General features: G+C 69.3%; 65 protein-coding genes and 1 pseudogene (2 of these 66 only partly in view). 9 read left to right on the plus strand and 57 right to left on the minus strand.

Translation table 11 applies throughout. The features are described 5' to 3' along the window. Positions 1–172, plus strand: partial view of an LLM class F420-dependent oxidoreductase gene (locus QE410_RS13660; protein WP_307333051.1) — the end only. It extends 794 nt beyond the left edge of the window; only the last 172 of its 966 coding nucleotides appear in the window; its start codon lies beyond the left edge, outside the window; the stop codon is at positions 170–172. 158 nt (positions 173–330) lie between these two features. Here the strand turns inward: QE410_RS13660 and QE410_RS13665 are convergent, their stop codons facing one another. The 4 genes from QE410_RS13665 to QE410_RS13680 form a co-directional block, all read right to left on the minus strand. Further along, the gene (locus QE410_RS13665) at positions 331–822 is read right to left on the minus strand and encodes an FBP domain-containing protein (protein WP_307333053.1); all 492 of its coding nucleotides are present in this window, start codon (positions 820–822) and stop codon (positions 331–333) included. Positions 823–1,076: 254 nt separating this feature from the next. Further along, entirely contained in the window at positions 1,077–1,454 is a 378-nt protein-coding gene (locus QE410_RS13670) for a PPOX class F420-dependent oxidoreductase (RefSeq protein WP_307333055.1), read from the minus strand. Beyond that, on the minus strand, positions 1,448–1,990 hold the full coding sequence (locus QE410_RS13675) for a 2'-5' RNA ligase family protein (protein ID WP_307333058.1): 543 nt from the start codon (positions 1,988–1,990) through the stop codon (positions 1,448–1,450). The genes QE410_RS13670 and QE410_RS13675 overlap by 7 nt, the downstream gene beginning before the upstream one ends. A gap of 7 nt (positions 1,991–1,997) precedes the next feature. Then, entirely contained in the window at positions 1,998–2,375 is a 378-nt protein-coding gene (locus QE410_RS13680; RefSeq protein ID WP_307333060.1) for a MauE/DoxX family redox-associated membrane protein, read from the minus strand. Between the two features lie 158 nt (positions 2,376–2,533). On the opposite strand from QE410_RS13680, the gene QE410_RS13685 reads away from it, so the two are divergent. Further along, positions 2,534–2,824, plus strand: coding sequence for a hypothetical protein (locus QE410_RS13685; RefSeq protein WP_307333062.1), 291 nt, complete (start codon positions 2,534–2,536; stop codon positions 2,822–2,824). An 8-nt stretch (positions 2,825–2,832) separates the two neighbouring features. Here the strand turns inward: QE410_RS13685 and QE410_RS13690 are convergent, their stop codons facing one another. Further along, positions 2,833–3,111, minus strand: coding sequence for a hypothetical protein (locus QE410_RS13690; RefSeq protein ID WP_373459346.1), 279 nt, complete (start codon positions 3,109–3,111; stop codon positions 2,833–2,835). Positions 3,112–3,354: 243 nt separating this feature from the next. Between QE410_RS13690 and QE410_RS13695 the strand changes: the two genes are divergently transcribed. Beyond that, positions 3,355–3,810, plus strand: a complete 456-nt coding sequence (locus tag QE410_RS13695; protein ID WP_307333066.1) for a MarR family transcriptional regulator — start codon at positions 3,355–3,357, stop codon at positions 3,808–3,810. Positions 3,811–3,819: 9 nt separating this feature from the next. On the opposite strand, the gene QE410_RS13700 is transcribed toward QE410_RS13695, so the two are convergent. Then, entirely contained in the window at positions 3,820–4,134 is a 315-nt protein-coding gene (locus tag QE410_RS13700) for an ATP-dependent DNA ligase (RefSeq protein ID WP_307333068.1), read from the minus strand. Between the two features lie 198 nt (positions 4,135–4,332). Here QE410_RS13700 and QE410_RS13705 point away from each other — a divergent pair, with 198 nt between their 5' ends. Further along, positions 4,333–5,187, plus strand: a complete 855-nt coding sequence (locus QE410_RS13705; RefSeq protein ID WP_307333070.1) for a response regulator transcription factor — start codon at positions 4,333–4,335, stop codon at positions 5,185–5,187. 89 nt (positions 5,188–5,276) lie between these two features. On the opposite strand, the gene QE410_RS13710 is transcribed toward QE410_RS13705, so the two are convergent. Then, on the minus strand, positions 5,277–6,731 hold the full coding sequence (locus QE410_RS13710) for a glycosyltransferase (protein WP_307333071.1): 1,455 nt from the start codon (positions 6,729–6,731) through the stop codon (positions 5,277–5,279). A 140-nt stretch (positions 6,732–6,871) separates the two neighbouring features. Between QE410_RS13710 and QE410_RS13715 the strand changes: the two genes are divergently transcribed. From QE410_RS13715 to QE410_RS13730, 4 genes are all read left to right on the plus strand, one after another. Continuing rightward, positions 6,872–7,951 (plus strand): hypothetical protein, encoded by a 1,080-nt coding sequence (locus tag QE410_RS13715; protein ID WP_307333073.1) that lies wholly within the window; start codon positions 6,872–6,874, stop codon positions 7,949–7,951. A gap of 88 nt (positions 7,952–8,039) precedes the next feature. Beyond that, entirely contained in the window at positions 8,040–9,704 is a 1,665-nt protein-coding gene (locus tag QE410_RS13720) for a cell wall metabolism sensor histidine kinase WalK (protein ID WP_307333075.1), read from the plus strand. Positions 9,705–9,931: 227 nt separating this feature from the next. Continuing rightward, positions 9,932–11,692 (plus strand): DUF4012 domain-containing protein, encoded by a 1,761-nt coding sequence (locus QE410_RS13725; RefSeq protein WP_307333077.1) that lies wholly within the window; start codon positions 9,932–9,934, stop codon positions 11,690–11,692. Between the two features lie 140 nt (positions 11,693–11,832). Continuing rightward, the gene (locus tag QE410_RS13730; RefSeq protein ID WP_307333079.1) at positions 11,833–12,444 is read left to right on the plus strand and encodes a hypothetical protein; all 612 of its coding nucleotides are present in this window, start codon (positions 11,833–11,835) and stop codon (positions 12,442–12,444) included. Positions 12,445–12,517: 73 nt separating this feature from the next. On the opposite strand, the gene QE410_RS13735 is transcribed toward QE410_RS13730, so the two are convergent. From QE410_RS13735 to QE410_RS13970, 48 genes and pseudogenes are all read right to left on the minus strand, one after another. Further along, positions 12,518–13,210, minus strand: coding sequence for an endonuclease/exonuclease/phosphatase family protein (locus tag QE410_RS13735; protein ID WP_307333080.1), 693 nt, complete (start codon positions 13,208–13,210; stop codon positions 12,518–12,520). Positions 13,211–13,278: 68 nt separating this feature from the next. After that, the gene (gene truA, locus QE410_RS13740) at positions 13,279–14,136 is read right to left on the minus strand and encodes a tRNA pseudouridine(38-40) synthase TruA (RefSeq protein ID WP_307333081.1); all 858 of its coding nucleotides are present in this window, start codon (positions 14,134–14,136) and stop codon (positions 13,279–13,281) included. 84 nt (positions 14,137–14,220) lie between these two features. Beyond that, a complete protein-coding gene (gene rplQ, locus QE410_RS13745) occupies positions 14,221–14,781 on the minus strand; it encodes a 50S ribosomal protein L17 (RefSeq protein WP_307333083.1) in 561 nt (186 codons plus the stop codon). Between the two features lie 43 nt (positions 14,782–14,824). Next, the gene (locus QE410_RS13750) at positions 14,825–15,814 is read right to left on the minus strand and encodes a DNA-directed RNA polymerase subunit alpha (RefSeq protein WP_058230893.1); all 990 of its coding nucleotides are present in this window, start codon (positions 15,812–15,814) and stop codon (positions 14,825–14,827) included. A 178-nt stretch (positions 15,815–15,992) separates the two neighbouring features. After that, on the minus strand, positions 15,993–16,391 hold the full coding sequence (gene rpsK, locus QE410_RS13755; RefSeq protein WP_013583990.1) for a 30S ribosomal protein S11: 399 nt from the start codon (positions 16,389–16,391) through the stop codon (positions 15,993–15,995). Positions 16,392–16,427: 36 nt separating this feature from the next. After that, the gene (gene rpsM / locus QE410_RS13760) at positions 16,428–16,802 is read right to left on the minus strand and encodes a 30S ribosomal protein S13 (RefSeq protein WP_307333084.1); all 375 of its coding nucleotides are present in this window, start codon (positions 16,800–16,802) and stop codon (positions 16,428–16,430) included. A gap of 143 nt (positions 16,803–16,945) precedes the next feature. Then, entirely contained in the window at positions 16,946–17,062 is a 117-nt protein-coding gene (rpmJ, locus tag QE410_RS13765; protein ID WP_005050492.1) for a 50S ribosomal protein L36, read from the minus strand. A 61-nt stretch (positions 17,063–17,123) separates the two neighbouring features. Continuing rightward, positions 17,124–17,345, minus strand: coding sequence for a translation initiation factor IF-1 (gene infA / locus QE410_RS13770; RefSeq protein ID WP_013583992.1), 222 nt, complete (start codon positions 17,343–17,345; stop codon positions 17,124–17,126). A gap of 141 nt (positions 17,346–17,486) precedes the next feature. Further along, positions 17,487–17,810: a thioredoxin domain-containing protein gene (locus QE410_RS13775; RefSeq protein WP_307333085.1), complete on the minus strand. Its 324-nt coding sequence runs from the start codon at positions 17,808–17,810 to the stop codon at positions 17,487–17,489. After that, complete coding sequence (locus QE410_RS13780; RefSeq protein ID WP_307333086.1) at positions 17,702–18,178, minus strand: DsbA family protein; 477 nt, start codon at positions 18,176–18,178, stop codon at positions 17,702–17,704. The genes QE410_RS13775 and QE410_RS13780 overlap by 109 nt, the downstream gene beginning before the upstream one ends. A gap of 14 nt (positions 18,179–18,192) precedes the next feature. Further along, positions 18,193–19,032: a type I methionyl aminopeptidase gene (map, locus tag QE410_RS13785; RefSeq protein WP_307333088.1), complete on the minus strand. Its 840-nt coding sequence runs from the start codon at positions 19,030–19,032 to the stop codon at positions 18,193–18,195. 1 nt (position 19,033) lies between these two features. Continuing rightward, complete coding sequence (locus QE410_RS13790; RefSeq protein WP_307333090.1) at positions 19,034–19,630, minus strand: adenylate kinase; 597 nt, start codon at positions 19,628–19,630, stop codon at positions 19,034–19,036. Next, positions 19,627–20,950, minus strand: a pseudogene (secY, locus tag QE410_RS13795) (preprotein translocase subunit SecY). Before secY ends, QE410_RS13790 begins: the two are co-directional and overlap by 4 nt. Positions 20,951–21,060: 110 nt before the next feature. Then, on the minus strand, positions 21,061–21,591 hold the full coding sequence (gene rplO, locus QE410_RS13800) for a 50S ribosomal protein L15 (protein ID WP_307333092.1): 531 nt from the start codon (positions 21,589–21,591) through the stop codon (positions 21,061–21,063). Then, entirely contained in the window at positions 21,591–21,776 is a 186-nt protein-coding gene (gene rpmD, locus QE410_RS13805; RefSeq protein WP_013583998.1) for a 50S ribosomal protein L30, read from the minus strand. The genes rplO and rpmD overlap by 1 nt, the downstream gene beginning before the upstream one ends. Further along, positions 21,776–22,456, minus strand: coding sequence for a 30S ribosomal protein S5 (gene rpsE / locus QE410_RS13810; RefSeq protein WP_058230888.1), 681 nt, complete (start codon positions 22,454–22,456; stop codon positions 21,776–21,778). The genes rpmD and rpsE overlap by 1 nt, the downstream gene beginning before the upstream one ends. Then, on the minus strand, positions 22,453–22,812 hold the full coding sequence (rplR, locus tag QE410_RS13815) for a 50S ribosomal protein L18 (protein ID WP_043361012.1): 360 nt from the start codon (positions 22,810–22,812) through the stop codon (positions 22,453–22,455). The genes rpsE and rplR overlap by 4 nt, the downstream gene beginning before the upstream one ends. Before the next feature lie 2 nt (positions 22,813–22,814). Continuing rightward, positions 22,815–23,351, minus strand: a complete 537-nt coding sequence (rplF, locus tag QE410_RS13820) for a 50S ribosomal protein L6 (protein ID WP_307333094.1) — start codon at positions 23,349–23,351, stop codon at positions 22,815–22,817. Positions 23,352–23,357: 6 nt separating this feature from the next. Further along, entirely contained in the window at positions 23,358–23,756 is a 399-nt protein-coding gene (gene rpsH, locus QE410_RS13825) for a 30S ribosomal protein S8 (protein ID WP_013584002.1), read from the minus strand. 92 nt (positions 23,757–23,848) lie between these two features. Beyond that, positions 23,849–24,439 (minus strand): 50S ribosomal protein L5, encoded by a 591-nt coding sequence (gene rplE / locus QE410_RS13830; RefSeq protein ID WP_307333097.1) that lies wholly within the window; start codon positions 24,437–24,439, stop codon positions 23,849–23,851. 2 nt (positions 24,440–24,441) lie between these two features. Beyond that, positions 24,442–24,801 carry a 50S ribosomal protein L24 gene (rplX, locus tag QE410_RS13835; RefSeq protein ID WP_058230885.1) on the minus strand — a complete coding sequence of 120 codons (360 nt, stop codon included), beginning with the start codon at positions 24,799–24,801 and terminating at the stop codon, positions 24,442–24,444. A 2-nt stretch (positions 24,802–24,803) separates the two neighbouring features. After that, positions 24,804–25,172, minus strand: a complete 369-nt coding sequence (gene rplN, locus QE410_RS13840; protein WP_013584005.1) for a 50S ribosomal protein L14 — start codon at positions 25,170–25,172, stop codon at positions 24,804–24,806. A 35-nt stretch (positions 25,173–25,207) separates the two neighbouring features. Further along, complete coding sequence (gene rpsQ / locus QE410_RS13845; protein ID WP_058230884.1) at positions 25,208–25,534, minus strand: 30S ribosomal protein S17; 327 nt, start codon at positions 25,532–25,534, stop codon at positions 25,208–25,210. After that, entirely contained in the window at positions 25,534–25,848 is a 315-nt protein-coding gene (gene rpmC / locus QE410_RS13850; protein WP_307333100.1) for a 50S ribosomal protein L29, read from the minus strand. Before rpmC ends, rpsQ begins: the two co-directional genes overlap by 1 nt. After that, positions 25,848–26,267, minus strand: coding sequence for a 50S ribosomal protein L16 (gene rplP / locus QE410_RS13855; protein WP_013584008.1), 420 nt, complete (start codon positions 26,265–26,267; stop codon positions 25,848–25,850). Before rplP ends, rpmC begins: the two co-directional genes overlap by 1 nt. Then, positions 26,267–27,025: a 30S ribosomal protein S3 gene (gene rpsC, locus QE410_RS13860; RefSeq protein ID WP_058230882.1), complete on the minus strand. Its 759-nt coding sequence runs from the start codon at positions 27,023–27,025 to the stop codon at positions 26,267–26,269. The genes rplP and rpsC overlap by 1 nt, the downstream gene beginning before the upstream one ends. Further along, positions 27,025–27,423 carry a 50S ribosomal protein L22 gene (gene rplV / locus QE410_RS13865; protein ID WP_013584010.1) on the minus strand — a complete coding sequence of 133 codons (399 nt, stop codon included), beginning with the start codon at positions 27,421–27,423 and terminating at the stop codon, positions 27,025–27,027. The genes rpsC and rplV overlap by 1 nt, the downstream gene beginning before the upstream one ends. A 22-nt stretch (positions 27,424–27,445) precedes the next feature. Beyond that, positions 27,446–27,727, minus strand: a complete 282-nt coding sequence (gene rpsS, locus QE410_RS13870) for a 30S ribosomal protein S19 (RefSeq protein ID WP_013584011.1) — start codon at positions 27,725–27,727, stop codon at positions 27,446–27,448. A 12-nt stretch (positions 27,728–27,739) separates the two neighbouring features. Then, positions 27,740–28,579 (minus strand): 50S ribosomal protein L2, encoded by an 840-nt coding sequence (gene rplB / locus QE410_RS13875; protein WP_013584012.1) that lies wholly within the window; start codon positions 28,577–28,579, stop codon positions 27,740–27,742. A 24-nt stretch (positions 28,580–28,603) separates the two neighbouring features. After that, positions 28,604–28,903, minus strand: coding sequence for a 50S ribosomal protein L23 (rplW, locus tag QE410_RS13880; protein ID WP_058230881.1), 300 nt, complete (start codon positions 28,901–28,903; stop codon positions 28,604–28,606). Then, positions 28,900–29,562 (minus strand): 50S ribosomal protein L4, encoded by a 663-nt coding sequence (gene rplD, locus QE410_RS13885; RefSeq protein WP_058230880.1) that lies wholly within the window; start codon positions 29,560–29,562, stop codon positions 28,900–28,902. Before rplD ends, rplW begins: the two co-directional genes overlap by 4 nt. 2 nt (positions 29,563–29,564) lie before the next feature. Then, positions 29,565–30,224: a 50S ribosomal protein L3 gene (rplC, locus tag QE410_RS13890; RefSeq protein ID WP_076673698.1), complete on the minus strand. Its 660-nt coding sequence runs from the start codon at positions 30,222–30,224 to the stop codon at positions 29,565–29,567. A gap of 8 nt (positions 30,225–30,232) precedes the next feature. Further along, entirely contained in the window at positions 30,233–30,541 is a 309-nt protein-coding gene (rpsJ, locus tag QE410_RS13895) for a 30S ribosomal protein S10 (protein ID WP_013584016.1), read from the minus strand. A gap of 433 nt (positions 30,542–30,974) precedes the next feature. Beyond that, entirely contained in the window at positions 30,975–31,193 is a 219-nt protein-coding gene (locus QE410_RS13900; RefSeq protein WP_307333107.1) for an Rv0909 family putative TA system antitoxin, read from the minus strand. Between the two features lie 152 nt (positions 31,194–31,345). After that, complete coding sequence (tuf, locus tag QE410_RS13905; RefSeq protein WP_058230878.1) at positions 31,346–32,539, minus strand: elongation factor Tu; 1,194 nt, start codon at positions 32,537–32,539, stop codon at positions 31,346–31,348. Between the two features lie 160 nt (positions 32,540–32,699). Further along, on the minus strand, positions 32,700–34,814 hold the full coding sequence (fusA, locus tag QE410_RS13910; RefSeq protein WP_307333110.1) for an elongation factor G: 2,115 nt from the start codon (positions 34,812–34,814) through the stop codon (positions 32,700–32,702). Positions 34,815–34,901: 87 nt separating this feature from the next. Continuing rightward, positions 34,902–35,372, minus strand: a complete 471-nt coding sequence (gene rpsG, locus QE410_RS13915; protein ID WP_013584050.1) for a 30S ribosomal protein S7 — start codon at positions 35,370–35,372, stop codon at positions 34,902–34,904. A 5-nt stretch (positions 35,373–35,377) separates the two neighbouring features. Next, positions 35,378–35,746: a 30S ribosomal protein S12 gene (gene rpsL, locus QE410_RS13920; protein WP_013584051.1), complete on the minus strand. Its 369-nt coding sequence runs from the start codon at positions 35,744–35,746 to the stop codon at positions 35,378–35,380. A 352-nt stretch (positions 35,747–36,098) separates the two neighbouring features. Further along, a complete protein-coding gene (locus QE410_RS13925; RefSeq protein ID WP_307333113.1) occupies positions 36,099–37,010 on the minus strand; it encodes a hypothetical protein in 912 nt (303 codons plus the stop codon). Further along, positions 37,007–38,704, minus strand: coding sequence for a DUF5684 domain-containing protein (locus tag QE410_RS13930; protein ID WP_307333115.1), 1,698 nt, complete (start codon positions 38,702–38,704; stop codon positions 37,007–37,009). Before QE410_RS13930 ends, QE410_RS13925 begins: the two co-directional genes overlap by 4 nt. Next, positions 38,701–41,211 carry a transglutaminase domain-containing protein gene (locus QE410_RS13935; protein WP_307333117.1) on the minus strand — a complete coding sequence of 837 codons (2,511 nt, stop codon included), beginning with the start codon at positions 41,209–41,211 and terminating at the stop codon, positions 38,701–38,703. Before QE410_RS13935 ends, QE410_RS13930 begins: the two co-directional genes overlap by 4 nt. Next, positions 41,208–42,584, minus strand: a complete 1,377-nt coding sequence (locus tag QE410_RS13940; protein WP_307333120.1) for a DUF58 domain-containing protein — start codon at positions 42,582–42,584, stop codon at positions 41,208–41,210. Before QE410_RS13940 ends, QE410_RS13935 begins: the two co-directional genes overlap by 4 nt. 46 nt (positions 42,585–42,630) lie before the next feature. Further along, positions 42,631–43,596 (minus strand): MoxR family ATPase, encoded by a 966-nt coding sequence (locus QE410_RS13945; protein ID WP_307333122.1) that lies wholly within the window; start codon positions 43,594–43,596, stop codon positions 42,631–42,633. A gap of 56 nt (positions 43,597–43,652) precedes the next feature. After that, positions 43,653–49,583: an Ig-like domain-containing protein gene (locus tag QE410_RS13950; RefSeq protein ID WP_307333124.1), complete on the minus strand. Its 5,931-nt coding sequence runs from the start codon at positions 49,581–49,583 to the stop codon at positions 43,653–43,655. Further along, on the minus strand, positions 49,580–50,716 hold the full coding sequence (locus QE410_RS13955; protein WP_307333125.1) for a serine/threonine-protein kinase: 1,137 nt from the start codon (positions 50,714–50,716) through the stop codon (positions 49,580–49,582). The genes QE410_RS13950 and QE410_RS13955 overlap by 4 nt, the downstream gene beginning before the upstream one ends. A gap of 97 nt (positions 50,717–50,813) precedes the next feature. After that, on the minus strand, positions 50,814–51,476 hold the full coding sequence (locus tag QE410_RS13960) for a spermidine/putrescine ABC transporter substrate-binding protein (protein WP_307333127.1): 663 nt from the start codon (positions 51,474–51,476) through the stop codon (positions 50,814–50,816). Between the two features lie 56 nt (positions 51,477–51,532). Next, positions 51,533–52,024 (minus strand): hypothetical protein, encoded by a 492-nt coding sequence (locus QE410_RS13965; protein ID WP_307333129.1) that lies wholly within the window; start codon positions 52,022–52,024, stop codon positions 51,533–51,535. An 11-nt stretch (positions 52,025–52,035) separates the two neighbouring features. Next, positions 52,036–53,148, minus strand: coding sequence for an ABC transporter (locus QE410_RS13970; RefSeq protein ID WP_307333131.1), 1,113 nt, complete (start codon positions 53,146–53,148; stop codon positions 52,036–52,038). A gap of 119 nt (positions 53,149–53,267) precedes the next feature. Here QE410_RS13970 and QE410_RS13975 point away from each other — a divergent pair, with 119 nt between their 5' ends. Then, entirely contained in the window at positions 53,268–53,858 is a 591-nt protein-coding gene (locus tag QE410_RS13975; protein ID WP_307333133.1) for a hypothetical protein, read from the plus strand. Positions 53,859–53,870: 12 nt separating this feature from the next. On the opposite strand, the gene QE410_RS13980 is transcribed toward QE410_RS13975, so the two are convergent. Both QE410_RS13980 and rpoC read right to left on the minus strand, forming a co-directional pair. Continuing rightward, positions 53,871–54,485: a hypothetical protein gene (locus QE410_RS13980; protein ID WP_307333135.1), complete on the minus strand. Its 615-nt coding sequence runs from the start codon at positions 54,483–54,485 to the stop codon at positions 53,871–53,873. 206 nt (positions 54,486–54,691) lie between these two features. Beyond that, positions 54,692–55,043 carry the 3' end of a DNA-directed RNA polymerase subunit beta' gene (rpoC, locus tag QE410_RS13985; RefSeq protein ID WP_307333137.1) on the minus strand. 3,524 nt of this gene lie beyond the right edge of the window, so the window shows 352 of its 3,876 coding nt (coding positions 3,525–3,876); the start codon falls outside the window, past its right edge — the gene reads right to left on this strand; its stop codon occupies positions 54,692–54,694.

Below are 55,043 nucleotides of genomic sequence, written 5' to 3' on the forward strand. Positions count from 1 at the left end.
CGCGGAGTCCATCGCGTGCGGCCCCGACCTGGACGAACTCGCCGAGAGCGTCCGCCCCTTCATCGACGCCGGCTTCACCGACATCGCCATCGTGCAGGTCGGCGACGAGCAGCAGCAGCGCTTCGTCGACGAGATCGCCGAGCCCCTGCTGGACAAGCTCCGCGCGCTGTGAGCAGAGGGGCCCGCACCGCGGGGCGGGCCCCTCCCACTGAGCGGACCGGTCCTTGACCGCGCGACCTCCCGCGCAGAACGCGAGGTTCGCGAGCCCGGAGTGGGGACGGACGTCGACATCCGGCACCCGAAGAGGGGGCGTTGCGGCGGCCGGGCGCCTCACACGCTGTTGCGCAGGTCCCGGAAGAACGCATCGACGTGTGCTCGCAGTCCTGCGATGCGGCGATCGCGTGCTGCCGCCGCATCGTGCCCGAGATAGGCCGGCGGGTCCAGCCGGCGCACGTTCCGCGAGCACTCGAACCCCGCGCACACGAGAGTGCCGACCGTGTTGCCTGACCGTCCGGCCCTCCCCGCTCGGCGTGCGCTGAAGAACACGACGTCGTTCGGGAGCGTGACGTCGGCGCACCACGAGCACTGCGGCCGTGTACGCGTGAGCTGCTCCGCCTGACGCAGCTGGAGGCCGACGGGCTCGCCGTCGATCTCGGCCACGACGAATCCGAGCAGCGGCGCCTTGGCGTCACGCCATCCGATGTAGTCGAGGCGGTCCCAGTCGGCGTCGCCGATGTCGTGGGGAAGGACGATGGCGCTGCGCTCACGGGTGGAGACGTTGACGAACGAGGCGCGAAGCGCGGGTACGGACAAGGCGTGCATGGGTGATCCCGTCGATGGGCCGCCCGGTGTAGACGCGGGCGGCGGTGCGTCCGCGCAGTCGCGGACAGGTGCGGTCGAACGACGACCGGGAGGAGCGACGCTCCCGCTCGCGACGGGAGGTCGGACGCCGGTCACCCGGCGGGAGAGACGACGAGGAACACGCCTGTGCCGCCGGCGCTTCGCGCGCCGACAACCCCCTCACGCCCGGAGGGCATCGACGGGGAGAAGGGGGACATGCCCCCAGAATACGCCGGTCAGGCGCGGAAGGCCGCGGAACCCAGGGTGCGCTCGACGGTCATCTCGAGCACGACCCGGTCGGGGTTGACGCGCGGCTGCCGGTACCGCGCGGCGTACAGCTCGACCGCGTGCGCCACGGCATCCGGATCGTCCGTCACCCGCGCGGGGCCCTCGAAACTGATCCAGCGCCCCCCGTCGACCGAGCAGATCGAGGCGCGACCGCTGCGCGCCGCATTGACGAACTTCTGCGTGCCGCGCGAACCGATCACCCGCACGATGCCGTCTTCGTAGGTGAACCCGACGGGGACGGCGTGCACGCGCCCGGAGCGCCCAAGGGTCGAGAGGGTGGCGAGGTGGTAATCGCTCAGGAAAGAGCGCGCGTCGTCGGTCAGCACCCCTCCAGCGTCCCACGCGAAAGGGGGTTCGATACCGTTCGCGTCGCGGCATCCCACCGTCGCAACCCCGTCGCGGTCACCGCGAGTTCGCTCGCGCCGGCTTCGGCGAGCACCGCCAGCGCGTCGCCCACTCGGTCGAGCGGCACTCGACGGGCGAGGGTGATGTGGGCGGTCCATGCCCTGGGGAGGGTGTGCGCCGCGTCATCGCCGGAACCGGCGAGCTCGTGCAGCCGCGCATGGAAGGCCAGCAATTCGGGTGACGGGATGACGGAACGCGCGATGACGCGGGAGCGTCCGACGCCGAAGAGCAACGGAGCCCCCAGGGTGAGCGCGAGGGGGAGGTCTTCGGCGAGCGCGCGGAGGTCGGGCGAGCCCAGCTGGGGACGCACGAGCAGGGTCACGTGCGGGCGATTGCTCTGCCCCGTGTGACGCGCCTGACTCGGCAGACCGGCGGCGACGAGAGCGTCCCACTCCCGGCGCACCGCCTCGTCGGAGGCCCCGTCGAAGACGAGCTCGAGACTGACGACATCGGCCATGCGACGATCAGCGCGTCGACCACCACGCCGCCGCGACCAGCAGCGGCTGTAAGAACAGACGGGTGAGGCGCTTTCGGTCGGTGTCGAGGCCGAAGGCGGAGCGGCCCTTGCGCCATTGGTCGATGTTGCCGGGGAAGATGGCGACGTAGAACGCGGCGAGCGCGGCACCGATACGTCGACGTTCTCGGGGCAGGGCGACGAGGGCGATACCGAGAGCCGCCTCGACGACCCCGGACGCCACTACGACGGCATCCCGATCCAACGGTCCGTGCTCCACGAGGGCGTCGGGCACCTGCGCCTGGAAGTCCCGGCGGGCGAACGTCAGGTGGGCGATGCCGGCGAAGATCATGGCAGCTGCCAGAAGCCAGCGAACGAGTGATCTCATGCCGTCACGCTAGTCGGCCACGGACGCCGCCCCCGCGGGCTTGACGGACGTCCCGGTCGACATCGTGCAACGGCTACGACACACGTCCGGATTACGCAACCCCGAGCCGCTCGCGACCTGCCCCGCTTGACTGGAACGGCCGAGGAGGGAGGTGCCCCGTGACCATGACCGACGCGACGTCCTCCGCGATGCGGGAAGGGGATCTGGACGCGCTCCTCGTGCGTGCCGCGTCCGGGGATTGCGACGCATTCGCTGAGTTCTACGACGCGACCGCACCGCGCGTGTACGCGGTGCTGCTGTCACTGACCGGCCTCGCTGCGCGGGCCGATGCCCTGCTCGAGGGGATCTACGTCGAGGCGTGGGAGCGGATGCGCGGTCGCGACGCCCCGCCGTGCCCGGGCCTCGAATGGATGTCCGCGATCGCACACCGTCACGCGGCGGGTCGCTGACTACCCTTTCAGCGGGCGCCGGCGTTCTGCGGCGCAGGGCTCTGCTGCACGTCGAGGTCGACGGTGAGGCCGCTGGACGAGTTGGCCGCGTTGGCATACGCCTGCAGCAGGACATTGTCGAGCATCTCGGGCTCGGCGGTCGCGAAGACGAATCGGAGCGGAATCGACGGCTGGATCCAGATCGTGCTGCGACCCGCCGGCTCGTCTGCGGGGTGACGCCACGACATCGTGAAGCTCTCACCCCGGCGGAGCTTGGTCGCGATGACGACTTTGATGTGGGCGAGCACGCGATCCGGAATATGGATCGGGCTCGCGGAAGAGCCATAGAACAAACAGCCCATGATCTTGTCCTCTCAGGAGAACCGGCGGTTTCAAATTTTACTAGATTGCCTAACTATCGCCAAGTGAATTCCCTCTGAACGGGCCACGACCAGGCGTTGTTGCACTCAGACGAAAATCTCTCGCTCCTCTGGAATCTCGGTCACCTAACTAGAATGTCTTCACGGGTGGCTGGAGCCTCGAGGAGACGCATGACGATCGAGATCGACGACGACGCCGCAACGACCGCCGCACGCGCAGTGGAACGCCTCCGCCTCGCCGAGGCACGCCTCGCGCGCAGGCGCCAAACCGACTGCGGCCCGAGCGAGAACGCGCGGGCCGCCATGCGCCTGGTGCTCGAACGCGCCGATGCCGGAGCAACCGTCACCCCCACCGAGATCGCACAGCACCTCGGCATCTCGGCCGCTTCGGTCACCGGCATGCTGGACCGCCTCCACGCGGGCGGACTCATCGCCTTCGTCGTCAACCCGACCGATCGACGCAGCAAGTTCGTCGTGCCCTTCGACCGGGGCACCCATCCGGAGACCATCGACCCGGTCACCGCACAGATCCGGGCCTTCGCGGCCGCACTGCCGCACGGCACCGCTGATCAGGTCGCCGCGTTCCTCGACCGTGTGCGCGAGGTCGTCGACGCCGAGTGCACCTGACCGCCCCCGTCAGGGGCGCGGGGCGGCGTCCGGGTCGGGTTCGGAAACGATGCTGAGCCCCTGGGGCGCGCTCGCCTCGTTCATGAGGTCATCGACCCAGCGTCGGTTCAGGTGCGGTGGACGGCTGCCGTAGAAATGGAAGACGAGCGGGATCGACGGCGAGATCCACAATGAGCGCGTACCGCTGCCGTCGGACATCGGGAAATGGAACATGAACGACTCACCGCGCCGCAGTTTGTTCATGAAGACCACACGCAGATGAGAGAGCGTCCGATCCTCGATGTCGAAAGAGTGGCCGAGGCTGTTGTAAACCAGTTTTCCCACCGAACAAATCTATACACGTTCTCGTGACGAACTATCTGGCTGATCTGATCGAATCGACGAGTAGCAGGATAGGGACACCATGGCGTGCGACCGGAGTGCGCGGCAAGAAATGTGCCAAGATTGCGCAAGTCGCTATGCGACACCGCCTCTCGGGGGAGAACGCGGGCGCGAAAGCGCGAAAGCGGAGGAGTGGGTCAGATGAGCGGGAGCACCGAGCGCGCGAAGACGGCGGTGATCGTCGAGGACGACCCCGACATCCGTCATCTCCTGTCGGAGGTCCTCGAATCGGCCGGATTCTCCACCGTCGCCGTCGGAAACGGCATAGACGGGGTCGACGCGGTGACCACCCATCACCCGCTCATCACGACCCTCGACGTCAACATGCCGGGGATCGACGGGTTCGAAGCCGCGCGGCGCATCCGCCAGCGCAGCGACACCTACATCATCATGTTGACGGGGCTCGAAGAGGAGGCCGACGTCGTGCTGGGTCTCGGGGCCGGTGCCGACGAATACGTCGTCAAGCCGTTCCGTCCGCGCGAACTGCGGGCACGGATCGAGGCCCTGCTGCGCCGACCACGTGCGGGCGAGGCCGGCGACGCGCTCCCACCACGTCAGAACGACGCGGGAACGCCCACCCCCGCCCGGGACGCGATGACCGACGCTGCGCCCGCGACCTCACCCAGCCGATCCGCAGAGGGCGGGGCCGCCGACGCCGGCGATTGGCTCGTGCACCGCGATCTCCACCTCGATCCCGACAGCCGCATCGTGCGACTCGGAGGAGAGGACCTCGAGCTGACCCGCACGGAGTTCGATCTGCTCGCAACCCTGATGGAATCGAAACGGCGCGTACGCAGCAAAGCGGATCTCACCCTCGTGCTGCGGGGAGAGTCCTATGTGACGAGCTACTTCGTCGGCGATGCCGACAAGCGGGCGATCGAAGCGCATATGACCAACCTGCGCCGCAAGCTCGGCGACAGTCCGCTCAATCCGCTCTACATCGAGACCGTTCGCGGCGTGGGGTACCGCCTGACGTCGGAGCTGTCCGGCTCCTGATGCCCCGGGGAAGGACAGCCGCCTCGAGCCCCGCGGGGACCGAGGCACCTATTCCTCCGACCGTTCGAGCGACCGACGTCGGTCGGCGCTCAGACGGAGGTCCCGTCGGCGCGACGGACGAGTCGAGAGAGCATGGTCAGCGTCTGCAGTGCCACGACCACGCCGACGACAGCCCATCCGACCCGCAGAACCGTCGACTGCGCCGTGGGCACCGCCAGCGCCCATCCGGCGATCAGGGCGACCACAGCGGCGATGAACGTGATCGTCGGCACCACGGCACCGCGGCGACCGACGCCGTGCGCCGCTCCCCGCACGGCTCGATCACGCGACGTGCTTGGCAGAAGGCGCCGGGACCAGGCACGCACGGTGCACACGATGCGTACCCACCTGAACGCCTCCGCAGGAATCCCGAGCACCGCGAAGAGGACGTCGGTGCGCTCAGCCTTCTGCATGGCGAACGTGAGGCGCAGGTTCGACAGCACGGCGATGACCGGTGGGATCAGCCACCACGGCGAGAAGACGAACGCCTCCACCGACAGCGACGCCGCCAGAAGCGCCAGGAAAGCCACGCGCACGAACAGGCCGGCCAGTATGCCGAGGTTCTCGGACCACGGCACCCGCAGGGTCGGATGAAGCGGCTGCGCGTTCGCGTCGCCCCACCGGCCGGGCCACAGGACGTCGATGACCTCCCCGATCCTCTCGACCTGCTGGGCGCCATAAGCCGACAGCGTCACCACCGCCTTCACGGCGACGCGCGCCGTGGTGCTGATCCTCGTGAGATAGCCGGCGCTCCTGATGTGCATCGAGAGCAGGAGACCCCCGGCTTGCGCGCCCTCGATCCATGGAGTCGACCGGCGGGTCTGGGTCATCGCATCTCGCAGTGCGGCGACGGAGAAGAGCACGAACGGTCCGTCGAGCACGGCCGTGTTCCGGCGCGACAGATTCTGCAGCGTGGATCTCGCGGACTGCGCGCGCTGTCCGGCGACGAGGAAGCGAGCGATCACGCCGGTGGTCCGCTCGGAAGCGACGGTGCAGATCGCCGACACGCCGCCGATGCGAGCATCCGAGAGGGCCTCCGCCTCGAGGTCCTCGACGGCACGGGGGTGGGCGACCGCGCCGCCGTCGACGCTCAGCAGGTAGTCGCATCCTTCGACGAGGAAGTAGCCGTAGTTGAGGGCGCCCGCTCTCAGTCCGGGGTTGTCGCCGATGTCGTGCACGAACACCTCTGTGCACTGCGTGCCGAGCTCGGTGTGCAGCTCGTGCGGCCCGCTGAGCTCCGAAGCGATCTCCCGCGTGGCATCCGAACTGTCGCCGACGATGACATGGATGACATCCGGCACCCGGGTCTGCGCGAGGAGAGCCGCGAGGGCACCGGCGATCGACGCCTCCCGGTCGGAGACCGAGACGACGCATCCGATTGTCGAGCGGTGCACGTTCGTATCGCTGAGAACGGCCGTCAGCTCATCGACGTGCCGGTCGTGCTCCGCCGCGGGGCAAGACGGGGACGGACGGGGGCGGGAGGTGACGCTCGGCGCATCGGTCATGGCAGCGGTCTCCCTCCTACCCGGGGTTTGTTGGCCGTATCCCACTTTGGGGCGGTGGCCGCAACGCTCCCGCGTGTACGCAACACCGTCCCCGCAAGATTTCCTCAAGATTCGCGGCACCGTTCGAGAGCGGGTCTCTCGTGATCGTTCTCGCCCTCCTCTCCGCCATCACCGCCGCCGGTGTCGGCCTGGCGATCCTGTTCCTCGCCCACGGGCGTCACGAGGACGATCGCGGCGGCGCGCGCGCCGAGATGGTCCGCTATTTCGGGATGGCCGCCATCGCCGCTCTGTTGTGCGGAGCGATGAACGTCCTGGAGGCGGCGGGCGGCGGCAGGGCGGCCGCCGCCGGCGGTAACGCGACGAACGTGATGGCCGTGGGTCTGCTGTGGGCGGGAGCCCGGCGCGTGAATCACCGCCGCGCGGTCGGAGCGATCGGCATCGTCGCCGTCGGGATCTTCCTGCTCGGGCTGACCTTCCTGATTCCGCTCGTGGATGCCACGGTACTCAAGACCGCCGGGCTCGTCGTGTTCGCCGTTCTCGGGGCTCTCGAGTGCACGCGTCGACCGTTCGCCGCTCTGCCGGGCAGGGGCCTGCTCGTGTGGAGTATGGCCCTGTACGCCGCCTACAACGCTGCGCGACTCGTCGTCGCCCTGGCAGCGGGCTCGAAGGCCCTCACAGGGCCCGGCGCGGTTTCCGCCGAGACGACGGCCCTCGTCAGCGCAGTCGTCATCGCGGTCGCCGCTGCGGGAACCGTTCGGATCGGACGGCAGCTCGACGACCGGCCGTCGCCCGGCACACCCGCGCACGACCGAGGAGCCCTCCGGCGCGAGACCGCACGGCTCATCGAGGCCCACGGCGGCGCGAGCGTCACGCTCATCCGTCTGCCGGACATCGACCTGATCCGAACGGCGCACAGTGTTGCGCAGGGAAAGCGGTTGCTCGACGCCGCCGCCGGCGCCGTCGATGACGCGCTGCCGCATGTCGTGACGGGCCAGCCGTCACGGGACATCGTCTTCGTCGTCGCCTCCGCCGAGACGGATACGACCGTGATGGAGTCGTCGGTACGCCGCGCATTCGCGCGACGTATGCCTCTGCTCGAGTACGACGATGTCCCGACCCTCGCTTTCGAACACTCGCTCGTGCGGACGGTGGACGCCATGTCCGCGCTGATGGGCACCGGCCGTCGCTGGTCGCGCCGTGGTCTGGTCGACGGGGTGTGACGCGCGCATGATGCCCGATCACGACGTCAACTCCCCCGCCGGAGACCATTCCGCCACCCCTGCGGACGCCGTGGATAAGCTCGGGATCATGGCGACCCCGAGAAGCTCAGCACCTGCTTCTGCGGACGACGCTGGTGACGACGACGCGGGCGGCCTCGGCGGCCGTACCCGGTCGGTGTGGCTGCACCAGCTCATTCTGGGCGTGAGCGTCATGATCACCGTCTTGCTCGTCCAGATGATCGAGCCGGCGCTCTTCGCGTACTGGCCGTTCTCGGCGGGCGTCGGTGTCGTCATCGCGCTCACAGCCGTGGCCATCGTGGTCCCCTGGCACAGGCTGCCCCGCGCGACGGTGTCCCTCATCCCGTTCGGCGACATCATCGCCATCGGTCTCATGAGCATCGGCACCGACCTGCGCTTCGGGTTCTTCTGGGTCTTCCCGATCATGTGGATCGCCTCGCAGTTCCTCCTGGTCTCCCTCGTCTCCGCGCTCGGGGCCGTCGGCGTCCTCATCCTCCTCGATGCGACCCTGAACGCGACGGGGCCCTCCTCGGCGCTGCGGTTCCTCGTCGTGCTGCTCTCGCTCACGTTCATCGCGATCACCACCTACCTCTCCGCCCGGCAGACCCGTGCGTTCAAGCTGTTGCTGCGGCGGCAGGCGAAACGGCTGCAGGGGACTCTTCAACGCGTCTCGGGCCAGGAACGGCGCGTGTCCCAGATGCTGAACGGTCTCGACACCGGCATCGCCCGCCTCTCGGCCGAGGGGGAGGTGCTCGCCCTCAACGACGCCTATGTCGCCCTGTACGGGATCGAACGCGACGAACCGCAGCGGCCCGGGGGCGCGATCGAGTACGCGACGCTGCGGGGCGAGCCCGTCCCCGACGACGAGCGACTGTTCGCCCGAGCCGCCCGGGGCGAGCAGTTCGCCGACGAGCGGGTGTGGCTGTTCGACACCCGCGGTGAGTGGCACGCACTGTCGGTGTCGACCCGGAGGCTCGTCTCGTCCGACGAACCCGAGAGCACGCTGCTGATCGTGCATGACGTCACCGCCCTCATCGAATCCGAACGCGCCCGCGAGCGACTGGCGGCGACGGTGTCGCACGAGCTGCGCAATCCGCTCACGGCGATCATCGGCCACGCCGATCTCCTCCTCGACCGTTCCGATCTCACGCCGAAGGTGCGTGAGGAGCTCGAGGTCGTCTCGGCCGCGGGCGAACGCATGCAAAAACTGATCTCCGAGATCCTCGCCGCCTCTCGCGGCGTGTTCCGTGAGTCGACTGTTCCCGTCGCAGCCGACGCGAGCCGCATCATCGCGTCCTCCCTCACCTCGTTCCGGCCGGCGGCGGCGGCGCGGCGGGTGAATGTGATCGATGATCTCCCGCCGACCGCCGACGTGGCGGGCGACGGCTTCCGCCTGCGCCAGGCCTTCGACAACATCTTGAGCAACGCGATCAAGTACACCCCGTCGGGCGGGACCGTCCGCATCTCCGGCGAGGTCTCCCCCGACGATGCCATCCTGCGGTTCACCGACACCGGTATCGGCATCGATTCCGACGACCTCGACCGCGTGTTCGACCCCTACTTCCGCGCCCGCACGGCGCGCGAGAGCGGAACGCCGGGAACCGGACTGGGGATGGGGATCATCCGCAGCATCGTGGAGGATCAGGGGGGCTCGCTCTTCCTCGAGAGCGAGCTCGGCGTGGGCACCACGGTGACGGTCGTCCTGCCCGCGTTCACGGAGGACCCCGCGACCTGACAGAGGCGCATCGAGCGGACGCGGCATCCGCCGAGACGACCACCAGCGGTCTTCGCCGTCGTGCTCGCCCGCGGCCTGCGACGGTCCGTCGGAGGGCTCACGGGTGAAACGGCGGGTGACAAATCGGTTCCACCACCGCACCTGTCGCCGGTGTCTGTTCTGCGGGATCGGTTTCCTCCCACGACGACAGGGCCGAGGCGTCGTGATCACGCGCCTAGGGTGTTCGCGTGCTCGACTCCCCTCGCTCCGGATCGTGGTTCCGCTGGCGCCGGCTCTTCGCCGGAGCCGTCTGTCTCGTCGCCGTGATGGGGCTCGCCCTCGCGGCGTGGGTGGGCGTTCGAGCCGCACTCGCACACGGGCACCTACTGCAGGCGCGTTCTGCGGTATCGACGTTGACGGACACCGTCGACGACCCCACGGCGGCGGGCGCCGCTCTGTCCGCCGCGGGAGCAGAGACGTCCGCCGCGCGCGGACTGACCGATGACTGGGCGTGGAACCTCGCGGAGAGCCTGCCCTGGGTCGGACCGCAACTGTCAGCGGTCTCCGACACCGCCGCGGCCATCGACAGCGCCGTCGACGCCATGATCCCCGTCGCTCAGACGTCCACCGGTCTCTCTGATGCTCTCCGCCCGGTCGACGGGGTCATCGACGTCTCCCCGCTCACCGACGCGGCGCCCGCCGTCGCCCACGCCGCCGTCGTGCTGCGGGAGTCGGCCGAACGCGTCGCCGGTATCAACCGCGCCCCCCTGCTCGGACGGGTGGCGGAGAGCGTGACGCAGGCCGCCGACCTGCTCGGTTCCGCCGCCGACACCGCGGACGCCCTGCGCAGGGCCACCGCACTCGTTCCCACGATGCTCGGCGCCGACCGTCCGCGCTCGACCCTGGTGCTGTTCCAGAACAACGCGGAATGGCGCTCGCTCGGCGGCGTCGTCGGCGCCGTGGCCCAGCTCGACACGTCGGGAGGTCGCATGACGCTTGCGGCGCAGGCGTCGTCGGCGGACTTCGCCGCGACGGCCGGCACCCCCGTGGCCGACCTCCCCGACGACGTGCGGAGCATCTACGACACCCGCCCCGCGCGCTACCTGCAGAACACGACGCAGGTGCCCGACTTCTCCGTCGGAGCTCCGCTCGCGCGGGAGATGTGGCGACGCGCGCACGGCACGACCGTCGACAGCGTGATCGCCCTCGACCCCGTGACGCTGTCGTATCTGCTGCGGGCGACGGGTCCCGTGCGCCTGCCCTCCGGCGACGATCTGAGCGCCGACAATGCCGTCCCGCTCCTGCTCGACGAGTCGTACCGCCGCTATTCCGATCCGCGCGCGCAGGACGCCTTCTTCCAGAGCGCCTCTGCCGCGGTGTTCCAGGCTCTCGCCGACGGTCATGTCGATCCTGCGGCCCTGGTGGAGGCGGTGGGCAGAGCCGCTCGCGAGCGCCGCCTGCTCGTGTGGAACGCGGATGCGACCGAGCAGGCGATCCTCGACGGCTCGACGCTGCAGGGAGCACTGCCTGCCGAAGACGCCCGACGCAGCACGTTCGGCGTCTATCTGAACGACGGCACCGGCTCCAAGATGGACTTCTACCTCCAGCCTGTCGTCGAGACCGGCTGGTGCACCGACGGCACCGCATCGCTGCACGTGGAGCTGCGCAGCGACGCGCCCGACCCCGCGTCGCTGCCGGTGTACGTGACCGGTGGCGGCGAGTACGGCGTGCCGGCCGGTGACGCCCTCACCGGCGTCTACGTCTATCTCCCGCCGGGTGCCGAGCTGCTCGAACGGCGTACGTCCAGCGACGGGCCACCACCGGGATTCGCCGGCGGGGTCCACGACGGACGCGAGGTGGTGAAGTGGTCGGCGCAGGTGGCCCCCGGCGAGGCCGCACGGCTCGACCTCCGGGTGCGACTCGCGACCCCGGAGATGGATGCCGTGGCCACGCCCACGCGCGACCCCGACGACGTCGCGCGCTCCGGCGCGTGTCGCTTCGACGAGTGACCCGGCGCACCCGCGACAGGGTGAAGTCCTGGTCTCCCGCGCATGAAACCACCCGCGGACGGGCGGGTCGTGCAGCGCTCCTCCACAAGACTCTCCGCTAGAAGCCATTCGACGTGCGGCCGGCGGATCACGTCCCGCACTTGTCTCGGCTCGACTTCGCCAAGCAGCTCGACTACGCCAAGCAGATGGGGCACATCATGAAGACCACGATCATCCGGGCCGTCGCCGCGCTCTCGCTCGCCGCGGCCGCATTGATGGCCCCGGCGGCCGCCAACGCCTACACCGACCCCGCCGTCATCACCGTCACGCCGTCCGTGGCCACACCCGGCGGTGTAGCGACTTTCACCACCGACCGCGCCGCGTACCAGGGCGACGAACAGATCATCATCTCGGTCACCGGTGGCGCGGCCAAGAGCATCACGCTCGCCTCCGTCGCGACCGAGACCAACGACTCCCTTCGCTCCAAGGCGGTGAACGGCTACCTCAAGACACCGGTTCGCTTCCCGAACAACGCGAAGGGCGTCTACTACTTCACGTTCACCGGCGCCAAGAGCGGCGTCGTCCTGCACGCAAGCGTGACCGTCGCGCCCGCGGGTTCCAGCACCTCGCCCGCCAAGGGGGGCTTGGCCGTGACCGGCTTCGACGGCGGCAGCACGGCCGGTCTGTGGATCGCCGGTGGCGCACTGATCGTGGGCGGCGGCGCGCTCGCGGTGGGAACCGTCATCCGCCGGCGTCGCGGCGCAGAGTCCTGATCCGCGCCGAGCAGGAAAGAGGGGGTCGTCTTCGGACGACCCCCTCTTTCTCGTCACCGCCTGCGAGACGCGCTCACGCGAGGCTGCGGAGCCGGGGAGCGGTCACCTCCGCTGTGACGAGGATGGGCAGGTGGTCGCTGAGCCCCTGCGGGAGCGTCTTGATGTGGGCGATATCGAACCCCACAGAGGTCGCGAAATCGTAATGACCGCGGAAGAACCGGTAACGCGTGTACGTCCGGGCGTCGCTCAGAGTGAGCTCGTATCCCTGATCGCGGACCTTCTGTCCGAGGTTCTCCTTGAAGACCGGGTAGTTGTAGTCCCCGACCATCAGCGCCGGCAGACCAGGGCCGAGATTCTGCAACTCGCTCAGCGCGGTACGGATCTGGTGACGGCGCAGCGAGTTGAGGGCCGTCAATGGCGCCGCGTGGAACGAGGCGACGATCACGTCACGGCCGGTGTCGATATCGCGCAGCCGCACCCCCAGCATCCGCTCTTCCGCAGGCTTGAGCACGTAGTCGTGCAGCGACTTCTTCAGCGACAGCGCCCGCACCTCCTCGGCCCGGAACGTGTTCTCGCGGTAGTAGACCGCAAGTCCGAGTCGGTTGCGCTGCGTCGCTTCCGCGAGGCGCAGCCCCCCGACCTGGTGCGGGATGTCGTTCGTGTCGCATTCCTGCAGGCACAGCACGTCGACCTCGTGCCTCTCGACGAGCTGCGTGAGCTCCCCGGCGGCGCGGTGCTTGTTGAGGTTGTACGAGATGACCTTCATGGCGATGTCAGCATACGTCCGGCGCTGACGAGCCTCCTGAGGGCTTGCGTCGGCCCCTTCCGGTGGATTCAGGATGCCGAGTCGTCGGCGTCCCGCCGGTTGCGCGTCTGCGCGGCCCGCACCGCCAGGAGTTCGTCCGCGGGGTAGCCGACTTCGGCCAGCACGAGGCCCCGTGCGGCCAGCACCTTGGTCTCGGGGATGCGCAGGCGGGCGTCGCGGATGACGACGACGTCGTCGACCGCGATGCGCCCCTCCCCCACGGCGACGCAGACTCCGACGAGGGCCCGAACCATGCTGTGGCAGAAGGCGTCGGCACGCACGTTCGCGACGAGGACGCCGTCGTCGCCGCGACACCAGTCGTACTCCAGCAGCGTACGGATCGTCGTCGCCTCCTCGCGGGCCTTGCAGTACGCGGCGAAGTCGTGCAGACCGATCAGGCGCGAGGCTGCGGCATCCATCGCCTCCACGTCCAGCACGCTCCGCAGCGTCGTGGTACGCAGGCGGTCGAGGGGGTCGTAGGCGGTGGTCGCGTCGGCGAGCCGGTACGAGTACCGACGCCAGACGGCGGAGAAGCGTGCGTCGAAACCCTCGGGTGCCCGAGACGTGCGGCGCACGGTGACGTCCGGGTACAGACCCAGCACGCCGCGCACGCGCCCCGCGAGAGCGGCGACGGCATCGGCCTCGTCGTCGTCGCGGCGGCGCCGGGGCAATCGCGCGATCTGCGCCTCATCGAGGTCGAGATGGGCGACCTGTCCCGAGGCGTGCACGCCGGCGTCCGTGCGACCGGCGACGATGAGGCGGGGCGTGCCGCCGACGATCCGGGTCAGCGCCTCCTCGAGTACACCTTGCACGGTCCGGAGCTTCGGTTGGCGGGCCCAGCCCCGGAAGTGGGTACCGTCGTAGGCGATGTCGAGGCGGATGCGCACCCCTCCAGCCTACGAGCGCGCCTGCCCGGAGAACGACGATGCCCCCACCCGGTACGGGTGAGGGCATCGTGTGCGAGAACGGACTCAGGCCTTGGCGTCGCCTTCGACGGCGTCCGCGGCAGCGGCCTCAGCGGCCGCGCCCTCCTCGGGCGACTCGGCGCCGGCGTCGGCGGCCTCGTCGGTGGTGGTCTCGTCGGCGGGCGCCTCGTCGGCGACGGGCTCCTCGGCGACCGGGGCAGCGGCAGCGGCGGGTGCCGCGGCAGCCTTGTTCGACGCCTTCTTCGCGACGGGCTCGAGCACGAGCTCGATCACGGCCATGGGGGCGTTGTCGCCCTTGCGGTTGCCGACCTTGGTGATGCGGGTGTAGCCGCCGTCACGCTCGGCCACCAGGGGCGCGATCTCGGTGAACAGCGTGTGCACGACGTCCTTGTCACCGATCACGCTCAGCACGCGACGACGCGCGTGCAGATCGCCACGCTTGGCGAAGGTGATGAGGCGCTCGGCGAGCGGACGAAGACGCTTGGCCTTGGTCTCGGTCGTCTTGATGGACTTGTGCGTGTACAGCGCCGCCGCGAGGTTGGCGAGAAGCAGACGCTCGTGGGCCGGGCCGCCTCCGAGGCGGGGACCCTTCGTGGGCTTGGGCATGTCGTATTACTCCAGGAGAAGGTTCGGTCGGATCCGACCGGGGTCAGACGGTCTCTTCGTCGTAGCCGCTGTAGAACTGGGCGCCGTCGAAGCCGGGCACCGAGTCCTTGAGCGACAGGCCGAGGGAGGTGAGCTTGTCGCGCACCTCGTCGACCGACTTCTGACCGAAGTTGCGGATGTTCATCAGCTGCGTCTCGGAAAGGGCGACCAGCTCCGAGACGGTGTTGATGCCCTCGCGCTTGAGGCAGTTGTACGAGCGGACGGACAGATCGAGGTCTTCGATCGGCATCGACAGCTCGTTCGAGAGGACGGTCTCGACCGGCGCGGGGCCGATCTCGATGCCCTCGGCCTCGACGTTCAGCTCGCGAGCGAGACCGAACAGCTCGGTGAGGGTGCGTCCGGCCGAGGCGACGGCGTCGCGCGGAGCGATGGATGCCTTGGACTCGACGTCGAGGACGAGCTTGTCGAAGTCGGTGCGCTCACCGGCGCGGGTGGCGTCGACGCGGTAGCTGACCTTCAGCACCGGCGAGTAGATCGAGTCGATCGGGATCTGACCGGCCTCGGCGTACTCGTTGCGGTTCTGGGTCGCCGAAACGTAGCCACGGCCGCGCTCGATCGTCAGCTCGAGCTCGAACTTGGCGGTGTCGTTGAGGGTCGCGATGACCAGCTCGGGGTTGTGCACCTCGACACCCGCGGGAGCGGAGATGTCGGCGGCGGTGACCTCGCCGGCACCCGTCTTGCGCAGGTACGCCGTGATGGGCTCGTCGCGCTCGCTCGAGACGACCAGCTGCTTGATGTTCAGGATGATCTCGGTGACGTCTTCCTTCACGCCCGGGATGGTGCTGAACTCGTGCAGGACGCCGTCGATGCGGATGCTCGTGACGGCCGCGCCGGGGATCGACGACAGGAGGCTGCGACGCAGCGCGTTGCCGATCGTGTAACCGAAACCGGGCTCCAGCGGCTCGATGACGAAACGGCTGCGGAACTCCCCGATCTTCTCCTCGGTCAGAGTGGGACGCTGTGCGATGAGCACTATGTGTTCCTTTCGATCACGTGCCCGCTATATGACACGTGTAATGGGGTGAGGTGTTGAGTTGTACTCGCGGGATGCGGGCCGGGCCGTGACGGCGAGGCGTGACATCCGGAAGTCTTCTGCGCGCAGGAGCGCGGCGTTCCCGGGGAGCGAAAAGTGCTCCCCGGGAACGATCGCATCAGACGCGGCGACGCTTGGGCGGACGGCAGCCGTTGTGGGCCTGCGGCGTCACGTCCTGGATGGAGCCGACCTCGAGGCCGGCGGCCGTGAGCGAGCGGATCGCGGTTTCGCGACCCGAACCCGGACCCTTCACGAAGACGTCGACCTTCTTGACGCCGTGCTCCTGCGCCTGACGAGCGGCCGATTCGGCCGCCATGCCGGCAGCATACGGTGTCGACTTGCGCGAGCCCTTGAACCCGACACCGCCGGACGATGCCCAGCTGATGACGGCACCCGAGGGGTCGGTGATCGAAACGATGGTGTTGTTGAACGTCGACTTGATGTGGGCCTGACCCACGGCGATGTTCTTCTTCTCCTTGCGGCGCGGCTTGCGCGCGGCGGACTTGGCCTGTGCCATGTGCGTTCTCCTGAATCCTGACGCTCAGCCCGCGGCTTAGCGCGCCTTCTTCTTGCCGGCGACGGTGCGCTTGGGACCCTTGCGGGTACGCGCGTTCGTCTTCGTGCGCTGACCGCGCACCGGGAGGCCGCGGCGGTGGCGCAGGCCCTCGTAGGAACCGATCTCGACCTTGCGGCGGATGTCGGCGGCGACCTCGCGACGGAGGTCACCCTCCACCTTGTAGGTGCCTTCGATGTGGTCGCGCAGGGCGACCAGCTGGTCGTCGGTGAGGTCCTTGACGCGGACGTCGGGGCTGATGCCCGTCGAGGTCAGGATCTCGGCGGAGCGGGTGCGACCCACGCCGTAGATGTAAGTAAGTGCGATCACCACGCGCTTGTCGCGCGGGATGTCGACGCCGGCGAGACGTGCCATGCGGCTCTCCTCAGAGTGTCGTGGAGGTGTGGAGCAGGATCGGTGCTCGGGCCTCCGCCCCGAGGTGTCCTCCGCCCGCTCGCGCGGACGGGATCTGATCCTGCCGGTGTGTATTCAGTTGGGAAAGGTGTCGAGCTGGAAGCTCAGCCCTGGCGCTGCTTGTGGCGCGGGTTGCTCTTGCAGATCACCATCACGCGCCCGTGGCGACGGATCACCTTGCAGTGGTCGCAGATGGGCTTGACGGAGGGGTTGACCTTCATGATGTTCCTGTTTCGCTGTCTTCGACGCCGCGAGATGCGGCTCGTTACTTCTCGGCCGGACTCAGCGGTAGCGGTAGACGATACGACCGCGCGTGAGGTCGTACGGGCTCAGCTCGACGACGACGCGGTCCTCGGGGATGATGCGGATGTAGTTCTGCCGCATCTTGCCCGAGATGGTCGCGAGCACCTTGTGGCCGTTCGTCAGCTCGACACGGAACATCGCGTTGGGCAGTGCTTCGGACACCGTGCCCTCGATCTCGATGACACCGTCTTTCTTCGCCATAAACTCGCTCACGCTCAGTTGCAGACCGGCCGGTCTGCGGTGGATGGGGATTCGGTGCCTCGACACGCCAATGAAGGCGCAACGCACCAAAGATCAAGCATACGTGGTAATGCTCGACCCGGCAACTCGCCGGGAGTGGCGTCAGCCGTTGAGGCGGCCGACGATGTCCTTCTGCGGGTCGCCCGTCAGGTCGGTCTGGTTGTTGAGGGTGACACCGTTCACGGCGATCGTCGGCGTGGCGATGCTGGTCGCGTTCGCCTGCAGCGGCGTCTTGGCCGTCATCGCGGTGACGAAGCGCGTGTAGGTGCCCTCGCTGATGCAGGAGGCCACCGCATCGGAGGCCCCGGCCGACGTGGCTACCGAAGCGAGGGTGGCGTCATCGAGACCCGCCGTGTTCTCTTTCGGCTGCTGCGCGTACAACGCCTTGACGTAGGCGGACACGTTCGCCGGGTCGTCGACGGCCACGCAATAGGCGGCGTTGGCCGCGCGCGCGTGGAGTACTGCGTGCCCTGCGACAGGCGGTCGAGGATGGCGATCGGGTGGATGTTCAGGGTGATCGTTCCGTCGTCCACCAGTTGCTGCAGCGTGGGCCCGTACGCCTGCTCGAAGGAGTTGCACACGGGGCACATGAAGTCGACGTAGGTGTCGACACTCTGGGAGCCCGAGCCGATCGCGATGGCGCCGGTCTCGGTGTTCACCGCCGATGACTCGGGCAGCGTACCCGGCGAGGTCGCCTGACTGTTCGCGAACCACACCACGCCACCGACGATCAGCACGATGACCAGAGCGGCCGCCGTCACCCCGATCGCGAACCAGTTCGTGGACTTCCGCACAGCAGCCATCATCATCAGTCGATCTCCCTCGGCACCACGCCGAACGGCGCCAGCTTCTCAGCACCCCCGTCGTGAGCGGTGAGCACCCAGATGCCCCCATCATGCACGGCGACGCTATGTTCCCAATGGGAGCCTGCCGTGCCGTCGACCGTCGACACCGTCCAGCCGTCGTCCTCGACGAAGGTCTCCTGATCGCCGATCACGACCATGGGCTCGATCGCCACCGCGAGACCAGGACGCACCTCGGCGCCACGCTCGGGGACGGCGTAGTTGAAGATGCTCGGCGACTCGTGCATCTTGCGGCCGATGCCGTGGCCGACGTAGTCGCGCAGGATGCCGTACCCGCCCTCGGGCGCGTTCGCCTCGATGTACTGCTCGATCGCGGCACCCACCTCCCCCAGGTGCGACGCGCGGCTGAGGGCCGCGATGCCCGCCCACAGCGACCCCTCGGTCACCTCGGACAGACGCCGACGGGGGGCCACCAGCTCTTCGGGCGCATCGCCGGGAACGATGACGGTGAAGGCGGAGTCGCCGTTCCAGCCGCGAAGCTCCGCTCCCGCATCGATCGACAGGATGTCGCCGGCCACCAGCGGACGATCGTTCGGGATGCCGTGCACCACCTGCTCGTTGACCGACGCGCAGATGGTGTGGCGGTAGCCCCGCACCATCTGGAAGTTCGAGACGGCACCGCGCGAGGTGATGAGAGCGGATGCCGCCGCGTCGAGCTCGAGGGTCGTCACCCCGGGCGCGACGAGCGCACGAACCGCATCCAGCGCATCGGCCGTGATGAGCCCGGGCTCGATCATCGACCGCAGCTGCGCGGGCTTTTTGTAGACGGAGGAACGCAGTCCCACGTCACGCAGCCGGCGACGCGAGGATGCCGCGCGCTTCGAGGGCCGCGAAGATGCGCGCCGTCACCTCGTCGAGGCTGCCGACGCCGTCGATCTCGTCGACCACGCCGCGCGTGCCGTACACGTCGAGGATCGGCGCGGTCTCGCGCTCGTAGATGCCGAGTCGCGTGGCGATCGCCTCTTCGGTGTCGTCGGCGCGCCCCTGCTCCGCCGCCCGCGCCGTCAGCCGGGACAGCGATTCCTCGCGGGGGACGACGAGGGCGATCACGGCGTCGAGAGCGTCGCCGCGGCCCTCGAGGAACTCGTCGAGATGCATGACCTGGGCCAGGTTGCGCGGATAGCCGTCGAGGAGGAAGCCCTCGGCGGCATCGGCCTGCGACAACCGATCGCGGACGACTGCGCTCGTGAGCTCATCGGGGACGAGGTCACCGGCATCGATGATGGCTTTGACCTGCTGACCCAGCTCGGTGCCGTCCTTGACGTTCGCCCGGAAGACGTCCCCGGTCGAGACGACCGGGATGCCCAGCGCCTCGCCGACGCGGACGCCCTGCGTCCCCTTGCCGGAGCCCTGAGGGCCGACGATCAGAAGACGCGCGCTCATCGCAGCAACCCCTCGTAGTGACGCTGCTGGAGCTGTGCGTCGATTTGTTTGACGGTCTCGAGGCCGACACCGACGATGATCAGGATGGATGCTCCACCGAACGGGAAGTTCTGGTTCGCACCGACCGTCGCGAGCGCCACGAGCGGCAGCAGCGCGATGAGGCCGAGGTAGATCGACCCCGGAAGCGTGATGCGCGTGAGCACGTAGTCGAGGTATTCGGCCGTCGGACGACCCGCGCGGATGCCGGGGATGAACCCGCCGTACTTCTTCATGTTGTCGGCGACGTCGACCGGGTTGAAGGTGATCGCGACGTAGAAGTACGCGAAGCCGATGATGAGGAGGAAGTAGATCAGCATGTAGAGCGGGTGGTCGCCGCGCGTGAGGTACTGGGAGATCCACGTGACCCACGCCGCCGGCTCCTGCCCCGGCTGCGGCTGGTTGAACTGCGCGATGAGCGCGGGGATGTACAGCAGCGACGAGGCGAAGATGACGGGCACGACGCCGGCCATGTTGACCTTGATCGGGATGTAGGTGTTCGTCCCGCCGTAGGTGCGACGGCCCACCATGCGCTTGGCGTACTGCACGGGGATGCGCCGCTGGGACTGCTCGACGAACACCACCAGGGCGACGATCACGATGCTGACGGCGAGCACGAGCAGGAAGACCTCGACGCCGCGGGCGTTCAGGATCGAGAGCATGGCGCCGGGGAAAGGTGGCGGCGATCGAGGTGAAGATGAGGATGGACATGCCGTTGCCCACGCCGCGCTCGGTGACCAGCTCGGCGAACCACATGACCAGGCCCGTACCGGCGGTCATCGTGATGATCATGAGCAGCTGCGCCCACCAGATGTCGTTCGTCAGCAGCTGCTGGCATTCGGGCACGCCGGCGGAACCGAAGAGCTGACCCGAGCGCGCGACCGTCACCAGCGTGGTCGACTGCAGCAGCGCGAGGGCGATCGTCAGATAGCGCGTGTACTGCGTGAGCTTCGCCTGACCCGCCTGACCTTCTTTGTAGAGGGTCTCGAAGTGCGGGATGACCACGCGGAGCAACTGCACGATGATCGTCGCGGTGATGTACGGCATGACGCCGAGCGCGAAGATCGACAACTGCAGCAACGCGCCACCCGAGAACAGGTTGACCAGGGACAGAAGACCCTCGGTCCCGCCCGATTGGTCCAGGCACTGCTGAACGTTCGGGAAGTCGACGAAGGGCGTCGGCACGTGGGCACCCAGCCGGTAGATGGCGATGATGCCCAGCGTGAAGGCGATCTTCCGCCTCAGGTCGGGCGTGCGGAATACCCGCGCGATGGCGCTGAACAAGGGAGAATCCTCCAGAACGATCTCGGAGCGCGACGACGCGCACACCGAATCAGCCTAATGCAGAAGGGGCCGACGGCCGTAAGGCCGCCGGCCCCCTCCGGGTCGGGTCGTCAGTTGACGGTACCGCCGGCGGCGACGATCTTCTGCTCGGCCGAGCCGGAGACCTTGTCGACCGAGACGGTCAGCGCGACCGAGAGGTCGCCGGTGCCGAGCACCTTGACCTTCTCGTTCTTGCGCACAGCACCCTTGGCCACCAGGTCGGCGACGGTCACGTCGCCACCCTGCGGGTAGAGCTCGCCGAGCTTGTCCAGGTTCACGACCTGGTACTCGACGCGGAACGGGTTCTTGAAGCCGCGGAGCTTCGGGGTGCGCATGTGCAGCGGCATCTGCCCACCCTCGAAGCCGACCTTGACCTGGTAACGGGCCTTGGTTCCCTTGGTACCGCGACCGGCCGTCTTACCCTTCGAGCCCTCACCGCGACCGACACGGGTCTTCGCGGTGCGAGCACCCGGGACGGGACGCAGGTGGTGGACCTTCAGCACGCCGGGGCGCGCCGCGGGGGCTTCCTTCTTCTCGGCCTTGTCGGCCGATGCCTTCTTGGGGGCGTCGACCGTAGCGGTCTCGTCCTTCTTGGCAGCCATTAGTCGATCTCCTCAACCTTGACGAGGTGGGCGACGGTCTTGACGTAACCGCGCGTCTGCGCGTCGTCGGGACGGACGACAGAGTCGCCGATCCGCTTGAGACCGAGCGAACGCAGCGTGTCACGCTGGTTCTGCTTCTCGCTCACCTTGGACTTGATCTGCGTGACCTTCAGACGCTCGGCCATCAGGCACCTACCTTCTGAGCGGCGGCCTCGGCGCGCACGAGGCGGGCCGGGGCGACCTGGTCGAACTCCAGGCCACGGCGGGCGGCCACGGCGCGGGGCTCCTCGAGCGACTTCAGCGCCTCGACGGTCGCGTGCACGATGTTGATCGTGTTGGACGAACCGAGCGACTTCGAGAGCACGTCGTGGATGCCGGCGCACTCGAGCACGGCGCGGACGGGACCGCCGGCGATGACACCGGTACCGGCAGCGGCGGGGCGCAGCAGCACCACACCGGCAGCAGCCTCACCCTGGACGGGGTGCGGGATGGTCGAGCCCGAACGGGGGACGCGGAAGAAGTTGCGCTTGGCCTCTTCGACACCCTTCGAGATGGCGAGGGGCACTTCGCGGGCCTTGCCGTAGCCGACACCCACGACGCCGTTGCCGTCACCGACGACGACGAGCGCGGTGAAGCTGAAGCGACGACCACCCTTGACGACCTTCGAGACGCGGTTGATGGTGACGACGCGCTCGAGGAACTGGCTCTCGTTGCGGTCGCGCGAACCACGGTCGCGCTGGTTGGCGTTGCGCTCGCGACCACCGCGACGCGGCTCGCGCTCACGCTCGGCGGGCGCCGTGGCCGCAGCCGCACCCTCAGCCGGGGCAGTCTGCTCGGTCACTTCGGTCTCCTTGTTGTCACTCACAGGTTCAGCCCTCCTTCGCGAGCTCCGTCGGCGATCGCCGCGACGCGGCCGGCGTAGCGGTTGCCGCCACGGTCGAACACGACGTCGGAGACGCCCACGGCCTTGGCACGCTCGGCGACGAGCTCGCCGACCTTGCGGGCCTTGGCGGTCTTGTCACCGTCGAAGCCGCGCAGGTCGGTCTCGAGGGTGGAAGCGGAGGCCACGGTGTGGCCCTTGCTGTCGTCCACGACCTGGACGAAGACGTGGCGCGCGGAGCGCGTCACGACGAGACGGGGGCGCAGCTCGGTGCCCACGACCTTCTTGCGAAGACGCGCGTGGCGACGAGCACGAGCGACGGACTTTGTCTTGACAGCCATGGTCACTTACCACTCTTTCCGGCCTTGCGGCGGACGACCTCGCCCGCGTACCGCACACCCTTGCCCTTGTAAGGCTCGGGCTTGCGGATCTTGCGGATGTTGGCTGCGGCCTCGCCGACGGCCTGCTTGTCGATGCCGCTCACGGTGAGCTTGTTGTTGCCTTCGACCGTGAGGGTGATGCCCGCGGGCGGGTCGATCAGGACCGGGTGCGAGAAGCCGAGGGCGAACTCGACCGAGCTGCCCTTCTGCGCGACGCGGTAACCCGTGCCGACGACCTCGAGGCCCTTGGTGTAGCCCTGGGTGACACCGATGATGTTGTTGTTGATGAGCGTGCGGGTCAGGCCGTGGAGCGACCGCGACTCGCGCTCGTCGTCGGGGCGGGTGACGAGAACCTGGTTCTCCTCGACCGACACCTCGAGGGGCTGTGCGATGGTGAGCACGAGCTCGCCCTTCGGGCCCTTGACGTTGACCTCCCGGCCGTTCACCGAAACGGTGACACCGGCGGGGATGTCGATGGGAAGACGTCCAATACGCGACATGTCAGATCACCACACGTAGGCGAGGACTTCCCCGCCGACGCCCTTCTGCTCGGCCTGACGGTCCGTGAGGAGACCGGAGGAGGTGGACAGGATGGCGACGCCGAGACCGCCGAGGACCGTGGGGACCTCGGTCGACTTCGCGTACACGCGGAGTCCGGGCTTGGAGACGCGCTTGATGCCGGCGATGGACCGCTCGCGGTTCGGGCCGTACTTCAGCGTCATGTTGAGGGTCTGGCCGACGCGAGCGTCTTCGACGCTCCAGTCGGCGATGTAACCCTCCTGCTTGAGGATGGCGGCGATGTTGGTCTTGAGCTTGGAGCTCGGCATCGACACGGAGTCGTGGTGCGCCGAGTTCGCGTTGCGCAGACGGGTCAGCATGTCTGCGACCGGGTCTGTCATCGTCATGTGTTGCTTCTTTCTTTCATGAGGTTTCGGCTGCCGTTACACGACAGCCGACCTTCGATGAGGGGCCCCCGGAAACCCGGGGGCCCGAGGGGTCAGGCCTGCGCGTCGGCCGACTGGAAGGGGAAGCCGAGCTGGCGGAGCAGCGAGCGACCCTCGTCGTCGGTCTTGGCTGTGGTGACGATGGTGATGTCGAAACCACGCACGCGGTCGATGCGGTCCTGGTCGATCTCGTGGAACACGGACTGCTCCTGGAGACCGAAGGTGTAGTTGCCGTTGCCGTCGAACTGCTTGGCCGACAGACCGCGGAAGTCGCGGATGCGGGGCAGGGCGAGGTTGACGAGGCGGTCCACGAACTCCCACGCGCGGTCGCCACGCAGGGTGACGTGCGCGCCGATGGCCTGACCTTCGCGCAGCTTGAACTGCGCGATGGACTTGCGGGCCTTCGTGACGATGGGCTTCTGGCCGGTGATCTTGGTGAGGTCGTCGACCGCACCATCGATCACCTTGCTGTCGCGAGCGGCCTCGCCGACACCGGTGTTCACGACGACCTTGACCAGACCGGGGATCTGCATGACGTTCGCGTAGCCGAACTCTTCCTGCAGGGCCTTCTTGATCTCGGTGTTGTACTTCTGCTTCAGGCGGGGCTGGATCTTGCCAGCCACCGCGGCAGTGTCGGTGCTCATATTCAGAGGTCCTTGCCTGACTTCTTCGCGTAGCGCACACGGACGGTGCGCTTGACGCCGTCCTTCACCTGCTCCTCGACGCGGTAGCCGACACGCGTCGGCTTCTTGCTCGAAGGGTCGACGATCGCGACGTTGGAGATGTGGATCGGGGCCTCGAAGGTCTCGATGCCGCCGGTCTTCGTGCCGCGCTGGGACTGGCCGACGCGGTTGTGCTTGGTGACGTAGTTCACGCCCTCGACGATGACGCGGTTCTGCTCGGTCAGGACCTCGAGGACCTTACCCTGCTTGCCGCGATCGCCGCCCTTGTCCTGCTTCTTTCCCGAGATGACCTGGACCAGGTCACCCTTCTTGATTTTCGCCATGATCAGATGACCTCCGGGGCGAGCGAGACGATCTTCATGAACTTCTTGTCGCGAAGCTCACGGCCGACCGGTCCGAAGATACGGGTGCCACGGGGCTCCCCGTCGTTCTTCAGGATCACGGCGGCGTTCTCGTCGAACTTGATGTACGAGCCGTCGGGACGGCGGGTCTGCTTGACGACGCGGACGACGACGGCCTTGACCACGTCGCCCTTCTTGACGTTTCCACCCGGGATCGCGTCCTTGACCGTGGCGACGATGACGTCACCCAGGCCGGCGTAGCGGCGGTTGGAGCCACCGAGCACGCGGATGGTGAGCAGCTCCTTGGCGCCGGTGTTGTCGGCGACCTTCAGCCGGGATTCGTTCTGAATCACTGTTTACTCCTTGGGTTCCAAGTGAGCCGCGAGGCTTACTTGGCCTTCTCGAGGATCTCGACCAGGCGCCAGCGCTTGGTGGCGCTGAGCGGACGGGTCTCGTTGATGACGACCAGGTCGCCGATGCCGGCCGAGTTGGTCTCGTCGTGGGCCTTGACCTTCGACGTGCGACGGATGACCTTGCCGTAGAGCGGGTGCTTCACGCGGTCCTCGACCTCGACGACGATCGTCTTGTCCATCTTGTCGCTGACCACGTAGCCACGACGGGACTTGCGGTAACCGCGGGCGTCCTCGTCACGGACATCGTTCTCGGCGTGCTCGTGACCGGCGACCTGCGCCTCGGCCTTCTTCGCGGTAGCCATTACTCCGCCTCTTCCTTCGCGGCGTCGTCAGCGGCGTCCGCCTTCTTCGCCTTGCTCTTCTTCGCCTTCGTCGCCGCCTCGACCGGAGCCGGGGTGGCGCGGATGCCGAGCTCGCGCTCACGGATGACCGTGTACAGACGCGCGATGTCGCGCTTGACTGCACGGATGCGGCCGTGGCTCTCGAGCTGGCCGGTGGCCGACTGGAAGCGCAGGTTGAACAGCTCTTCCTTGGCCTTGCGCAGCTCCTCGACGAGGCGCTGGTCTTCGAACGTGTCGAGCTCGCTCGGAGCGAGCTGCTTGGTGCCGATCGCCATTACGCGTCGCCCTCCTCGCGCTTGATGATGCGTGCCTTCAGGGGCAGCTTGTGGATGGCACGGGTCAGTGCTTCACGAGCGAGTTCCTCGTTGACACCTGCGACCTCGAAGAGGACGCGGCCCGGCTTGACGTTGGCGACCCACCACTCGGGGGAACCCTTACCGGAACCCATGCGGGTTTCGGCGGGCTTCTTCGTGAGCGGACGGTCGGGGTAGATGTTGATCCACACCTTTCCACCACGCTTGATGTGACGGGTCATCGCGATACGAGCGGACTCGATCTGACGGTTGGTCACGTAAGCGGGGGTCAGGGCCTGGATGCCGAACTCACCGAACGACACAGTGGTGCCACCGGTGGCCTGGCCGGAACGACCGGGGTGGTGCTGCTTGCGGTACTTGACCTTGCGGGGGATGAGCATTACGCCGACGCTCCTTCTGCCACGGGGGCCTCGTTGCGCGGGCCACGACGACGGTCGCCACCGCGGTCGTCACGACCGCGCGACTTGGGCGCGTTGGCCTGCTCGCGGGCGAGCTCCTTGTTGGTGAGATCGCCCTTGTAGATCCACACCTTCACGCCGATGCGGCCGAAGGTGGTCTTGGCCTCGTAGAAGCCGTAGTCGATGTTCGCGCGCAGGGTGTGCAGGGGCACACGGCCTTCGCGGTAGAACTCGGACCGGCTCATCTCGGCGCCGCCGAGACGACCCGACACCTGGATGCGCACACCCTTGGCGCCGGCGCGCTGCGCGCCCTGCAGACCCTTGCGCATCGCGCGACGGAACGCCACACGAGCGGACAGCTGCTCGGCGACACCCTGGGCGACCAGCTGAGCGTCGGCCTCGGGGTTCTTGACCTCGAGGATGTTCAGCTGGATCTGCTTGCCGGTGAGCTTCTCGAGGTCGGCGCGGATGCGCTCGGCCTCGGCGCCGCGGCGACCGATCACGATACCCGGGCGGGCGGTGTGGATGTCGACGCGGACGCGGTCACGCGTGCGCTCGATCTCGATGTTGCTGACACCGGCGCGGTCGAGCGACGTGGTCAGCAGGCGACGGATCTTGATGTCCTCGGCGAGGTAGTCGGCGTAACGCTGACCGGGCTTCGTCGAGTCCGAGAACCACCGCGACACGTGGTCGGTGGTGATGCCGAGGCGGAAGCCGTACGGGTTGACCTTCTGTCCCATTACTTGCTCGCCTTCTTGTTGGCGCGAGCCGGGGCCGCCTCAGCGGTCTCGGGCGTCGCGAGCACGACCGTGATGTGGCTCGTGCGCTTCTTGATCTGGAAGGCGCGACCCTGAGCGCGGGGCTGGAAACGCTTCAGCGTCGTGCCCTCGTCGACGTACGCGTTCTTCACGTACAGGTCGGCGTCATCCAGGTATTCGTTCGTCTTGTCGGCGGTGACGCGAGCATTCGCGATCGCCGAGGCGACGAGCTTGTAGATCGGCTCGCTCGCGCCCTGAGGCGCGAACTTCAGGATGGCGAGGGCCTCTTCGGCCTGCTTGCCCTTGATGAGCGCGACGACACGACGAGCCTTCTGAGGGGTCACGCGGATGTGTCGCACACGTGCGATGGACTCCACCATTTCTCTCTCCTCCTCGGTCGCCTTAGCGGCGACGGCCCTTCTTGTCGTCCTTCACGTGGCCGCGGAAGGTGCGGGTGGGCGAGAACTCGCCCAGCTTGTGGCCGACCATGGTCTCGGTCACGAACACGGGGATGTGCTTGCGACCGTCGTGCACGGCGATGGTGTGTCCCAGCATGGCGGGGATGATCATCGAACGGCGCGACCAGGTCTTGATGACGTTCTTCGAACCGGCTTCGTTCTGCGAGACGACCTTGCGAAGCAGGTGCTCGTCGACGAAGGGGCCCTTCTTAAGGCTGCGAGGCATCTTCCTCTACTCCTACTTGCGCTTCTTGCCGGCGGTGCGACGGCGGACGATGAGCTTGTCGCTCTCCTTGTTCGCGTGGCGGGTGCGGCCCTCGGCCTTGCCCCACGGCGAAACAGGGTGACGACCACCGGAGGTCTTACCCTCACCACCACCGTGCGGGTGGTCGACCGGGTTCATGGCGACACCACGCACGGTCGGGCGGACGCCCTTCCAGCGCATGCGGCCGGCCTTGCCCCAGTTGATGTTCGACTGCTCGGCGTTGCCGACCTCGCCGATCGTCGCGCGGCAGCGCACGTCGACGTTGCGGATCTCGCCCGAGGGCAGACGCAGCTGCGCGTAGGGGCCATCCTTGGCGACCAGACGCACCGAGGCGCCGGCCGAACGGGCCATCTTCGCACCGCCGCCGGGACGCAGCTCGATCGCGTGGATCACGGTACCGGTGGGGATGTTGCGCAGCGGCAGGTTGTTGCCGGGCTTGATGTCGGCGCCGGCGCCGGACTCGACGACGTCGCCCTGCGACAGCTTGGCCGGGGCCAGGATGTAGCGCTTCTCGCCGTCGGCGTAGTGCAGCAGCGCGATGCGCGCGGTGCGGTTGGGGTCGTACTCGATGTGCGCGACCTTGGCGTCGATGCCGTCCTTGTCGTTACGACGGAAGTCGATCAGACGGTACTGACGCTTGTGGCCACCACCGATGTGACGCGTGGTGATGCGGCCCTGGTTGTTGCGGCCACCGGTCTTCGACAGCGGGCGCAGCAGCGACTTCTCGGGCGTCGATCGGGTGATCTCGGCGAAGTCGGCCACCGACGAGCCGCGGCGACCGGGGGTCGTGGGCTTGTACTTGCGAATAGCCATTGTTCTTGTCCTCTATCCCGACCGTCAGCCGACAGACGTGAAGATGTCGATGGTGCCCGACTTCAGCGAGACGATGGCGCGCTTGGTGTCCTTGCGCTTGCCGATGCCGAAGCGGGTGCGACGGGCCTTGCCCACGCGGTTGATCGTGTTGACCGAGGCGACCTTGACGCCGAAGATCTTCTCGATGGCGAGCTTGATCTCGGTCTTCGACGAGCGGGGGTCCACCAGGAAGGTGTACTTGCCCTCGTCGATGAGCGAGTAGCTCTTCTCGGAGACGACCGGCTTCAGGATGATGTCGCGCGGGTCCTTGTTGACGGCGCTCATGCCGAGACCTCCTCGGTGGCAGCGCTCTTCGACGCGACGAAGGCGTCGTAGGCGGCCTTGGTGAAGACGATGTCGTCGGAGACGAGCACGTCGTAGGCGTTCAGCTGGCCGAAGGTCAGCACGTGGACGTACGCGAGGTTGCGCACGCTCTTGATCGTCAGCTCGTCGTCGCGGTCGATGACCACGAGGACGTTCTTGACGGCACCCAGGGTCGTCAGCGCGGTCGCGGCGGCCTTGGTCGAGGGGGCACCCTCGATGCCGAAGCTGTCGACGATGTGCAGACGCTGACCACGAGCGCGGTCGCTGAGCGCACCCAGGAGGGCGGCGGCGATCATCTTCTTGGGGGTGCGCTGGCCGTAGTCGCGGGGCTTGGGACCGTGGACGATGCCACCACCGGTCATGTGCGGCGCGCGGATCGAGCCCTGACGGGCGTTACCCGTGCCCTTCTGCTTGAAGGGCTTGCGGCCGGCACCCGAGACCTCGCCACGACGCTTGGTCGAGTGCGTGCCCTGGCGAGCCGCGGCGCGCTGCGCCACGACGACCTGGTGGATGAGGGGGATGTTCGTCTTGACGTCGAAGAGATCGGCGGGCAGCTCGACGGAGCCGGCCTTGTTGCCGTCGGACTTCACGACGTCGAGCGCGAGAGTCGAGTCAGCCATGATCAGGCACCCTTCACTGCGTTGCGGACGTAGACGATGCGGCCACGAGCACCGGGGACGGCGCCCTTGACGAGCATCAGACCCTTCTCGGCGTCGACGGCGTGCACCGTGAGGTTGAGGACGGTCACGCGCTCGCCACCCATACGGCCGGCCATGCGCATGCCCTTGAAGACGCGGCTGGGGGTCGACGAGGCGCCGATCGAACCGGGCTTGCGGTGGTTGCGGTGCGCACCGTGCGATGCGGAGACACCCTTGAAGTTGTGACGCTTCATGACACCCGCGGTGCCCTTGCCCTTGCTGGTGCCGACGACGTCGACCAGCTGGCCGGCCTCGAAGAGACCGTCGACGGTGAGCTCCTGGCCCAGCGAGTAGTCGGCGGCGTCCGCGGTGCGCACCTCGGTGAGGTGACGGCGCGGGGTGACGCCGGCGGCGTCGAAGTGCGCCGTGAGCGGCTTGTTCACCTTGCGGGGGTCGATCTGGCCGTAGCCGATCTGCACGGCGTTGTAGCCGTCCTTCTCGAGCGAGCGCAGCTGGGTCACGACGTTCGGGGCGACCTCGATGACGGTGACGGGAACGAGCTTGCCGTTCTCGTCCCACACCTGGGTCATGCCGAGCTTGGTGCCGAGGAGGCCCTTGGAGATCTTGGAGTTGATGTCAGCCATGTCGAACCTCAGAGCTTGATCTCGATGTTGACATCGGCCGGGAGGTCGAGGCGCATCAGCGAGTCGACAGCCTTGGGCGTCGGGTCGATGATGTCGATGAGGCGCTTGTGGGTGCGCATCTCGAAGTGCTCGCGGCTGTCCTTGTACTTGTGGGGCGACCGGATGACGCACACGACGTTCTTCTCGGTCGGAAGGGGAACCGGGCCCACCACGGTGGCGCCGGCGCGGGTCACGGTGTCGACGATCTTGCGCGCCGACGAATCGAGTCCGGCGTGGTCGTACGACTTCAGGCGAATGCGGATCTTCTGTCCCGCCATTGTCTGCTCTCTCTCTTTCTCGCGTCTTACCCGACCTGGGGCATTGGACGCACGGTGGTGCTCACGCACCCTGGCACTTCCCCTCGCTCGCGCGAGAGATGCTGCACCGCTGTTCAGCTGTCAAACCGGATGCCTGGGCACCCGGCCCGCCCCTCGCACGCACGCGCGCGATTCCCGTGAAGGATGAGGGGGTTCGGTGTGTGTTCTGCTGCCCGCGGCCCAGGACCCTGCGCGTGTGCGCCGCCTGTGCACTGCCGAGACAGTGATCCTGGCGCGCGCCGAGCGCACGCCGGAATGTGGAACTGGACTAGTCTACGGACCCCTCGGGCATGCCGCAAACCCGGGCGTGTCGCGCACGGCGATTCCTCAGGATCGGCGCGCGAAACCACACCGGCGCCGCCCCTCGCGGGGACGGCGCCGGTGTGGGACGAGCTCAGGCGTTGCCGATGTTCTTGTCGACGTTCGCTCGAACCTCGTCGACCTTGGCGTGGTGATCGGCCGGTACGACCTTCTTGATCGCGTCGGCTGCTCCGTCGAGGACTTTGTCGCTGACCTCCTCGGCCTTCTCGCTCCTCAGCGCCTCTTCGATCTTGTCGCGGTTGTCGTCCAGGAGCTTCTTGCCCTTGGCGATGATGTCGTCTACGCCGCTCATTGCCTCTCCGTCTCCGGGCCGAGCATGGTGCCGACCCCTCGTTCATTGTGGACGGGACGCGACCCCGGGTGGAAGACCCCGGCATCCGTTCTCCGGATACGACACAGGCCGGGCCCGAAGGCCCGGCCTGTGCCGAGTGAAGTCGAAAGGACTTACTTGATGATCTTGGTCACCGTGCCGGCGCCGACGGTGCGGCCACCCTCACGGATCGCGTAGCCGAGGCCCTCTTCCATGGCGATCGGCTGGATGAGCTCGACCGACATCTCGGTGGTGTCACCGGGCATGACCATCTCGGTGCCCTCGGGCAGCGTGATGACGCCGGTCACGTCGGTGGTGCGGAAGTAGAACTGGGGACGGTAGTTCGTGAAGAACGGGTTGTGGCGGCCGCCCTCTTCCTTGGACAGGATGTACGCCGTGCCCTCGAAGTTGGTGTGCGGGGTGACCGAACCGGGCTTCACGACGACCTGGCCGCGCTCGACGTCGTCACGCTTGGTGCCGCGCAGGAGCAGACCACAGTTCTCGCCGGCCCAGGCCTCGTCGAGCTGCTTGTGGAACATCTCGATACCCGTGACGGTGGTCTTCTGCGTCGGGCGGATGCCGACGATCTCGACCTCGGAGTTGATGCCGAGGGTACCGCGCTCGGCGCGACCCGTGACGACCGTGCCACGGCCGGTGATGGTGAAGACGTCCTCGATGGGCATGAGGAACGGCTTGTCCTTGTCACGCACCGGGTCGGGGATCGACTCGTCGACGGCTTCCATGAGCTCGACGATGGCGTTGACCCACTGCTCGTCGCCCTCGAGAGCCTTCAGGCCCGAGACGCGGACGACGGGGGCGTTGTCGCCGTCGAAGTCCTGCGACGACAGCAGCTCGCGGACCTCGAGCTCGACGAGCTCCAGGATCTCCTCGTCGTCGACCATGTCGCTCTTGTTCAGCGCGACGAGCAGGTAGGGCACGCCGACCTGCTTGGCGAGCAGGACGTGCTCGCGGGTCTGAGCCATCGGGCCGTCGGTGGCGGCGACCACGAGGATCGCGCCGTCCATCTGAGCGGCACCGGTGATCATGTTCTTGATGTAGTCGGCGTGGCCGGGCGCGTCGACGTGAGCGTAGTGACGCTTGGGGGTCTCGTACTCGACGTGCGAGATGTTGATCGTGATACCACGCTGACGCTCTTCCGGCGCCGAGTCGATCGACGCGAAGTCACGCTGAACGTTGGTGGCCGACGGGAACTTGTCGGCGAGCACCTTCGAGATGGCAGCGGTGAGCGTGGTCTTGCCGTGGTCGACGTGACCGATCGTTCCGATGTTCACGTGCGGCTTGGTCCGCTCGAACTTGGCCTTAGCCACTGGGTCCTCCTCAGGACGTTGGTTGCGAGGTCTCGGGCGCTGGATTGCGACCGGTTCTTCGCGGGGATGGATCTCAGATTACTAGAGAGTCGGTGTTCAGTTTGAGTGGATGCCGGGAACCCGAGCGGAACCCGGATTCCCGGCATCCTCGAGAGCGGTGTTACTCGCCCTTGTTCTTCTGGATGATCTCGTCGGCCACGGCCTTCGGGACATCGGCGTAGCTGTCGAACTCCATCGAGTAGACGGCGCGGCCGGAGGTCTTCGAGCGCAGGTCACCGATGTAGCCGAACATCTCGGACAGCGGCACGTTGGCCCGGACGACCTTGACGCCGGCGGCGTCTTCCATCGACTGGATCTGGCCACGACGCGAGTTGAGGTCGCCGATGACGTCGCCCATGTACTCCTCGGGAGTACGCACCTCCACGGCCATGATCGGCTCGAGGATGGTGGGGTTGGCCTTGCGGACGGCCTCCTTGAAGCCCATGGAACCGGCGATCTTGAACGCCATCTCCGAGGAGTCGACGTCGTGCGAAGCACCGTCGAGGAGGATCGCCTTGACACCCACCATGGGGTAGCCGGCGAGCACGCCGACGTTCATGGCGTCCTGGAAGCCCTGGTCGGTCGGCGAGATGTACTCGCGCGGGATACGACCACCGGTGACCTTGTTCTCGAACTCGTAGGTCTTGTCGGCCGTGACCTCGAGGGGCTCGATCGCGAACTGGATCTTCGCGAACTGACCCGAACCACCGGTCTGCTTCTTGTGGGTGTAGTCGTGACGCTCGACCGACTTGCGGATCGTCTCGCGGTAGGCCACCTGGGGCTTTCCGACGTTGGCCTCGACCTTGAACTCGCGCTTCATGCGGTCGACCAGGATGTCGAGGTGGAGCTCGCCCATGCCCTTGATGACGGTCTGGCCGGTCTCGGCGTTCTGCTCGACGCGGAACGTCGGGTCTTCTTCCGCGAGCTTCTGGATGGCGACACCCAGCTTCTCCTGGTCGGCCTTGGTCTTGGGCTCGATGGCGACCTCGATGACCGGCTCGGGGAAGGTCATCGACTCGAGCACGACCTGGTTGGCCGGGTCGCACAGGGTGTCACCGGTGGTGGTGTCCTTCAGGCCGATGACGGCGTAGATGTGACCGGCGGTGACCGAGTCGACCGGCATCTCCTTGTTGGCGTGCATCTGGAAGATCTTCCCGATGCGCTCCTTCTTGCCCTTGGTCGCGTTGACGACCTGAGCGCCTGAGTCGAGGTGACCCGAGTACACGCGGATGTAGGTGAGACGACCGAAGAACGGGTGCGTCACGATCTTGAACGCCAGGGCCGCGAACGGCTCCTCACGGTCGGCGTGACGCTCGATGACGACCTCTTCGTCCTTGGGGTCGTGCGCCTCGATGGCGGGCACGTCGAGGGGCGAGGGGAGGTAGTCGACGACGGCGTCGAGCATGGGCTGGACACCGCGGTTCTTGAACGCCGATCCGCAGAGCACGGGGTAGAGCTCCGAGTTGATCGTCATCTTGCGGATCGCGCCCTTGATCTCGGCGACCGTGAGCTCCTCACCGCCGAAGAACTTCTCGAGAAGGGCGTCGTCGGACTCGGCGACGGTCTCCAGCAGCTGCTGGCGGTACTCGGCGGCCTTGTCGGCGAGATCGGCGGGGATTTCCTGGATCTCGTACTTCGCGCCCATGGTCACGTCACCCTTGGCGTCACCGGGCCAGACGAGCGCACGCATCTCGACGAGGTCGATGACGCCGACGAAGTCGTTCTCGGAACCGATGGGCAGCTGGATGACCAGCGGCTTGGCCTTGAGGCGGTTGACGATGGTGTCGACCGTGAAGTAGAAGTCGGCGCCCAGCTTGTCCATCTTGTTGACGAAGCAGATACGCGGGACGTCGTACTTGTCTGCCTGACGCCACACGGTCTCGGACTGGGGCTCGACGCCCTCCTTGCCGTCGAAGACGGCGACGGCACCGTCGAGCACGCGGAGCGAGCGCTCCACCTCGACGGTGAAGTCGACGTGACCGGGGGTGTCGATGATGTTGATCTGGTTCTTGTCCCAGAAGCAGGTCACGGCCGCAGAGGTGATCGTGATGCCACGCTCCTGCTCCTGCTCCATCCAGTCGGTGGTCGCCGCACCGTCGTGCGTCTCACCGATCTTGTGGTTGACGCCCGTGTAGAACAGGATGCGCTCGGTCGTCGTGGTCTTGCCGGCGTCGATGTGGGCCATGATGCCGATGTTGCGGACCTTGTGCAGGTCGGTGAGCACGTCTTGTGCCACGGGTGTCTTCCTTACCTGTTGGGAGGTTGATGCCGGGCCCATCGGAGGGTCCGTGACCGGGGTTCGATCACGGACCCTCCGCGGGTTTTACCAGCGGTAGTGCGCGAAGGCGCGGTTCGACTCGGCCATCTTGTGGGTGTCTTCGCGGCGCTTGACCGCGGCACCGAGGCCGTTCGAGGCGTCGAGGATCTCGTTCTGCAGACGCTCGGTCATCGTCTTCTCACGACGACCCTTCGCGTAGCTGACGAGCCAGCGCAGCGCGAGGGTGTTCGCACGGTGCGGCTTGACCTCGACGGGAACCTGGTAGGTCGAACCGCCGACGCGGCGGCTCTTGACCTCGAGGGTGGGACGGACGTTGTCGAGCGCCTTCTTGAGCGTGGCGACAGCGTCTTGGCTGTTCTTCGCCTCGACGCCCTTGAGGGCGTCGTAGACGATCGACTCGGCGATGGACTTCTTGCCGTCGACCAGGATCTTGTTGACCAGCTGGGTGACGACGGGAGCGCCGTAGACCGGGTCGTTGACGACGGGACGCTTCGGGGCGGGACCCTTACGAGGCATGGTTCTCAGCCCTTCTTCGCGCCGTAGCGGCTGCGAGCCTGCTTACGGTTCTTGACAGCCTGGGTGTCGAGCGCACCGCGGACGATCTTGTAACGGACACCGGGGAGGTCCTTGACGCGACCACCGCGGACGAGCACGAGCGAGTGCTCCTGCAGGTTGTGGCCCTCGCCGGGGATGTAGGCGGTGACCTCGGTGCCGTTGCGCAGCTTCACACGGGCGACCTTGCGCATGGCCGAGTTCGGCTTCTTGGGGGTCGTGGTGTACACGCGAGTGCACACGCCGGCCTGCTGGGGGTTCGACTTCAGCGCGGGAGCCTTGGTCTTCGAGACCTTCGGCGAGCGGCCCTTGCGAACCAACTGCTGAATGGTTGGCACGTTCTCTCCTTGATTGGCTGGGCGTCGCCTCGCGGTGGCGCCCAGGGTGCTGCACGGTGACAGCGTCGTGTCTCCCCCGCCATGCCGCGCATCTTGCGATTCGTGACGTGTCGGGCTCACGTGTGATCCACCCCGCGTCAGAATGATCTGACGCGCTTCGCGGTGGATATGCCGTGGGGGCGACCTGTTCGCAGGCCGATCCCTGAGATGGTGCGAGCGTTGATCCGTGCGACACGCCCGAGGGCACGACACACGGCGCGCGTGAACGCACACCCGGTCAATGATACGCGTTCTCCGGGGGTGCGGCAAACATGCACCGAGGATGCCATGCGGAGCCACGGACGCCGCGGGATCAGCCGAGCAGGAGTGCGACGCCGACCGCAGCGACCGCGACCACCGCGCCCATGACGGTCAGCAGGATGAGCAGCCGCACTCCTCCTCGAGCGCGTCGCGGGCGCGTCGTCGCGGCATTCGTCGCCCGAGGCCGCGGGTCGGCCGCCCTCCGCGCCACCCGGACGGGGGCGTCCGCGCGCGGGGCGTACGCCTCTCGACCGAGGACGGTGGGTGAGCGCGCCTCGCGCACCGCACCGGGCTCGTCGATAGGGGGCGGCGGCGGCGTGCGGTCGCCCGCGCGGGAACCCGCGGCGGTCGCGTCATCGACCCCCTCGTCGGCCGCGGTGTCGGTCGCGGCGGCGGTCCCGGTGTCGGCCACGGTGTCGGCCACGGTGTCGGGCTCGGTGTCGGGCTCGGCCACGCTGCCGGTCCCGGTGCCGGTCCCGGCGGCGGGCTCGGCGGCGAGCTCGGCCACGATGCCGCCACCCGGAGCGTCTTCGTGTGCAGACCCGCCACGAGGAAGGAAGGGATCGGCACGGACGCGGCCCGACTCGCGGGGAGAACGGACCGCGGCGTCGCTGGTCCCCCGTCGGCGCCGCTCGGCGCGTCGGTCAGCCGACCGGGACACAGCGGTGTCTTCGTCGGGGTGGGGCTGCTCGGACTCCGGCTGCGGGTCGACCGACGACGGCGGCGCGGAGCGCCCCACAGCCGGACGGACGCGGACGGTGTCGTCGACGGGGTCGGTGACGCCCTCGGGCGCTCGATGCCCGGTACCCGGCGCGGATCGGGCTGAGCGCACGGTCTCGTCGTCGACCTCGTCGAGTGCCGGCGCGACCGGCCACGCGCGCAACCGGCCGGCCCAGAGCGTCACGTCGTCGGCGGCGTCATCCGGAATGTCGGCGGCGTCATCCGGAACGTCGGCGCCGCTCACGTGTCGCTCCGCGCCAGTCGCACCTCCGCGTCCCCCAGGAAGAAGCGCGCCCCTGCCTCGATCTCCTCCCCGCGGGGAGCCTCGACCTCGGTGCCCATCAGCGTGGCGAACAGCACGCCGTTCGTGGAATCCAGATCGGTGATGTACCAGGTCTCGCCCCGCAGCTGCAGACGGGCGTGGGTCTTCGACACCGTGCGCGTCTCATCGGAAATCGCCACGAGCTGCGCGTCGGGGTGGGCGGCATCCGGACTCGGCCGACGCCCCAGGATGACGACATCGGAGGTCAGAGCGACCGGAGCACCGCCGGGAGGCACCAGCATCCATGGAATGCGCTTGCGACGTGTCACCACGGTGCGGTCGAGGGCGTCGGGGTCGTCGTCGGCGACATCGGGGACCGCCGACTGCGCGTAGAGGGAGGACACCGACGTGCGAGCGGATCGCGGAGAACCGGCCTCCGGCACCTCGGAGACGGCGGACACGGCCTCCGACAGCTCAGGGAACTCGTCGCCGGGTACGACGGCCGACGGCCGGGCGATCGCCGCCGTCTCGGGTGCCGGACGAGTGAGGGGCACGTCGGCGATCGGCGCCGCGCGCTCCGCGCCGGTTCTCGCCGCCCGCCGGGACGGGGCGCTCCACGCACCGACCGACGACTCTGGGCCGGCCACGGCGTCATCGGGGGCGTCAGGGTGCTCATCCGACGCGGAAGCGGCCGGCTCGCCCCCGTTGGGCGCGTCGCGGGTCGACGGCTCGGCGACGGGGACGAGCGCGGGCGCATCCGTCGACGGACGATCGTGATCGGCGCGCGACGCGGACAGCCCCTGCAGCGCGTCGACCGCGAGTCCTCGGCGGGGCCCGATCGAGCTGCGGGGGGCGTCGTCGCGGAGGGCGTTCAGCACGTCGGACACCGCAGCGTCGGCATCCGCGTCCGTGCGACCGGATCGCACGGCGTCGACGCTTCGGCGCTGCTCGTCGAACGAAGCCATCTCTCGGCCGACCGGGGCCGACCAGTCGATGGCGGAGGGGACGGCATCGGCCAGCGGGAGCGACGGCGCGGCGAAGGGCATGACGACCGGTTCCGACGCGGGCGCAGGCTCCGGCCCGCCGCGCTCCGCGATCGGCGCGTCCGGGGTCCAGTGCCCGCGCTCCCACGCCGACTCCGGGGTCGCCTTCCCTCCCGCGGGTGCCCACCCGGCGGGTTCCGCGCTCGGCGCCTCCCACGCCGCCGCGGCATCCGGCGTCCAGCCACCGACGAGCGGCACGTACGCCGGTGCGTGGTCGTTTCCGCGGCGGAAGGGCCCGGAACGCTCGTCCACGAGTCCGCCTCCGCCCTCGCCCGACCACCGCGCCGACCCCCAACCCAGGATGCTGGCCCACACCACGGGGAAGAGGGCACCGACCACGGTCAACCCGGCGCCGCCGCCGAAGGCCACGGTGATGCGGTGGACGGCGACGATGAAGACGACGACGAACGCGATGGCGCCGAACAGCGGCACGACGTTCAGCAGGACGAGCCAGGGCGAGAAGTCCCCACGCTGCAGCACCGTCGCGACGTTCAGAACCGGAACCCACGCCTTCCAGCTCGGCTCCTGCATCTTGCGGAACATCGCGGCCAGCGCCAGGGCGAACCAGACGTAGAGCACGACGACGAGCGCAAGCGACGTCATCCCGAGAACCACCATGGTCGAATCGGTCATGTCGTGTCGCGTCCCCCCTGGACGGCGGGACGCTTCCCCCTCTCGACGCGGTGCGGCGGCCGCTGCCGCGAACGGCGAGGGGCGAGGAACCGCAGGAACGATCTCAACGATACGGCCGCGCGCAGCCGCTGCCAGCGGCTCTGCCGAGTCCGCAGCGCCCGCCGCTCCTCGTCGACGATGCGCCAGAACGCCGCCGCCTCATCGGCACTCACCGTCGCCGACGAGAACACGGCGCGATCGGCGGCGTCGGCCAGTGGGATTCCGCCCGGCGTGGCGAAGGCGTCAGCGGTCTCGCGGCGCGTCGGTGCGGGCGGCAGGACATGGCGCGAATCGACCCCGGCGTCGACGTACTCGTCCCACCCGCCCGCGATCGCGTCGCGCGGGTCGGGCGCGCGACGACGACCGCGGCGTCGCACCGCCTTCGCGGCGATGACGGCCAGGAAGGGCCCCAACACCACCAACAGGCTCAGCACCGCGATGCCTCCGATGCGCAGGAGCATCCACAGCCATGTCAGGTCGATGCCGTCTTCGATGGACTGGTCGTCGTCGAGGGCGTCGTCCTCCTGCACGGGCTCGGGCGGGATGACCTCTTCGACGGTGTCAGGCCGGACCTCGGTGACGTTCTCGGGGTCCTGCTGCTGGGTGACTTCGAGACTCGGCGACTTCGCCCACTGGGGCGTGACGTCCACCGGGGTCCAGCGACCGTCGACCCCCTGCACCTCGGTCCAGGCGCTGACATCGCGGGGGCGGCACTCCCCCGCGTCGCACGTCGGCAGCGTGGAGTCGGTGGAACTCAGCCGCGCCCCGACGACGACGCGGGCGGGGAATCCCAGCTCGTGGGCGATGAGGGCGGCCGCCACCGCGAACTGTTCGTCGTCGCCGACCGCGGCGACGTAGTTGTCGGACGCGGCGGCCCGCGGGTCGTCCTCCCGCTCGAGCAGTCGCTCGAACATGCGGTCGATGCGCGCGAGGGAGTGACCGGAGGCACTCGGTTGCACCTGATACCCCGGGAGCTCTTCCGCCCAGGCCGGCGCCGACGCACCCTCGGGCGCGAGGCTGTGGCTGAGATACCCGCGCTCGCGCAGGAGCTGCACGAGCCCCTGAAGGGCCGCTCCGCCGGAACCCGTGACGTGCTCCTGCACCCACCGACGCAGATTGTCGCCGCCGGAGGGTCCGGACGCGTCGCCGGGTGCCGACAGCGAGGTCAGATCCGAACCGGTGGGCTCGACGGCGACGAGCCGGTACCGGTCGCCCGCGCGAAGGCCGCCCTCGGCGATCTGCACGCCCGCCTGCGCGTCGGCGCTGTAGTAGAAGCGATCGGCGAGCAGCGCCCGGCGATCGCCGTCGAACGTGGCCCGCGCGAGGCGCCCGACCGTCGGCATCCACAATCCACCGAGGTCGACGATCTCGATCTCCGCATCGACGGCCCGCCCCTCGCCGGCGTCGCGCGAGGACGGAAGGCGGACGAATCCACCGCCCCCGGCGCCGGATGCGCGGAAGATCTCCCCGTCGTACGTGTCGAGCGTGGCGATGCGGACGCGCTGCGGAAGCTCGCCGTCACCGCCGACGCGGAAGAGCACGTCGTCGGAGCGGGCGTCGGAGAACAGCGCGCGGTACTCGGCCAGCGGGCTCGCGGCTCGTGCGATCTGCCGCTCGGGACCGGCAGCGGACCGGAGCACGAGGCGGTCGGCATCCCGTGCCGCCGACGGCACGACCGCGACGGTCGCCACGGCCGCGACACCGATCATCGCCGCCCCCAGTGCCGCGCGGCGCCGGCCGACGAGGGACGCCCCCCGGCCGACGGTCGCGGAGACGACGCTCGCCCGTGCGAGCGCACGGCCGCGCTCCTCACGCGCGCGCCACGCCAGCCACAGCACGGCCGCGAGCAGGGCCCCCAGGCCCACGGCGGTCTCCACGGGGGCCCGCACCTCGACCGGTCCGACGGTGAGCGGCGCGCTGGTGGCTGTGCGTCCGAAGAACAGTCCGAACCCCGGCATCGCCATGCCGGTGATCACGGCGATGGAGGCACGCCCATCCGCCCGGACCGAGAACGCCAGCGTCAGGGCCGTTCCCACCAGGAACACCACCAGCGCCGGAACGAGGAGGTTGCGGTACGTCCCCACCGGCAGATCGACCGTGACCAGATCCTTCCAGGCGACGATCACCCCGCCGAAGGCTTCGCCCAGACCCCGCGCTCCATCGAGCACCGACGTCATCCGCGATGGCACCGCCACCGGCACGGCAAGAACGGCGAAGGCGACCACGAGCCCGACCGTGAGCGCCCACCCGCCCCACCGACGCCACGAGACGACCGCGACCACCGCCGCCGCGGCGAGCGCGGACACCACCACGAGCAGCACGAACGCGCCCGTCGCGTACACGGGCCACGCCGCCACCGCAGCCAGGGCGACCGACGCCGCCGTGTACGCGGCCCCGGCCACTCGACGGGGCGTCGACGACGGGTCGCGACGGCGTGCAACGGAGCGTGCGTGCTGACGTGCGCTCACGAGGCGGCCCCCCGCACCAGCAACCCCGAGAGGTCGTCGAGTGTGCCGATGGTCAGGACGGTGAGGCCGGCGACGCTCTGCATGCGCGGATGCGCGCGTTCGTCGCAGATCACCGCCGCGACCGCGGTGTCGGCCGGGAACGCCAGCGCCGCCTGCCGCAGCCGGGTGAGGGGCACAGCCGCCCCCACGACGACGAAGGCGATCGACAAGCGCTCGGTGGATTCGGATGCCAGGCGGCACACGTCTTCGACGGGCATGGTGTTGTCATGGCGGCCGAGTCCGCTGAACCCGTCGAGCATGGCCCGTCGTGACACGACCGGGAGATGACGGATCGCGCGTAGGCGGCCCTTCACGACGCGGGGGATCTCGGACCCCGTGACGATGTCGACGTCGCGGGCATCGCGGACGGCACGCAAGCCCAGCGACGCCGCAGCGGAGACGGCGAGCTCGTACTCGTCGGCATCCGTGTACTCCGCCGTGGCCGCTGCCAGCACGATCGCCATGCGCGAGCGCCGGGACTCCTCGTACTGCCGGACCATGAGTCGGCCGGTCTTGGCGGTCGACTTCCAATGCACCTGACGGCGCGCGTCGCCCGGTACGTACTCGCGGATGGCGTGGAACGACATGTCGGCATCCACGAGACGGCGGGTGGCGCTGCCCTCCAGGTCGCGGATGAGTCCGGCGCTCGTCGAAGGGAGCGCCACCGTGCGCGGATGCACGAAGAGATCGTGGACGTCGTCGAAGGAGTGCTCGCGCCGGAGCAGCCCGACCGGGTCGCTGCGCACGGTCGTGACGGGGCCGATCCGCACGACGCCGCGCGGGAGCGGAGGGATGTCGAGGGGCTCGCGCGAGACATGCCCGGAGCGCAGGAACGGCACCGCGAACTCCACCAGCCCGCGTCCCACGGGGATGTCGAGTCGTCCGGGCAGGGCGGGGCGCGCACTGTCGTTGCGGACGACGATCTCGCCCGTCACCCCGTGTCCGGCGACGACACGCTCGTGCTGCAGCGTCAGATCGACGTCGTAGGCGCGGGCGCCGAAGAGGAAGGGGATGCTCATCACCACGAGCAGCAGGCCGGCGACGCCGGCGACCATCCACTCCACCCATCCGAACACCGTCCCGAGCGTCAGACCGACGGTGGCCGCGATCGTGACGACCGCTCCTGCCGGGCGCACCGTGCGACCGGCCCAACGCCCGGCGCCCACGACAGCGGCGACGACGGCCCGCCACACCTCCGTCGCGCGCACGACGGCGCGCACGATGCGCCGCTGACGCCGCACCGCGGTCGAGGTGACCGACGTGCTCGAGCCGGTGCGCATCGTGCGCGCGGAGGTGCGCGTCAGCCGCGACGCGGTCAGATCGGACTCGGGCACGCGTCACCTCCCGCCGGTGGCGCGGTCTGCTCGGCCGGGGGCATCGTCACGCGCTCTCGCGCTGCGTGGGAGGGAGCGTGTCCAACAGCACCTGGCCGATGACCGCCTCCTGCGTGACGCCGTCGAACTCCGCCTCGGGGTGGAGGATCAGCCGGTGCGAGAGCACCGCGACCGCGAGGGCTTTGACATCGTCGGGGGTGGCGTAGGTGCGCCCCTGCGCCGCCGCGCGGGCACGGGTGGCCCGGGTCAGGGCGAGGGCCCCTCGGATGCTGACGCCGAGGCGCACCTCGTCGGCCGTGCGGGTGGCATCCACGAGTCGGGCGATGTAATCGAGCACGAGGGCGTCGACGTACACGGATGCCGCGAGGTCGGCCATGCCGACCAGCGCCTGCGGGGTGATGATCGGGCGCAGGTCGGCGGTGGCGACCGGTGCGCCGTCGAGGATGCGGACCGTGGCGGCGTGATCGGGGTACCCGAGCGAGGTGCGCAGGAGGAAGCGGTCGAGCTGGGCCTCGGGCAGGCGGTACGTGCCGGCCTGCTCGACGGGGTTCTGGGTCGCCAGCACCAGGAACGGCACGCCCACCGGACGCGAGACGCCGTCGATGGTGACCTTGCCCTCCTCCATCACCTCGAGCAGCGCCGACTGGGTCTTGGGGCTGGCCCGGTTGATCTCGTCGGCGAGCACGATGTTGGCGAAGATCGGCCCGGTGTGGAACTCGAACGACCCCGTCTTCTGGTCGTACACGGTGATGCCGGTGATGTCGCCCGGCAGGAGGTCGGGCGTGAACTGGATGCGGGTGTTCGTGCCCTGCACCGACTGCGCGACGGCACGGGCGAGCGACGTCTTGCCCGTACCGGGGACGTCCTCGAGGAGGACGTGACCGTCGCTGAGCATCGCCGTGAGGACGAGTTCCACGACGTGACGCTTGCCGAGGACGGCGCGCTCGACGTTGTCGGCGATCTGCGCGAAGGTCTGGGCGAACCAGGTGGCCTGCTCCTGGGTGATCGTCATGTCGTGTTCCTTCGGGCGTGATCGAACGGATGCCGGATCGGCGGGGTCGGGGGGCGTCAGGCGCCGGGCTTGCACGGGCCGGAGAGCTTCGCGGTGGCTGTGTCGAGGTTCCACCCGGTTGTGGACCAGTCGACGCTGACACCGACGTTCTCGACGGTGGTGGCCCCGGCGGGGACGAGGGTCGGGTTGCCTTCCGTCTTGGGGAGAACGGCACCGCTCTTGTCGCGGTAGACGGCGTCGTCGTACGAGAAGGCGAAGGTGGCCCGGCCGCTCGACGAGGCACCTTCGGCGCGGAGCGCACCGCCGGCCTCGCAGCTCGCGACCTTCCAGCTCGCCTGGACCTGGTACGGGGCGCTTCCCGCGGCCGGTTCGACTCTGCCGCGTTGGGACTGCGTCTTCCAGACCTTGTGCTCGAAGTACACGAGGATGTTCGGATCGCGGTCGAACACGGTGGATCCGTCGTTCCAGTTCTCGTACTTCACCTCGTTGTTGCGCGGCGGTGTGCTGCCGGCTTCGATCTTGCGGTCGATGTACCACCGGGCGGCGTCGCCCTTCACCTCCGCCTGCGGATCGACGCGGAAGGTGTAGCCCGTGGGGGCGGCGGCGTCCTGCGCCACGTTCAGGCTCTGCTTCACCGACACGACGCCGTAGGACTCCCCGCGGAAGAACGTCTCGACGCAGAGGGTGTAGTCGTAGCTCTCGCCGTCGTTGCGGCCCGGGAACTCCTCGCGGGCCGATCCCGACCCCGGCTGGCACCGGGATCGCCCCTCGGCGATGTCGTACGCCAGCTCCACGTCGGCGCCGTTCGGTTGGGCCGACCCCACGGCGACGACGGTGGACTGCTGGTTGCCCGTCGAGCGCGAGGTGAGGTTCAGGGCGAGGTTCTGCGCGATGCCCACGCCGTGCGCGGTGCCCACGAGCTCGCTGCCGTTCGAGGCTCCGCCGAGCCCCGGAGGCAGGGTGAAACGCGAGAAGGGGCGGACGGTGACGGCGGTGGCGTCGTTCGAGCCGACGACGAAGCGGCGCACCTGCACCACGTCTTGGTTGCGGCCGACGTCGACGCGGACGGTGTCGCCCACGGGACTGGAGATCTCGAGGCTGCCCGTCTCGGCCCCGTCGACGCCGCTGATGACCAGATCGGCGACGCCGCCGGCGCCGTCGGTGCGAACCGGGGTGAAGGCGAGCTCACGCGGCGGGGCGGGCGCGCGATAGGCCCAGCCGGTGGTGCGAACGGAACCGCGCGACTCCCCCACGGCGTTGACGGCCGTGACGACGTATTCGCGCTGTTCACCGTTGGGGGCCGAGATCGGCGGGCACGATCCGTCGGCCCCGCACTGTCCGACGATCTGTCCACCCGTGCGCACGGTGAAACCGGAGAGACCGGGGTAGGCGCGGCCCGCCTCACCCGGATCGACCCGCAGGGTCAGCGACCCGTCGGCGAACGCCGTCTGGCGCACACTCGCGGGGCCCCGCGGGTAGCCGAGCAGGTCGAGGACGACACGGGCGTCTCGGCCGGCCGCCGTCGTACGGCCCTGCGCGTCGCGCAGCGTGACGCTCGCGCTGCAGGTCGCGCCGGGGGCGTCCGCCGCCCACGAGGCCGAAACGCTCGTCGACGAGGCGACGGCGAAGCTCACGCCCGTGCACGCGGCCGTCGGGCTCACGGCGACGACCTCGAGCGGGGTCCGGGGCAGGGGGTTGACCTCGCCCGGGGCACCGACCACGTCGATCGTGCAGCCCGAACCCGACGCTTGCGAGCACTGCGACGACGTCGTTCCTCCCTGCGGAAGCGTCGACGGCGCGGCACCGACGCGCAGGACGAGACGGGCGGGGGCGACCGCGGCGTGGCTGGTGATCGAGATGACGGCGGCGTTCTCGGCGCCGGGGAGGGCGCGGTCGTTTCCGGTCACCGTCACAATCGAGCCGTCGAGCGACACCGCGAACGCGGATCCGGAGTACTCCAGGGCGTAACGGACCCCCGCCCCGTCTTCGCGTCCGAGCTGCCACGAGGTCATGTTGCGCAGGTCGAAGGTGGCCGTCTCTCCCGGCCCCACCGTGAGCGCGCCCGGGCGCAGCTCGGGTTGCGGATCGCGTGCCACTACGCCCACGGGCACCGACAGCACCGTCCACTCCTCGCTGCCCGCCACCCGGACGGGGACGCGGCAGGCGTCGGTCCACGGAGACCCTTCCCCGGCGTCGTACGTGACCACGGAGCCGGCGACCGAGCACCGACCCTCGGCGCGAACGCCCGTGGTGGTCGCCTCCGTGCCCACCTCGAGCGTGGCGCGACGGGGCACGGCGACGAGGGATGCCATGTCGAACGAGACGGCGGCGAGCTCGTCGACTCGCTGGGCGGCGTTCGGACGCAGGGACAGGCTGAGGTCGTCGTCACCGGGCACCCGGAGGAACGCGTAGGTCGTGACGTCGGCGTCACCGGCACGCCCGGTGACGGCGAAGGGGATCACCCGCCGTGTCGTCGGCAGCTCACCCGAGATGCGCCGCCCCTCGATCCGGACGTCGGCGGGATCGCCCCACAGCGCCACGCCGAGCGCGCTCACGTCTCCGCCCGACCAACTGGCCTTGCCGGCGATGACGTCGACGCCCGCGGCGAAGTCGTCGCGGTTCTCGACGGTCAGCACCGTATCGGCGACGACCGGATAGTCGGCGACGCTCTCGCGGACGACCTTGACGACGATCAGCCCCCGCCCGGTGTTGCCGGAGTCGGACGAGACGTCGTACAGGAACGACAGGGTCGCCGGTCGATCTCCGGCGCGGAGGACGACGGCCGTGTCCGACACCGTCTCGATGAACCCCTCGAGACGCGCGTACTCGGGATTGTCACTGCCGTCGACGAGGGTCTCGGGCAGATCGGGGCGCACACCGGTGAGCGAGAGTCGGCCCTGCGTCGGGTCGATGTCGTTGGCGAGGGGGCTGACGCGGATGGTCCGGTCCGCCCCCGCCTGCACCTGCACGTAGTCGGTGAAGGTGATCGGACTCGGGTTGGCCTCGGCATCCAGGACCCCGATGCGCACCGTGCCCTCGCCCGTCGCACCGGCGGAGTCGGAGACACGGTAGCGGAACGACACCTGACCGCGGTCGCCCGGAATGGAGAAGTACAGGATCGACGACCCGTCGGGCGAGACGGATGCCGTGCCGCGGTCGGGCTGCGCGACGATGCGGTCGAGGACCACGGAGTCGCCGTCGGGATCGATTCCGAACGCGTCGAAGTCGATCGACGTCGTCCCGCCGCTCAGGACCCGCCCCTCGAGGGTGGCGGGGATCGGCGCGCGGTTGGCCTCGGCGCCGAGCACCGTGATGCGCACCGTCGCCTCGTCCCACAGGGACGGCGTTCCGGTGCTCGACACGCGGTAGGACACCTCGTACGATCCGGGCGTCGTCGGGGCGAGATAGCGAAGCACGCCTGCGGATGCGAAGGCGAGGCCGTCCGCTGCGGGCGTGGCCTGGATGCTGGACGGATCGAGCGTGGGACGCCCACCCGCGGGTGAGACGTCGTTGTCGAGGACGGGGATGTCGATCTGCGCCCCCGCACGCGCCGTCACGGTGTCGTCGACGGCGATGGGGGCGATCTCGGGGGCCGGCGGGAGGAGGTATACCGTGGCCTCCCCCGTGACGCGCGAGCCCTCGTCATCGGTTCCGTCGCTCACCGCGTAGGACACGGTGCCGAGCAGGCCCGCCGCGCCGTCGGACGTACTGCCCGACACCCGGAGATCGTTCTGCCCCACGGTGTCGACGGTGAGCGAGGCGCCGTCCTCGGCCTGGGGGGTGACATCGCTCAGCAGCAGCACCCGACCCGTGGGATTGGACACCGCGCGGAAGACGTCGAGCGTCGCGTCCTCCTGCGGTCGCACGAACGCCACGACCGGGGAGGTCGACAGCTGCGCCGGGGCGTCCGCCGGGAGCAGGGTGATCCGCGCCGTCGCGTTCGCGTCGCGGCCTCCGCCGTCGACGGTGAAGTCGACGCGGTAGACGCCCGGCTGCGAGGCCGTGAGCTCGAAGGTCGTGCTGCCGCCGACGACCGTCGCGGTCGCGGTCGCACCGTCGAGGACGCGCACCGAGGTGAGCGAGATGTCGCCGGCGGTGCCGGTCACGTGGGGTCCGACGTCGACCGACACCGACGAGCCGACCGTGTCGACGACGGCGAACGACTGCGCGGCGAGGCCGGGGTCGGGAGCGACGCGAACGACGAGCGCTTTCGTGGTCGTCGCACCTCGCGTGTCGGCGACCGTGACGTCGAGCTCGATGCTCTGCTCTCCCCCGGATCCGTCGTCGGCGTGCTGGTAGACGACGTCTCCGCCGGGTGTGGCGGCCACTGTCCCGACACCGCCCGGGTTCTCGACGGAGAGCAACAGCAGGGGGTCACCGTCGGGGTCGACCCACCCGGGCAGCACCGGCACCGTCACGGTGCCCCCGCGTGCGACCTCCGGCGTGGGCCACGGCTGCAGGCACGTGTCGACTCCGCACCACACCGGCGCGGCGTTGGCGTCGGCGGGTGAGACCGTGAGCGTGACGGTGGTGGGCGCGGAGGTCAGCCCGTCGGCGGTCGTGCCGTCCGTCACGGCGTACGAGAACGTCGCGCTACCTGTGGCGTTCGGCGCAACCCGGACCGCGAGCCGCTGGCCGGAGTCGGTGAGGGTGAGCGTTCCGAAGCCGGGGTCGAGTCCCGTCACACTCTCGCCGACGATGCTCAGCACGTCTTCGTTGGGGTCGTGGTCGTTGAGCAGCACGGGCAGCGCGACGAGGCGGCCCGGGCGGACGCCGAACGCATCGGGCTCGGCGATCGGGGGCTTCGGATCGAGCACGACGCTGAGCTGCTCATCGCTTTGCACGGTCGTCTGTTCGGTGCGGTCGTCCAGCGACCAGTTCTGGCTGGAGGCGACGAGCGCACCGTCGGGCACTGTCCACACCCAGCCCGTCCGCGTCTCGTTCAAGATGATCGCGTGGTCGGTCGCGACGAACACCGGACGACGTTGGTCGGGCATGGTCGCGCCACCGTAGTCTAGCCCGGTCTCGCCCTGGTCCGACCGCCACAGTGTTCCACGGGAGTCGCCCGGGAGCAGCCACGCGGCGTACGCGATGCCCTGATGCCATACGGGTCGGGCGGGCTGACCCAGCACGTTGCCCCCGCCGCCCATCTCGCGCCGGGGCTCGGAACCGTCGATGGGGATCGTCCACAGGGACTGATCATCGGCGACGTACACGGCGCGGGCATCGGGATCGGCGTCGCCCACGACGACCTGATCGCCCGTGTCGATGTCGACGGGGTCATCGCCGCGCACCCAGACGCGGCCGGAATCGGAGTCGAGGAGAACCCACTCGTCGCCGGCGGCCGAGAGAACGGGGGCGGCGATGTCGGCATCGAGGGCGTCGCACCCGCGGAGCTCGTCGGATTCGACGTCGTACCGGATGACCGACCCGTCCGCGGAGGAGTAGGCGAACAGCATGCCCCTGTCGTCGAGCGCCACGGCATCCGCCGTATACGCCGCCGCGTCGTCGTCTTCGGCCGCGCCGAAGGGATCGAGTTCGACACCGGCCTGTCCGGCGCGACTCAGGCGTCCGGCGAAAAGCGTCCCGGCATCCGTCCGGTAGACGACGTAGTCGCCCGCGGTGACGACCGAGGTGGTCCCCGCGGGTGTGGCGGGGGCGGTCTGGAGTTGCTCCTCCTGCAGGTCGACGGGGCGCGCCTCGTCGATCCGCGTGAGCTTGCTGAAGCTGTCGGTGAAGAGGTAGGCGCCGTCACCGGCCTGCGCCACCTGGCTGGGGTTGCCCGCCGCACGGACGGTGTCGAGTTCGCCGACGGCGGTGTTGACGCGGGCGTACCGCTGGCCGTCGCCCGTCTGCAGGGCCCAGACGGAGGTGTCGACCTCGGGCGTCTCTTGCGCGTCGAGACCCGGCCACACGATGCTCGCCGTCACGACCAGGGCGGCCGAGACCACCGCGGCGGTGAGACCGGCGAGCGTCGTACGCTTCATCGGAGCACACCCGTCGCATACAGCGCGGCCACCACCACGGCCCCCGCCGTCACGGTCGTCGCCCCGGCGAGCACCCACGGCAGCGGGTGGAGCCGCCGCGACGCGGGAGAGGCGATGTCGGTGTCTTCGTCGCGGGCGTAGCCGGCGACGCCCGCCGGCGCGCGATGCTTGCGGGCGCCCTCGCGCTCGATGTGCGAGCGGGCGGGGCCGCGCAGCGTGCCGTCGGCGAAGTCGACGGCACGTGCGGCGGGAGCCCACTCGGCTGCGGGCACCTCGAGCGGCGTCGCGGGGAGACCCATCTCGGCCTGCACCGTCTGCAGCGCCTCGCCGAACTCGCGGGCGTGGGGATACCGATCGGCGGGGTTGCGCGACATGGCCCGCGCGAGCACGCGCTGCAGGTCGGCGGGCACGTCGGCCCGGGGGATGTCGGTGTAGGAGGCCCGGGCGATGCGCCGGCTCAGCTGCTCGCGGGAGTTCTGGCCCTTCTCGCGACGTTCGAAGGGACTGTGCCCGGCGAGCAACGAGTACACCGTCGCCCCGAGGCTCCAGACCTCGCTCGCGACGGTGCCGGCGGTCTGCTCGGCGACGACCTCGGGTGCGCTCCAGGGCACCGACATCGCCATCATCTCGTCGGCGCCCTGCCGCACGAGCGACGACGAGATGCCGAAGTCGGCGAGCACGGGCGCACCGAAGGTCGTGACGAGGATGTTGCTGGGCTTGACGTCGCGGTGGATGAGGCCGGCGTGATGCGCCGACTCGAGAGCACCCGACATGCGCACCCCGATCGAGAGCACTTCGGCGAGCGGCATCCGCTCCACGCGGAAGCGCTGGGCGAGCGAGCCCGGGCAGTATTCCATGACGATGTAGGGCCGGCCGTCGGCGGAGATCCCGGCCTGGTACACCGTGACGATGGAGGGATGCGCCGACAGATGGGCCAGGACGTCGGCCTCGGCGTTGAACATGCGCAGCAGATCGGCATCGCGCACGTCGCTCGGCAGAACTTTCACGGCCACGTCGCGCCGCGGCATGTCTTGCCCGTAGAGGAAGACATCGGCGAAGCCGCCCGAGCCCAGGGGACGGATGTACGCGAGCCCGGGCAGGATGGGCGGCGACGAGGGAAGCCGCTGCGGCATCGAGCTCCCTCCGAAAGATCCGTCCGCGACCCCGGCGAACGACCCGACGATGCTAACAAAGTCGACTGATCGCACCGGCCGTTCGTGCACAGGCGGCTCAGGATGCCGGCGGCTCGGACTCCCGCGGATCGAAGGGCGCGTCCAAGGAGCGTGTGAGGTCGTCGAGGAGCGCGGCGATCTGCGGTTCGACGTACTCCGCGACGGCCGCCTGGATGCGCAGCCGGTGGTGGAGCAGGATCGAGCACACCTCGCGGCCGATCATGTTCGCGTAGTCGTCGGCCAGACCCACCTCCTGGCGCAGCGCCGCCTTCGCGGCATCCGACAGCGGGGGCAGGGCCGGGATCGCTGCATCCTCTTCTGCGGCCAGGCCCGACAGGGTGAACAGGAACGGCGAACCGGGCTCCGGATCGGGATCCAGCGGCATTCCCTCGAACTCGGGCTCGAGGCCCTCGGCCGGGCGATAGGAACGACGCCGGTTGCGCTCGGCCTGCTGGTCGAGCTCGGCCTGCAGCATCGGGAGGTTGCGGGCGGTGTACTCGGCGACGGCGTGGTCGACGATGCCCTTCACGCGCGTGGACAGTCCGTGCTGCACGCCGTGGGGGACGTCGGCTCCCAGTCCGGCGGCCGAGAGCACGGGAGAGCCGAAGCAGCGCCGGCACGGGGCGACACGGCCACGGTGGTTCGCCGGTTCCCACCGGGGCAGCCAACGCAGCCAGGCGTCCACCGCCTGACCCACCTGGCTTTCGAGCGACCGCTCCACGGCTCTACGCTAGCCCGACACGCCCGGGAAAGAGCGGATGCCACGACTCCCGCGCGTCAGGCTGCGCGGTCCCCCTCGTCGTCGTCCTCCCACCCCCACCGCGGGCCGCTCGTGCGGGAACGGACGAGAAGGATGCCGAAGAGCCCGGCGACCAGCCCCACCGCCGCCACGACGGGGCCGGCGAAGCCCAGCGCGACACTGCCGGCGGCCGCGAGCCCGCGCGCCGGGTCGGAACCGCTGACGAGCGCGCCGACCACGACCCCGACGATCTCACCCACGTACGCCGCGATCGCGCACGGGACCGCGGTGAGGTAACTCGGCGGCACGGCCCGCAGACCCCAGAGCAGGATCCCCGCGAAGGAGGCGAGTGCCGCCAGCTGTCCGATCACCCCCGGCACCACCCCGAGGCCACGCACCGGGATGACGTCGGCGTCGAGCACCAGGCTCACCACCCCGAGGGCGGCGATCGAGAGGGCGACGAAGATGACGGAGGCGAAAACGGCCGCGACCGGCGGGGTCACCCCCGCCGGTCGCGGCTCGTTCGTCATGGCCCGGTGTCTCAGCGCTGCGAGAGCTGAGGACCCGCCTCGAGCGTGCGCTCGTATTCGCGCTGGGCCTCGGCGTTGAGCTCGGTCACGCGACGGCCGCGAGCCGCCACCCAGGCACCGAACCAGATCGTCAGCTCACGGCCGAGCACGAAGGCGACGATCGCGAGAGGTGCCAGTGCGTTGTCCTGCAGCAGCTCGACCGACTGGCGCGCGGTGATCATCCAGAACGGGGCGGCCAGGAGCACACCGAGCAGGTACCCGGCCCAGGCCACCACGCCGACGACGAGGCCCCAGATCACCCAGTGCCCCCAGCGGCCGCGGTTGATGAGCGCGCCCAGGAACCAGAAGCCGACGTAGAAGGCGGCGGTCGGTACCCACAGCTCCCATGTGGTCAGGGCGGACAGCGCGGCGGTACCCAGTTCGGCGATCTGCAGGCCGTCGGTCAGCAGGCGCAGGCCCAGCGTCGCGGCCAGGTACAGCACGGCGAAGGAGAGGGCCGCGAGCAGGCCGATGGCGCCGGCGGCGCCGCGGTTGCCGCGGGGGCGGGGCGCCTCGGGCGCCTGCACGAAGATGGGTTGCGGTCCCCCGTAGGCGCGCGTCGGCTCCTCGGAGGAGGCACCAGCACCAGCACCGGCACCGGCACCGGCACCGGCGACAGCGGCGCCGGATCCCGCGACGACGGCGGTCTCGGCGGCGGGCGACGCACTGGTGCGGGTGTCGTCGTCGTGGCGCGGGTACGCGGTCGTCTGCTGCTCCGGCTCGGCGGAGGCGGCGTAGGCGGCCCAGCGGGCGTCCTCGTCGTCGAGGTCGACGGACGAGGTGGGTGCGCCGGCAGGCGCGGTCTGCGGCTCGATGGGCGACGCGTCGTGCACGACGGGCGCCGGGTGCTCCCGGCGGTCGGCGACGGACGCGGCGTCGCGGTGCTCGTGCTGCTCGCGTTCGTCCCACGCGGCCTCGGCGGCTCGGGGGTCGACGGCATCGCGGCGCGCGGCCTCGGCGTCGGCGAGTCCCTCGTGGGCTCGTCCGACGACGTCGTGCGCGTTGTCGGACGGTTCGGCGACGGGGTCGCCGTACGAGTCCTTCGGCGTAGCGACGCGGTCGCCGCCCGACGTGTTGTCGCTCATGGGGTCTCCTCACGCGGTGATTGCCGCGCAAGGCTAACCCGCCGGTGGCGACGAGACGCGCAGGCGTGCCGACGGAAGTGCGTCTCGACCGTGTCGGAACCTCCGCTTAGGGTGTTCCCATGTCCCGTCGCCCGCTCCGCCCGGCCGCCTCGGCGGCCCTCGTCAGCGCCGCCCTGCTCGCCCTGACCGCGTGCGCACCCGCCGCGGAGGAGGCGGCTCCCGACGCGCCGGCACCGGTGTCGACGTCTCCGACCCCGTCGAACATCCCCACCTTCTCGCGCGCCCCCACCGCGGTGCGTCTGCCCGCCGACTGCAAAGCGATGCTGTCGGCCGACGTCCTCTCGCAGCTGGGCGCCGTACCGCTGAACGACCCCTCGCTGGGTGTCGCCACGGGCGTGCAGCCCGACGGCTCGCTCATCTGCGTGTGGCGCGACCCCGCCGCCGACACGACCGGGCTCACCACCACCGTCTCGCGCATGGACCGCGGGCCCGCCCTCGACATGCTCAACGAGCTCGTGGCGACGCAGGGCTTCAGCTGCTACACCCCCGACGCGGGCACGCGCTGCGAGAAGACGTGGATCAACGAGACCTACCCGGTCAACGACGGTCGCACGCTCTACTGGCGCGACGACGTGCTGATCGACACCCAGTACTCCAACCTCGCCCCCACCGGGTACACCGCGAGCATCATCACTTCGATCTTCGGGTGATCCCGTGCGGCGTCATCCGCCGAAGAAGGCACGGGATGCCACGACCGCGGCGTAATCGGCCGGTGACCAGCCGCTGAGGGTCGATGACACCCATCGATCGCCGCGCAGGTCGTGCACTTCGTCCACCTCGCCCGAGACCCGCTCGCAGTGCGTCACGGCCGTCTGCGTCGCATCCGGTGCCGTCTCGCAGGCGAACCCCTGCGAGGAGAGGGTCGCGGCGGCGGCGGCAGAACCCTCCGGGGTGACGATCGAGACGGTCGTCTCGAGGAAGCGGCCGCCGACCCCGCGCCAGTGACAGGTGACGATCGTCGTCGGCGTCGCCGCGGCGACCGCCTCGGGCGTCGAGAGAGGGGCGGTCCGCCGCTGCGAGAGCAGCGCCTCCGGCGACCAGACGAGCGACGACCACATCGGCTGCGAGTACAGGTGACGACAGTCGGTGGCCGGCTCCGCCGGTTCGGCCTCCACCGTGGCGGGTCGGCCGGACGCCGCCCGGAGGGTGTCGCCGACGAAGGAGACGGCTCCCGGCACGCCGGGAGCCGCGAGCACCGCCAGCCCGGCCACCGCGGCGAGGCAGAACAGCCCCGCCGGCCATGCCAGCCACAGGCTGCGTCCACCGATCCGGGCCATGCATTCCTCCGCGACAACGGTAGGCGCACTCCCCCGGCCTCGACGGCACCCGACACGCCGCGTGGCGTACGCGTCACGAACGGGATACACGCCGGACACGACGAAGGCCCCCGGCATACGCCGGGGGCCTTCGGGGATCAGGATGCCGCGCCGAGGCATGGCATCCGTCGATCGGGTGGGGCCGGCACGCCGGCCCCACCCTTTGCTCAGTTGTACGTACCGGGCGTGAAGTCGTCCGTCGAGAAGCTGTCGAAGTCGACGTAGCTCAGGTCGGCGTCGGAGTACGCACCGTCGGACGCGAAGATGCGGTTGGGGTACCGCTCGCTCTTCGCCTCCTCCGTCGCCTCGACCGTGACGTTGCGGTACTTCGCAAGTCCGGTTCCGGCGGGGATGAGCTTTCCGATGATGACGTTCTCCTTGAGGCCGACGAGCGGGTCGCTCTTGCCCTCCATGGCCGCCTGCGTCAGGACGCGGGTGGTCTCCTGGAACGACGCGGCCGACAGCCACGACTCGGTCGCGAGCGACGCCTTGGTGATACCCATCAGCTCGGGACGACCC

Source organism: Microbacterium sp. SORGH_AS_1204, from assembly GCF_030818935.1.
Classification (GTDB): domain Bacteria; phylum Actinomycetota; class Actinomycetes; order Actinomycetales; family Microbacteriaceae; genus Microbacterium.

What these genes read in the sequence shown, in the direction of transcription:
- QE410_RS13665 (WP_307333053.1), bottom strand. Translation starts at nt 822, where the DNA reads ATGCACGCCTTGTCCGTACCCGCGCTTCGCGCCTCGTTCGTCAACGTC.
- QE410_RS13675 (WP_307333058.1), bottom strand. Translation starts at nt 1,990, where the DNA reads ATGGCCGATGTCGTCAGTCTCGAGCTCGTCTTCGACGGGGCCTCCGAC.
- QE410_RS13680 (WP_307333060.1), bottom strand. Translation starts at nt 2,375, where the DNA reads ATGAGATCACTCGTTCGCTGGCTTCTGGCAGCTGCCATGATCTTCGCC.
- QE410_RS13695 (WP_307333066.1), top strand. Translation starts at nt 3,355, where the DNA reads ATGACGATCGAGATCGACGACGACGCCGCAACGACCGCCGCACGCGCA.
- QE410_RS13705 (WP_307333070.1), top strand. Translation starts at nt 4,333, where the DNA reads ATGAGCGGGAGCACCGAGCGCGCGAAGACGGCGGTGATCGTCGAGGAC.
- QE410_RS13710 (WP_307333071.1), bottom strand. Translation starts at nt 6,731, where the DNA reads ATGACCGATGCGCCGAGCGTCACCTCCCGCCCCCGTCCGTCCCCGTCT.
- QE410_RS13720 (WP_307333075.1), top strand. Translation starts at nt 8,040, where the DNA reads ATGGCGACCCCGAGAAGCTCAGCACCTGCTTCTGCGGACGACGCTGGT.
- QE410_RS13735 (WP_307333080.1), bottom strand. Translation starts at nt 13,210, where the DNA reads ATGAAGGTCATCTCGTACAACCTCAACAAGCACCGCGCCGCCGGGGAG.
- rplQ (WP_307333083.1), bottom strand. Translation starts at nt 14,781, where the DNA reads ATGCCCAAGCCCACGAAGGGTCCCCGCCTCGGAGGCGGCCCGGCCCAC.
- rpsK (WP_013583990.1), bottom strand. Translation starts at nt 16,391, where the DNA reads ATGGCACAGGCCAAGTCCGCCGCGCGCAAGCCGCGCCGCAAGGAGAAG.
- rpsM (WP_307333084.1), bottom strand. Translation starts at nt 16,802, where the DNA reads ATGGCACGTCTCGCCGGCGTCGACATCCCGCGCGACAAGCGCGTGGTG.
- rpmJ (WP_005050492.1), bottom strand. Translation starts at nt 17,062, where the DNA reads ATGAAGGTCAACCCCTCCGTCAAGCCCATCTGCGACCACTGCAAGGTG.
- infA (WP_013583992.1), bottom strand. Translation starts at nt 17,345, where the DNA reads ATGGCGAAGAAAGACGGTGTCATCGAGATCGAGGGCACGGTGTCCGAA.
- QE410_RS13790 (WP_307333090.1), bottom strand. Translation starts at nt 19,630, where the DNA reads ATGAGCGCGCGTCTTCTGATCGTCGGCCCTCAGGGCTCCGGCAAGGGG.
- rplO (WP_307333092.1), bottom strand. Translation starts at nt 21,591, where the DNA reads ATGGCTGCCAAGAAGGACGAGACCGCTACGGTCGACGCCCCCAAGAAG.
- rpmD (WP_013583998.1), bottom strand. Translation starts at nt 21,776, where the DNA reads ATGGCCGAGCGTCTGAAGGTCACGCAGATCAAGTCCAAGGTGAGCGAG.
- rplR (WP_043361012.1), bottom strand. Translation starts at nt 22,812, where the DNA reads ATGGCTGTCAAGACAAAGTCCGTCGCTCGTGCTCGTCGCCACGCGCGT.
- rplF (WP_307333094.1), bottom strand. Translation starts at nt 23,351, where the DNA reads ATGTCGCGTATTGGACGTCTTCCCATCGACATCCCCGCCGGTGTCACC.
- rpsH (WP_013584002.1), bottom strand. Translation starts at nt 23,756, where the DNA reads ATGACGATGACAGACCCGGTCGCAGACATGCTGACCCGTCTGCGCAAC.
- rplE (WP_307333097.1), bottom strand. Translation starts at nt 24,439, where the DNA reads ATGAGCACCGACACTGCCGCGGTGGCTGGCAAGATCCAGCCCCGCCTG.
- rplX (WP_058230885.1), bottom strand. Translation starts at nt 24,801, where the DNA reads ATGGCGAAAATCAAGAAGGGTGACCTGGTCCAGGTCATCTCGGGAAAG.
- rpsQ (WP_058230884.1), bottom strand. Translation starts at nt 25,534, where the DNA reads ATGGCTACCGCGAAGAAGGCCGAGGCGCAGGTCGCCGGTCACGAGCAC.
- rpmC (WP_307333100.1), bottom strand. Translation starts at nt 25,848, where the DNA reads ATGGCGATCGGCACCAAGCAGCTCGCTCCGAGCGAGCTCGACACGTTC.
- rplP (WP_013584008.1), bottom strand. Translation starts at nt 26,267, where the DNA reads ATGCTCATCCCCCGCAAGGTCAAGTACCGCAAGCAGCACCACCCCGGT.
- rpsC (WP_058230882.1), bottom strand. Translation starts at nt 27,025, where the DNA reads ATGGGACAGAAGGTCAACCCGTACGGCTTCCGCCTCGGCATCACCACC.
- rplV (WP_013584010.1), bottom strand. Translation starts at nt 27,423, where the DNA reads ATGGTGGAGTCCATCGCACGTGTGCGACACATCCGCGTGACCCCTCAG.
- rpsS (WP_013584011.1), bottom strand. Translation starts at nt 27,727, where the DNA reads ATGCCTCGCAGCCTTAAGAAGGGCCCCTTCGTCGACGAGCACCTGCTT.
- rplB (WP_013584012.1), bottom strand. Translation starts at nt 28,579, where the DNA reads ATGGCTATTCGCAAGTACAAGCCCACGACCCCCGGTCGCCGCGGCTCG.
- rplW (WP_058230881.1), bottom strand. Translation starts at nt 28,903, where the DNA reads ATGAGCGCCGTCAACAAGGACCCGCGCGACATCATCCTGAAGCCGGTC.
- rplD (WP_058230880.1), bottom strand. Translation starts at nt 29,562, where the DNA reads ATGGCTGACTCGACTCTCGCGCTCGACGTCGTGAAGTCCGACGGCAAC.
- rplC (WP_076673698.1), bottom strand. Translation starts at nt 30,224, where the DNA reads ATGGCTGACATCAACTCCAAGATCTCCAAGGGCCTCCTCGGCACCAAG.
- rpsJ (WP_013584016.1), bottom strand. Translation starts at nt 30,541, where the DNA reads ATGGCGGGACAGAAGATCCGCATTCGCCTGAAGTCGTACGACCACGCC.
- QE410_RS13900 (WP_307333107.1), bottom strand. Translation starts at nt 31,193, where the DNA reads ATGAGCGGCGTAGACGACATCATCGCCAAGGGCAAGAAGCTCCTGGAC.
- rpsG (WP_013584050.1), bottom strand. Translation starts at nt 35,372, where the DNA reads ATGCCTCGTAAGGGTCCCGCCCCGAAGCGTCCCGTCGTCAACGACCCG.
- QE410_RS13930 (WP_307333115.1), bottom strand. Translation starts at nt 38,704, where the DNA reads ATGACCGATTCGACCATGGTGGTTCTCGGGATGACGTCGCTTGCGCTC.
- QE410_RS13945 (WP_307333122.1), bottom strand. Translation starts at nt 43,596, where the DNA reads ATGACGATCACCCAGGAGCAGGCCACCTGGTTCGCCCAGACCTTCGCG.
- QE410_RS13950 (WP_307333124.1), bottom strand. Translation starts at nt 49,583, where the DNA reads ATGAAGCGTACGACGCTCGCCGGTCTCACCGCCGCGGTGGTCTCGGCC.
- QE410_RS13955 (WP_307333125.1), bottom strand. Translation starts at nt 50,716, where the DNA reads ATGCCGCAGCGGCTTCCCTCGTCGCCGCCCATCCTGCCCGGGCTCGCG.
- QE410_RS13965 (WP_307333129.1), bottom strand. Translation starts at nt 52,024, where the DNA reads ATGACGAACGAGCCGCGACCGGCGGGGGTGACCCCGCCGGTCGCGGCC.
- QE410_RS13970 (WP_307333131.1), bottom strand. Translation starts at nt 53,148, where the DNA reads ATGAGCGACAACACGTCGGGCGGCGACCGCGTCGCTACGCCGAAGGAC.
- QE410_RS13975 (WP_307333133.1), top strand. Translation starts at nt 53,268, where the DNA reads ATGTCCCGTCGCCCGCTCCGCCCGGCCGCCTCGGCGGCCCTCGTCAGC.
- QE410_RS13980 (WP_307333135.1), bottom strand. Translation starts at nt 54,485, where the DNA reads ATGGCCCGGATCGGTGGACGCAGCCTGTGGCTGGCATGGCCGGCGGGG.